The organism is Pseudomonas sp. RL_5y_Pfl2_69 (assembly GCF_963970465.1).
Taxonomy (GTDB): Bacteria; Pseudomonadota; Gammaproteobacteria; order Pseudomonadales; family Pseudomonadaceae; genus Aquipseudomonas.
On record NZ_CAXAOU010000011.1, the window covers coordinates 115344 to 173014 of the forward strand.

Consider the following 57671-nt stretch of genomic DNA (forward strand, 5'->3'; position numbering starts at 1 on the left):
CCCGGCTGGTGATCTGCGACGAGCCGGTGTCGGCACTGGATGTCTCGACCCAGGCCCAGATTCTCAACCTGCTGGTGGAACTGCGCGAAGAGCTGGGCCTGTCCTACCTGTTTATCTCCCACGACCTGTCGGTGGTGCGCTATTTCGCCGACCGGATCCTGGTGATGGAACACGGGCAGATTGTCGAGCAAGCCACCCCGCACACCCTCTGGCACTCACCCCGGCACCCTTACACCCGTCGCCTGTTGGCGGCGATACCGGGCGCTGCGGCGCCGAGCCCCCCACCCCTGCCTGTATCCGGCCTGCGCTTTGCCGTTGGCTGGTAATTCCAAGGAGCATCACATGTCACACATAGACTCAGCCTGGGGCGCCGTCCCGTCGGCCGGATACGAAGACCTGGCGCAACGTTTTCGCCCCCTGTTCGCCCGGATTCGCGAGGGGGCAGTGGATCGCGAACTGGAGCGGCGCTTGCCGATCCAGGAACTGCAATGGCTCAAGGAAGCAGGCTTCACCACGGTTCGCGTCCCCAAGGCATACGGCGGCGCGGGCGCCAGCCTGCCCGAACTGTTCAACCTGCTGATCGAACTGGCCGAGGCCGACTCGAACCTGGTGCAGTCGTTGCGCGGGCACTTTGGTTTTTGCGAAAACCTGCTCAACAGCCGCGACCGTGAATACCAGGGCATCTGGCTGGAGCGACTGGGCCGTGGCGAGACCGTCAGCCCGGCGTCCGGCGAAGTGGGCAACGCCAAACAGCTTGAATTCGGCACCCGCCTGAGCCTGCACGGCGGCCATTGGCAACTGAGCGGCAGCAAGTTCTACACCACGGGTGCGCTGTATGCCGACTGGGTCGATGTCAGCGCCAACAACCCTGATGAACAGCGGGTCTCGGTGACGGTACGCACCAGCGACCCCGGGGTTGAAATCATTGATGACTGGAACGGTTTCGGCCAGACCCTGACCGCCAGTGGCACGACCCATTTTCGCGAAGTGCCGGTCGATCCGATCAACGTCATCCTGGCTGAAAACCGCTTTCGCTATTCACCGGCTTTTTACCAGACCGTGCACACCGCGACCCTGGCCGGAATTGGCCGGGCGCTGGCCGCAGAGACGGCCGGGCACGTGGCAAGGCGCACCCGCAGTTTCAGCAGCGGCAATGCCCCGCGTGTGGCTCAGGATCCGCAAGTGCTGCAAGTGGTAGGCAACCTGCGCAGCGCGGCCTACACCGCGGGAGCCATCACGGCACTGAACGCGCAGGCCCTGCAACGCGCCCATGAAGCGAGCTTGAGCGACGACGAACAGGCGTTGACCCTGGCGGTGAACATCGCGGAACTGGAAGTGGCGCAATCACAAACCATCGTCTCGGACCTGATCATCAAGGCCAGTGGTGATTTGTTTGATGCGCTGAGTGCGTCGGCCACCCTCAAGCCATTGGGGCTGGACCGTTTCTGGCGTAATGCGCGGACGTTGTCGTCCCACAATCCGCGTATCTACAAGAGCCGGATCGTGGGTGACTTCGCGGTCAACGGCACACCGCCGCCTGCGCAATGGCGCATTGGTGTGGCGTAGCATAAAAATCACGAAAAACCCGTAGTCGCTGCCGAAGGAACGAGGCTGCGATCGAGCGAGTAGCGGTCGCAAATCCGGAACACGCGGTTTGCCTGATAAACCGTGACAGCTGATTTTACTACTGCTTCGCAGCCGGACGCAGCCTCGCACGGCTCGTCAGCGACTACAGATTCGCCACACACCCACGTGTAGTCGCTGACGAGTAGAACGAGGCTGCGATCGAGCGCGTAGCGGTCGCAATACCGGAACACGCGGTATGCCTGATAAACCGTGCAAGCTGACTTTACGACTGCTGCGCAGCCGATCGCAGCCTCGCACGGCTCGTCAGCGACTACAGATTCGCCACCCACCCGCGTGTAGTCGCTGACGAGTAGTACGAGGCTGCGATCGAGCGCGCAGCGGTCGCAAATCCGGTACACACGGTATGCCTGATTAACCGTGGAAGCCGACTTTACGACTGCTTCGCAGCCTCGTTCCTTCGGCAGCGACTACAGGGGCTGGCCATTGGGCTCAATGACACACCAGCCCATCCCCAATCTTCAAGCTGTCCACCAGCAACGCATTGCTGCGCAAATCCCAGGCACGGGTCTGGCCGCCACGGGCCTGCCAGTCATGCAACGCCGCATTGATCAGCGCACGACTCTGTTTGTCGGTGCGGCTCAGGTATACCCGCACATCACTGCTCGCCTTCAATGTCTGCGGCAACAACGTGTAGAAACGCCAGTCCGGCGCCTGTGCAAGCGCCTGCAAGCTGTTGCGCTCTTCAGCCAACAGGTTGCACTCGCCCGCCATGAACGCCACCGCAGCACGAATCGACGATACATAAGTTCGCAACTCGGCCCCCTGTTGCACCAAGGTTTGCGCCCAGGGACTGCCAACGGCAATGCACACGCTTTGCCCCTGTATCGGGCGCCGGGGCGCATTGCGCAAGCCAATCAACGCACCCTCCCGGTACTGCACCGGCAATTTGCGCAAGCTCGCCACCCGATCAGCCGCCACAGGCAGTTTCAAGCTCCCGGCTATCACCAGATCGAGGCTGCCATCGTTAAACCCGGCCGTATCGGGCAGCGCCTGCAGTTGCACCTTCAAGCCAAGGTAAGACCCCAGGGCTTCGGCCAGTTGACTGTCCAGTTCATCCGGCTCGGCAACCAGGGCTTCCTGTCCCAGAGTCGGGCGCGGGTAACTGCGTACGCCCACGCGCAGCACCTGGCGCTGTTCGGCCGCCTGCAACAGCGGCCCCCGGGGCATATCGCCCGGTGCCGCCGGCCATTGCCAGGCGACCAGCGCCACTGCACCAATCACCACTGCCGCCAACCACCTAACCACCGTGGCGCAAGCCCCGACGCCAATAGGTAAAACGCCGCTCCAGCAAGGCCAGCAAAAAGTTCAGCAACAACCCCACCACCGCCAACAGCAGAATGCCTGCGTACATGCTGGGAATCTGGAACACCTCCTGGGAATTGAGCGTCAGAAAACCCAACCCGGAATGAGCCCCGATCATCTCGGCAGCCACCAGTGCCGTGATGCAATACGCACCCGCCAGACGAATCCCGGTAAAGATCGAAGGCGACGCCGCCGGCAGCACGATTTTGGTAAACAGAAACCAGCGGTTCGCGCCCATCGACAGTGCCGAGTTGATCAGCAATCCATCGACCTGCTTCACGCCGCTGATGGTACTCAACAGGATCGGCCAGAACGACGCCCAGAAAATGATCGCGATCTTGGACAATTCACCAATGCCCAAAAACAGGATAAACACCGGGAACAACGCCAGCGCCGAGGTCTGGCGGAAGAACTGCAACAACGGATCGAGCACACTTTCGACCCGTGCAAACCAGCCCATCATCAACCCCAGGCTGACACCCGAGGCGATGGCCAGCAGCAACCCGGCAAAAGAACGAAACAGGCTGGCCTGCACGTGCTTGAGCAAGTCACCGCTGCTGGCCAGGTCCAGCACCGCCCCCAACACCGCCGACGGCGGGCTCAGGTAGCCGGGATTGACGATCCCCAATTGCGGCAACGCCTCCCAAAGGGCCAGGAAGGCCACAATGCCCACGGTGCTGTCGAACACCCGGCGTGAAGTCAATTTAAAGCCCATGGTCATACTCCAATCCGATAACCACCCAGAGTCGCAATGCTCTGCCAGTTCTGATGCGTCGCCGCTGCTGCTGGCTCACGGGTTAGGTCGGTCACTTCATCGCGCAGGGCCTCCCAGGCGCGCTGGCGATAGTGAACAAAGGCTTGGGTATTGCGCAGTTCAGGAAGGCGGGGGCGGGCCAGGTCGATATCGAAAATCTCTTTGATCCGCCCCGGACGCTGAGTCATCACCGCCACCCGATCCGACAGGAAGATCGCCTCGTCCAGGCTGTGGGTGATGAACACGATGGTTTTTTTATGTGTGTCCCAGATGCGCAGTAATTCGCTCTGCAAGGTCTCGCGGGTTTGCGCGTCCAGGGCCGCAAAGGGCTCGTCCATCAGCAGCACGTCCGGGTCGTAGGCCAGCGAGCGGGCAATGGCCACGCGCTGGCGCATGCCGCCGGACAACTCGTGGGGGTAGCGCGAGGCAAAACCGTTGAGCCCCACCAGCTCCAGGTATTCGCGGGCGGTTTCCAGTCGCTGTGCCTTGCCCACACCCCGAATCTCCAGGCCCACGGCGATGTTGTCGAGCACCGTGCGCCAGGGCAGCAGCGCATACCCCTGGAACACCACCCCCTGATTGCGGTTGATGCCTTGCAGGGGTTTACCGTCCACCAGCAGGTCGCCACCGGTCTTGTGGGCAAGCCCGGCGAGGATGTTCATGAAGGTGGATTTGCCACAGCCCGACGGCCCGAGGATGGACAGAAACTCGCCCTCGCGCACCTGCAAGTCGAATCCCTCCAGCACGGGCACCCGCTCCTCACGCCCGGCTTCATCCCGTGCCTGAAACTCCATGTTCAGGTCACGGGCGATGATCTTGGGGGCCGCCATCAGGCGTGTCCCCGGGCAAATGGGTTGAATTCGTTGGTGTAGACATCCTTGACCCCTATCGAGCCTTTCTTGATCTTGCCTTCGTTTTCGAGGATGTCGATGTAGTACTGAATCGGCGGTTCGGTCACCACCAGATCGTCGATATAGGCAAAGCGCTCCACCAATTCAAGCTTCATGCCGATGCGCTCCGAAGTGATCTTGCGGGCGTCGTCTGGGTTGGCATTGACCCAGTTGGCGGCGCGGGCAATGGCATTGACCACGTCGCGGGTGGCCTCCGGATTCTCGCGGCTGAACTTGCCGAACACGCTGTACGGCGCCATGCCGCCCAGGCCGCCGTCCAGGTCGTAGTCGCTCCACAGCTTGCGCAGCGCCGGGTTGTTCTCGGCCCCCCCGGACGATGGCGGATGGATGATGGCAACGTCGATATTGCCGGTGGCCAGGGTTTGTTCGCCCTGGTTGTCCGGCACCACCACCCAGTTGATCTTGTCGACGTTGACGCCCTGCTCGCGCAGGTATTTTTTGGTGACGAACTCGGCACAGGCGCCAAAGCTGTTGAAGCCGATGGTTTTGCCTTCAAGGTCCTTGGGTTTGAAGATGCCCGAATTGTCGCGCACGAAGTACTTCATGTGCGGGGCTTCCTGCAGCGTCCTGCCACCGGCGGCGACCACCTTGAGATCCAGGCCACTGGCGATGGCTGAAATCACCAGGGGCACCATGCGCGCACCGAAGTCGATTTCGCCGGTGCCGGTCAACGGAATGATCTGCGGTGCGGCGATGCGCCCGATGTACTTGGGCCGTGCGCGGGTGCCCTCGAAATAGCCGAGGGAATCGGCGACGTAGACCAGATCGAATGACGGGTTGTCCGGGTACTTGAAGTCCACGACCTGATCGGCGCGGCCCTTGATCACGGCGGCGCTTTTACCGGCGCCCGCGTCCTTTTTTTCGCAGCCGGGCAGCAGGATGCCGGCAGCACCGACTGCGCCCAGTACGGCGCAACTTCTGAGGAAAGCTCTTCTGTTGTTGATCGGGTTCATGCCCGCTCCTTATGGATTGAGTGCTGCTGTTGTGGGAGCGGGCTTGCTCGCGATGGCATCACCGTGATTCGACAGGCAGACCGCAGCGCCTGCATCGCGAGCAAGCCCGCTCCCACCCAAGACAATCAGGCTGTTTTCAGGGCGTAACGCGAATCCGGACGCGTCAGGCCGTAGTGCTCGCGCAACGTGCTGCCCGCGTACTCACTGCGGAACAAACCGCGCTTGCGCAAAATCGGCAGCACTTCATCCAGAAACACGTCAAAACCATCGGGGAACGCGGGCGGCATCACGTTAAAACCATCGGCCGCGCCACTGCGGAACCACTGCTCGATCAAGTCGGCAATCTGCACCGGCGTCCCCACCGGCACCCAATGACCCCGCGCACCGGCCAGGCGGTTGATCAACTGGCGCAAGGTGACGTGCTCGCGATCCACAATGTCGATGATCAACTTGAAGCGGCTGGACTGGCTTTCAACACCCTCGAAGTTGATCAGGTGACGGGGGAACGGCGCGTCCAGGTCCTGCCCGCTCAAATCCACCCCCAGCATGCGTCGCAGTTGCCCCAGGGACACATGGGGCAGTACCAGATCGTTGAGTTCATCGAACTTGCGCTGTGCTTCGGCCTCGGTGCTGGCGATGTACGGGCTGATGCCCGGAAGGATTTTCAGCTGGCCCGGGTCGCGGCCCACCGCCTTGGCCCGGGCACGGATATCGTTGGCGAATTCGGTCGCGCTGTTCAGGGTCTGGTGAGCGGTGAAAATCGCTTCGGCATGCCTGGCGGCAAAGTCACGGCCATCTTCGGAAGAACCGGCCTGCACCTGCACCGGCCGCCCCTGTGGCGAGCGCGGCGAGTTCAACGGGCCCTTGACCTTGTAGTAGGCGCCCACGTGGTTGATCGAGTGCACCTTGGTGCTGTCGGCAAACACCCCGGCCGTCTTGTCCAGCACCAGCGCGTCGTCTTCCCAGCTGTCCCACAGATTACCGACCACGTTGACGAATTCTTCAGCCTGGGCGTAGCGGTCATGGGCCGAGGGATGTTCATCCAGGCCGAAATTGGCCGCGGCGGCGGCCATTGAGGTGGTGACGATATTCCAGCCCGCACGGCCCTTGCTCAGATGGTCCAGCGCGCTGAACGAGCGGGCCAGGTTGTAGGGTTCGCTGTAGGTGGTACTGGCCGTGGCAATCAGGCCGATACGCTGGGTCACTGCGGCAATGGCGGCAAGCCAGGTGACCGGTTCAAAACGGATGCGCAGGCCTTCACGGCCGCTTTCGGCCAGTGACGGCGAGTCGGCGAAAAAGATCGCATCGAGTTTTTCCCGCTCGGCACGCAGCGCCAGCTGCTGGTAGTAACCAATGTCCATCGACGATTCCGGCACCGACTGTGGGTGACGCCAGGCCGCTTCGTGATGGCCGTTGGGGTAGATAAACAGGTTGAGGCTGAGCTGACGTTCGGACATGTTCTGTTCTCTGAATTCAGGTGACGGAGGGGTTCAATGCAGTTCGGCGAAGTCGCTCAGCACGTCGTCGCGCAGGGCAATAAAACGGCTGTCGCTGCGGTTGCGCGGGCGCGGCAGGTCGATGTCGAGAATGCGCCGGATACGCCCGGGGTTGGGCTGCATGACCACCACGCGATCGCCCAGGAACACGGCCTCGTCCACATCGTGAGTGACCAGGATCATGGTGATTTTTTCCTTGGCCCAGATGTTTTGCAGCTCCCCCTGCAGGCGCGCACGGGTCAGGGCATCGAGGGCACCCAAGGGTTCGTCCAGCAGCAGCACGCTGGGGCGATTGACCAGCCCCCGGGCGATGGCCACACGCTGGGCCATGCCGCCGGAGATCTGATGCGGGTAGGCGTCGATAAAATCCTGCAGGCCCACCAGCTCGATATGCTCGCGCACGGTGTCGCGTTTTTCCTTGGCGCTCAGGGGCGAATTCTTGAGCGCGACCGCCACGTTCTGTTCGACGTTGAGCCAAGGGAACAAACGGTGATCCTGAAACACGATGCCGCGCTCCAGACCCGTGCCGTCGATGGGTTGGCCATTGAGCAGGATGCGCCCCTCGTACTCTTCGTCCAGGCCAAGAATCAGGCGCAACAGGGTGGACTTGCCGCAACCGCTGGCGCCGACGATGCTGATGAATTCGCCGGGGGCGATGTCGAGCTGGATATTGTCCAGTACCTGCAATTGGCTGGTGCTGCCCGGTCGGGACGCAAAGCGCTTGCTGATATTTTCCAGGGTCAGGCTGTTATTGAGCATGCTGCAATCCTTCTGAAAGTGCCGATCAACGCGGGTCAATGCCGTACAGGCGCTGCATCCGTCGCTCAAAAATCCGGGCCAGTGCATTGAGGCTCCAGCCCACCAGGCCGATGACCACCATGCCGAACAGCACCAGGTCCATCATGAAATGCTCGCTGCCATCGATCAGCGTGTTGCCGATGCCCTCCCCCGACACCAGCAGGTATTCGGCACCGATGGTCGCCAGCCACGAATACACCAGCGCCAGATACAGCCCGGTGAAGATCGACGGCAAGGCGGCGGGCAACATGACCCCGACGATGGTTTGCCAGCGGCTGAAGCGGTAGACCCGCGCCACTTCCAGCAGGTTGGGCGGCACATTGCGCAGGCCGTCGCAGGTGTTCACCACCACCGGCACCAGCGCCGCCAGTGACAGGAACACCACCTTGGCCACATCACCCAGGCCAAACCACACCGAGATCAGCGGGATCCAGGCGAACAGCGAAATCTGCTTGAACGTGTTGAAGCTGGGGCCCACCAACCGCTCGAAGTAGTGCGACAGGCCCAGCAGGCAGCCCAGCACCAGACCCAGGGTGGTGCCGATAAAAAAGCCGCTGAGGTTGCGCGCCAGGCTGGCGCTGATCGCCCGCCAGAACTTGCCTGAAGCAATCTGGTCCCAGGCCGTGGCCGCGACTTTTTCCGGCGAGACCAGCAGACCGGACTGGCTCCAGCCCATGTGTGAAGCCAGCCACCACAGAGCGACGGCGCTGATCGGCAATACCCAGCCGCGATAGCGACGGCTGATGCTGCTGCCATGATTGATTGCCAGGGCGCTACTCATGACAGGCGCCCCGCTACAGGTGCGCGGCCACGATTGAGGCGCCGCTCGGCGTGATCAAAACCGCGATCGATCAACAGTCCGATCGCACCGACCACCACCACCGCCGCCATCACCAGATCCAGCTGGAACAGTTGGCGACCATACACAATCAGGTAACCCAGCCCTTCGCTCGATGCCACCAGCTCAACCACCACCAGTGACAGCCAGGCTTTGGTGAAGCCAAGACGCAGACCGGTGAACAGGGTCGGAATGGCCGCAGGCAACACGATGAACACCACGCTCTGCCAACGGCTGAAGCCGTAAGCCCGACCCGCTTCCAGCAACCCTTTGGGGGCCTGGTGAAAAGCCTGCAAGGTGCACAGCGTGATCGGCACCATCGCGGCCTTGGCGATCAGCACATACTTGAGCGGCTCGCCGATGCCGAACAGCAGCAAGGCAAACGGTAGCCAGCCCAGTACCGGTATCTGCACCAGAGCATTGAAGGTGGGAAGCAGATAATCCTCGACGGTTTTCGACAACCCCATGGCCAACCCCAGCGCCACACCGACAGCGGCGCCCAGGGCAAAGCCGACCACCACCCGTTGCAGGCTGGCGGCCGCATTTATCCACAGGTCGCCTGACGTGAAGAGGTCCGACAGGGTTTCATAGACATAGGCGGGCGGCGGCAGCACCTGCTCTGAGAGCAGACCCAGTTCAACCCCCACGTACCACAGGCCCAGCAACGTCAGCGGCAGCAGCCACGGCAACGCCTTGTCACCCAGTCTTGAAGCCCAGGCCGATGTGCGGGGCACCTCGACCTTGCGTACGGGCCGGGTCGGTGCGGGTGGCAAGCGCTTGACGTTGGCCTTGGGTAGCGCGGGTGCGTACTGCTCTCGTGTGACCGTCTGTGCCCTGGGCATATGCCTGTCCTTCTTGTTGCCACGATAGGTTTGTGTGGGAGCGGGCTTGCTCGCGATTGGGTCGATGCGCACTTACAGGAAAACCGCGTCGCCTGCATCGCGAGCAAGCCCGCTCCCACAGGGGGGGATGGGTTACTTGCCCGCTACCGCATTGCCTTCAGGCTGCTTGCCATCCGGGCCATAGGCCGTCCAGAAGGTTTCAAGGCCTTTGGCTTTGAGGGCCGCCTGCAGGTATGAAGGCTCAAACCAGCCATCGATACTGACCGGACGACGGATCAACTTTTCGTCCTTGGCCTGCTCCGCCACCGCCTTGTAGCGGCTCAACAAAAAGGGATCGATCAGCGGGGAAGCCTTGTCGCGGATGCTGACCCCGGCAGAGTCGGCGCGCAGCGACTCAACCGGTTCGTTGCTCTTGGCCCACTCGGCGAAAACGGCCTCACGGTGGTCTTCTTCGGACGTCCATTTCGCAGCGTCCACCAGGGTATCGACGACCTTCTGTACATTGGCCGGATGCTCTTTTTCATAGGCCCCGCGAACCACCAATGCGGTCTGGCGGGTGTAGCGCACATCCTGGGTGGGGTTGTCGTAAATGATGTCGATCAGGCCCTTGTCGCGCAGCTTGAACAGTTCACGACCACCAAAGGCGGCATCCACGCCGTTGGAAACCAGCGCTGCCTGAGTGCTGCCGGTATCGAGGTTGATGACCTTGATATCGCGCTCGGTCAGGCCGTGCTCGGCCAACAGGTTGATCGACACCAGATGGCCGTTGGTACCGCGAAACACCGCGACTTTCTTGCCTTTGAGGTCATCGATACTTTTGATGTCCGAGCCCTTGGGCACGGCCAGATACAAATTGGCCCTCACACCCAGGGCCGCCAGCAGCTTGGTGTCCAGGCCGTTGGCGCGTCCGACCACGGCAGGCAGATCGCCCTGATAGGCGAAGTCCAGTTGCTGGTTGGACAAGGCCTCGTTGACCGCGGGGCCAGCCCCTTTGAAGAAGAACCACTGCACGTCGGTTCCGCTTCCGGCGAAAGCCTTTTCCAGCAGTTGCTGGTTGCGCACGATCCCGAGGGTCGAGCCACTGAACGTCACCGGATCACCCCCACCGGCGGTGGCGACACCGATCCGTAAAACATCGGCCTGGGCCAGCGGCACAGCCATGACTGCTGCCAGCGCGGCGGCGATGCGACCTTTGCGAAACAGGGATTTAGCGTTGAATGAGGCCATGGGCTGGTTTTCCTGGGAGCGATGGGGTTCGGCCGGTCAGGCGGCGAGGTGTTTTTTGTCGGCTTCGGTTTTGGGCGAGCGCGTCTCAGGCGTCGGCTTGAGCGCCTGGCTCAGGCGACCGTCCACACCCACCGGCACGTCGCCGTCGATGGTGGTGCGGCGCACGATGCGCTGGGCATCGCCGTAGTCGTTGATCGCAATATGCTGCGTGGCGCGGTTGTCCCAGATCACCACATCGCCTTCCTGCCAGCGCCAGCGCACGGTGTTGTCGACATGGGTAATGCGGTCGTGGAACAGGCGGATCAGTTGTTTGGAGTCATTACTGCTAACACCCTGCAGTTCTTTTACAAAGTGGCCCAACAATAAACTTCTTTCACCGGACTCAGGGTGAACGCGAACCAGGGGATGTTCGGTTTCATACACTTGGGCGGTGAACTGTTCGCGATAACGCTTAAGACCCGACTCATCGGTATCGCGCGGCGCGGCATAGTCATACACATTGGTATGCAAGGCACGCAAACTGTCGGCCAGTTGTTTTAAAGGCTCTGGCAAGTCGGCATAGGCCGATGCGGTATTAGCCCACACGGTATCGCCGCCATAAGGCGGAATGACCACACCGCGCAAGATGGAAATCTTTGGGTAGTTGGCAACAAAGGTCACATCGGTGTGCCAGGAGTTGGCGCGGGTTTCCTTGGCATCCAGATGCAGGATGGCGGCACTTTTCTCGGCAGAGCGCACGGTCGGATGGGGCACCTGATCACCGAAGCGTCGAGAGAAGGCTTCATGTTCGGCGTCATCCAGATGCTGATCACGAAAGAACAGAACTTTGTATTTCAACAGTGCCTGATTAATAAACTCGAATGATTCGGCACTGATATCCCCGCCCAGTTTTATGCCTTCAAGTTGTGCACCAATCCGACCTGCCACAGGTTTTACTTGAATAGTCATTGCGCCACTCCTGCCTCACGAGTTGTTGTGGACAGATCATAAAGGCATAAAAGCAGCGCTGACTAATCACTATTTAATCTAAAGATAGATGAGCACTTTTATAGAACTCAACCCGTTTTAACGACTTTAAATAGTTATAAGTTTTTTGGTTGTAAGGTCATAACGGATTAATTGGAATATGGGTTTCGCCCTTACGGCAAGGTGGGTGGTACTCGCTGCCCGTAGCAGCTGACGAGTAGAACGAGGCTGAAGACGAAGCCCTCATCAATACCGTGCGCGAACGCCTGGCTGCGCCGCAAAGGGTCAAGGTGACACTGGATGACCTTTGATCTTGAGTTACCGCAAATCCAGAGCCCTGTAAAAACAGGATTTCAACTGGGTTAACCCCTCTGGCATATGCCTTGCACCCTCGCAGTATGCTTTTGCCAAGGTGCTGCCTCCCATGAACGAATCACTCGCCGGCCCTCTGGCCTGGGTCAACGGCAGCGATGCCCCGGAAAAAACCGAAATCAACCTGGGTTTTATGGCCCTCACTGATTGCGCCTCGGTGGTGGTGGCCGCCACTCAAGGCTTCGCCCAGCCCTTCGGCCTGACCCTTAACCTCAAGCGCCAGTCGTCCTGGGCCAGCCTGCGGGACAATCTGGTCAGCGGCCAACTCGACGCCGCCCACAGTCTGTACGGCCTGATCTACGCCGTGCACCTGGGCATTGGCGGCGTGGCAGCCAACGACATGGCCGTGCTGATGGGGCTCAATCAAAACGGCCAGAGCCTCAACCTCTCCCACGGCTTGCAGGCCCAGGGCGTGATCCGTCCTGAGGCGCTGCAACAACACGTGCACCAAAGCCGCGCAAAACTGACCTTCGCCCAGACTTTTCCCACGGGAACTCATGCCATGTGGCTGTATTACTGGCTGGCGAGTCAGGGCATTCACCCTTTGCAAGATGTCGACAGCGTGGTGGTGCCGCCGCAACAGATGGTCGCCCACTTGCAAGCCGGACGGATTGACGGGTTTTGCGTCGGCGAGCCCTGGGCCGCCAGTGCGGTGGAACACAATATGGGGTTCACCCTCACCACCACTCAGGCCCTGTGGCCCGATCACCCGGAAAAAGTCCTGGGCTGTACCCGCGCCTTCGTCGAGCAGTACCCCAACACCGCCCGGGCGCTGGTCATGGCGATTCTCGAAGCCAGCCGTTTTATCGAGCAAAGCGACGAAAACCGTCGCAGTACCGCACAGTTGCTGAGCGCCCCCGAGTACCTGAATGCACCCGTCGAGTGCATCGCGCCGCGTTTGCTGGGCGACTACAGCGATGGCCTGGGCAATCACTGGCAAGACCCCCACCCGTTGCGCTTTCATGGCGAGGGTGAGGTCAACCTGCCCTACCTGTCCGACGGCATGTGGTTCATGACCCAGTTCCGCCGCTGGGGCTTGTTGCGCGACGACCCGGATTACCTCGGCGTCGCCCGTCAGGTTCAGCAACTGGCGCTGTACCGCGATGCCGCCAGCGCTGTGGGTGTGAACGCCAGTGGAGCCGACATGCGCAGCAGCCAACTGATCGACGGCAAGGTGTGGGACGGCTCTGACCCCGCAGGCTATGCACGAAGCTTTGCGCTGCATGCCATGAGCGCCAGCGCTCCCCTTCTAGCCCGTCGTTGACTGGAGCCTGCCCATGCTGCGTATCTTGCTGATCAACGACACGGCTAAAAAAGTCGGCCGCCTCAAAGCCGCGCTGAGCGAAGCCGGCTTTGAGGTGATCGACGAATCAGGCCTGACCATCGACCTGCCCGCGCGCGTCGAAACGGTGCGCCCGGATGTGATTCTGATCGATACCGAGTCACCCAGCCGCGATGTGATGGAACAAGTGGTGCTGGTTTCTCGGGACCAGCCACGGCCAATTGTGATGTTCACCGACGAGCACGACCCCGGCGTGATGCGCCAGGCAATCAAGTCCGGGGTCAGTGCGTACATCGTCGAAGGCATTCACGCACAACGTTTGCAGCCCATTCTCGATGTGGCCATGGCCCGCTTTGAAAGCGACCAGGCCCTGCGCGCCCAACTGAACGCCCGGGACCAGCAACTGGCCGAGCGCAAGCGCATCGAACTGGCCAAGGGCCTGTTGATGAAAATGAAAAGCTGCAACGAAGAAGAGGCCTACACCCTGATGCGCCGCCAGGCCATGAGCCGTCAGCAAAAGCTGATTCAGGTCGCGGAACAGATCATTGCCATGAGCGAGTTGCTGGGCTGACACCCCCCCGGGGTTGGCACACTTCTCGCTAAGCAATCCCTACCGGTAACCAACGGCGGTTGCCACACCCAAGACAAAGACGTCGCTGACCTCATTCGCCCATCGCGGATCAGGTAGCGGCGTTTTTTCGTTTTGGTCCTGCTGGCTCATGACTCCTTCTCGAAACGATTAACCGTTGAGGTGCGCGATGAATTCAAGCTTCTGGAAATCCGGCCATACCCCGACCCTGTTCGCAGCCTTTCTCTATTTCGACCTGAGCTTTATGGTCTGGTACCTGCTCGGGCCGCTGGCGGTGCAAATCGCCGCCGACCTGCACCTGACCACCCAACAACGCGGGCTGGTGGTGGCCACGCCGATCCTGGCCGGGGCCTTGCTGCGCTTTGTCATGGGCCTGCTGGCGGATCGCCTGTCACCGAAAACCGCCGGGCTGATCGGTCAGGTCATCGTGATCGGTGCGCTGTTCGTCGCCTGGAAGCACGGCATTCACAGCTACGAACAAGCCTTGCTGCTGGGGCTGTTTCTGGGCATGGCGGGCGCCTCGTTCGCCGTGGCGCTGCCGCTGGCCTCGCAGTGGTATCCGCCACAGCACCAGGGCAAGGCGATGGGCATTGCCGGTGCAGGCAACTCGGGCACGGTGTTCGCCGCCCTGCTGGCCCCGCTGCTCGCCGCCGCCTACGGCTGGAGCAATGTGTTCGGTTTTGCCCTGATCCCGCTGGTGCTGTGCATATTCGTATTTGCCTGGCTGGCCAAGAACGCTCCCGAGCGGCCTAAAGCCAAGTCCATGGGTGATTATTTCAAGGCCCTGGGCGACCGCGACAGCTGGTGGTTCATGTTTTTCTACAGCGTGACGTTCGGTGGCTTTATCGGCCTGGCCAGCGCCCTGCCCGGCTATTTCAACGATCAATACGGGCTGAGCCCGATCACCGCCGGTTACTACACGGCAGCCTGCGTCTTTGGTGGCAGTTTGATGCGGCCTTTGGGCGGCGCTCTGGCGGACCGTTTCGGCGGGATTCGCACCCTGCTGGGCATGTACACCGTAGCGACCATCAGCATCGCGGCAGTGGGCTTCAACCTGCCAAACTCCTACGCCGCACTGGCACTTTTCGTCTGCACCATGCTGGGTCTGGGTGCCGGTAACGGTGCAGTATTCCAATTAGTGCCGCAGCGTTTTCGTCGTGAAATCGGCGTCATGACCGGTTTGATCGGGATGGCCGGTGGTATCGGCGGTTTCGCCCTGGCCGCAGGCATGGGGGCAATCAAGCAAAGCACCGGCAGTTATCAGCTGGCCTTGTGGTTGTTTGCCAGCCTGGGAGTGCTGGCCTGGTTTGGCCTGCATGGGGTCAAGCGCCGCTGGAGAACCACCTGGGGCTCGGCTGCCGTGACCGCAGCCCGCGTGTAAAGCCGTCATGAGCCTGCAACTGAGCTTCGCCCACGCCAGCGCCATCGGCCCGCGCGCCGAGAATCAGGACGCGCTGCGCGAGGTCACGCCGGTGCCGCTGCTGGCCGCGAGCAAAGGCTATTTGTTCGCCATCGCCGATGGTGTCAGCCAATGCGCCGATGGCGGGCTGGCGGCCCGCTCGACCTTGCAGGCGCTGGCGCTGGACTATTACGCCACGCCTGAAACCTGGAGCGTGGCCCAGGCACTGGAGCGCTTGCTGCTCGCGCAAAACCGCTGGCTACAGGCCAATGGCGGCGGGCAACCGCTGCTGACCACGGTCAGTGCCCTGGTGCTGCGCGGCAGGCGGTTTACCCTGGCCCATGTCGGCGATTGCCGGGTGTACCGCTGGCACGGCGAGACCTTGCAGCGCATCAACGAAGATCACGTCTGGGATCAGCCGGGCATGCAGCATGTGCTCAAGCGGGCGTTGGGGCTTGATCAACATCTGGTGGTGGATTTCCTTGATGGGCCGCTGCGTCAGGACGAGACCTTTGTGCTGCTCAGTGACGGCGTGTGGTCGACATTGGGCGATACCGCCATCGCCGCCATTGTGCGTGACCTGCCCGACCTGCAAAGCGCCGCCAGCACCCTGGTCAATGCCGCGCATCGGGCAGGCAGCCAGGACAACGCCAGCGCCCTGCTGGTCAGGGTCGACACCCTGGGCGAGAGCGACATCGGCGATGCCTTGATGCAATTGCAGCAATGGCCATTGCCCCCCGCCCTGAGGCCTGGGCAGCACTTTGAGGGCTGGCAGGTCGAAAGCCATCTGGGCCAGAGTCAGCAATCGCTGCTCTACCGGGTACGGGACGCACAACAACAGCCCTGGCTGCTGAAAACCCTGCCGGCCCGCCTGCATGACGATCATCAGGCAGGGCAGGCCTTGCTGTCGGAGGAATGGTTTCTCAAGCGGGTAGCCGGGCGTCACTTTCCTGAAGTACACCCGGCCAGTCAGCGTCAGCATCTGTACTACGTGATGCGTGAATACCCTGGCATTACCCTGGAAAAACTCTTTGCCAAGGGTGGGCCACTGCCCCTGGCGCAATGGCTGGACCTGGCCGAGCGCCTGCTGCGGGCTGTAGGGCTGCTGCACCGGCGGCAGATTTTTCACCGCGATATCAAGCCGCACAATGTGCTGCTGGGTGACGACGGCGAGCTGCGCGTGCTGGACTTCGGGCTGGCCTACTGTCCGGGCCTGTCTGAGGATCTGCCATCGGCGCTGCCCGGTACCCCCAGCTACATCGCTCCGGAAGCCTTTCGCGGCGAAAAACCCGCCGCCCGACAGGACCTGTATGCCGTGGGCGTGACCCTGTATTACCTGCTGACCGGGCATTATCCCTACGGTGAAATCGAAGCTTTCCAGCGCCCGCGCTTTGGCGTGCCGGTAAGCGCCAGTCGATACCGCCCGGACCTGCCGGAATGGATTGCCCACAGCCTGGAACGCGGCGTTGCAGCCGATCCGCAGCTGCGATTTGAGACTGCCGAAGAGTGGTTGCTGCAACTGGAGCAGGGCGAACGCCAGAGCCTGAACGTACGCCCCAGGCCCTTGCTGGAGCGAGAACCGCTGATGGTATGGCGGGCAGTGGCGTTGATGTCGTTGTTGATCAATCTGGTGCTGATGTTTTTGCTGCTTCACACCTGACAGCCGCTCGAAAACCCTGTAGTCGCTGACGAGCCGTGCGAGGCTGCGATCGGCTGCGAAGCAGTCGTAAAGCCAGCTAAACCGCGTGCTCAGGTTTTACGACCGCTTCGCGCTCGATCGCAGCCTCGCACGGCTCGTCAGCGACTACAGGGGTAACGCTCCAACATCGGGCGGGGCGCTTTCATTCGGTGCATAAAACCCTCACCTCAACATTTCATCGCCCTTTAAACACAGGCCCTGGCAACTTGGCACAACCGCTGCATTAACTCTTTCATCAATCATAAAACCCGGTCTTCAACGACGAAGAACAGGTTTCCCGAGAGAACGGGACAAGGACAAAGGTGTCCTCGCCAGGTAACTGGCGGGACACCTTTTTTGTTTGCGTACGATTTGTCGAGCATGGCCGCGGAGAACCTGATGAAAAAACTAAAACTGGTGATGATCGGCAACGGCATGGCCGGGGTTCGTACCCTGGAAGAATTGCTCAAGCTGAGCAGCGAGCTCTATGACATCACGGTCTTCGGCGCCGAACCCCATGCCAACTACAACCGCATCCTGCTGTCCCCCGTACTGGCCGGTGAACAGACCTTTGATGAGATCGTGCTCAACGATCTGGACTGGTATCTGGACAACAACATCACGCTGCTGCTCAACCGCAGAGTGGTGACGATCGACCGGGTAAAGCGTCGGGTCATTGCCGACGACGGCACCGAGGCCGAATACGATCGCCTGCTGATCGCCACCGGCTCATCGCCGTTCATTCTGCCGATCCCGGGCAACACCCTGGACGGCGTCATCGGCTACCGCGACATTGCCGACACCCAGGCCATGATCGACACCGCCAAAACCCACACCCATGCGGTGGTCATCGGGGGCGGCCTGCTCGGCCTGGAAGCAGCCAACGGCCTGATGCTGCGCGGCATGCATGTGACCGTGATCCACAACGGCGAATGGCTGCTGGATCGCCAACTGGACCGGGTCAGCGGCCAACTGCTGCAAGACGCCCTCGAAGCCAGCGGCCTGCATTTTCGGTTGTGCGAGCAGACCAGCGCCCTGCACGACGCGGGCAATGGCCGGGTCGGGTCGGTGGAATTCAAGAGCGGCCAGATCATCCCTGCCGACCTGGTGGTGATGGCTGCAGGCATTCGCCCCAACATCGAACTGGCAGAGCGTGCGGGCATCCCGTGCAGCCGCGCGATTCTGGTCAACGACACCCTGCAAACCTACGACCCGCGCATTTACGCCATCGGTGAATGCGCCAGCCATCGCGGTATCGCCTATGGCCTGGTGGCTCCCCTGTTCGAGCAGGCCAAGGTCTGCGCCAACCACCTCGCGCAATTGGGCTTTGCCCGCTACCAAGGCTCCGTCACCTCGACCAAGCTGAAGGTCACGGGCATCGACCTGTTTTCTGCGGGGGATTTCATGGGCGGTGAAGGCACCGAAACCATCACCCTGCGTGATCCCATTGGCGGGGTCTACAAGAAGCTGGTGATCAAGGACGACGTGCTGGTGGGGGCCTGCCTGTATGGCGACACCGCTGACGGCAGTTGGTATTTGCGCCAGATCCGTGAGCACCACAGCATTGACGGGATCCGCGATCATCTGATGTTCGGTGAAGAGGTTCTGGCCCTGGGGGACGTGCGCTGATGAACCGCCAGATCACCGCCTCCACCTGCTGCTATTGCGGGGTCGGCTGCGGCGTGCTGATCGAGCATGACGGCGAGCGCATTCTCGGCGTCAGCGGCGATCCGGCCCATCCGGCCAATTTCGGAAAATTGTGCAGCAAGGGCTCGACGCTGCACCTGACCGGCGACCTCAACGCCCGCGCGCTGTACCCGCAACTGCGTCTGGGCAAGGCCCTTGCCCGTGGCCGCACCGACTGGGACAGCGCCCTGGATCACGCCGCCAGCGTGTTCGCCGCCACCATCGCCGAACACGGCCCCGACAGTGTGGCGTTTTACATCTCCGGGCAGTTGCTGACCGAGGACTACTACGCCTTCAACAAACTGGCGCGGGCGCTGGTGGGTACCAACAACATCGACAGCAATTCGCGGCTGTGCATGTCTTCGGCCGTGGTCGGCTACAAGCGCAGCCTGGGCGCCGATGCGCCGCCTTGCAGCTATGAAGACCTTGAGCTGAGCGATTGCGTGATGATCGTCGGCAGCAATATGGCCTACGCCCATCCGATACTGTTTCGCCGACTGGAGGAGGCAAAAGCCCGGCGCCCGCAGATGAAAGTCATCGTTATCGACCCGCGCCGGACCGACACCTGCGACCTGGCCGACCTGCATCTGGCCATTGAACCGGGCTCCGATGTCGCTTTGTTTCACGGGATTTTGCACCTGTTGTTGTGGGAAGACTGGATCGACCGCGACTTTATCAAGGCCCACACCCAAGGCTTGCCCGAGCTGAAAAACCTGGTACGCGACTACACCCCGCAGATGGTGTCGCAGCTCTGCGGCATCAGCGTCGAGCACTTGCAGCAATGCGCCGAATGGGTCGGCACTTCGCCGAGTTTTCTGTCGCTATGGTGCATGGGCCTGAACCAGTCCACCGCGGGCAGTGCGAAAAACAGTGCGCTGATCAATCTGCATCTGGCCACCGGGCAGATCGGCCGTCCGGGTGCAGGGCCGTTCTCCCTGACCGGTCAGCCCAATGCAATGGGCGGGCGCGAAACCGGAAGCCTGTCCAACCTGTTGCCCGGCCACCGCGAGGCCGCCAATCCCGAGCACAGGGCCGAAGTCGCTGCCTACTGGGGCGTTGAACAACTGCCGCACACCACCGGCCTGAGCGCCATCGAGTTGTTCGAGCAGATGGCCAGCGGCAAGATCAAGGCGGTGTGGATTGCCTGCACCAACCCGGCGCAATCCATGCCGGACCAGACCGCCGTGCGGGCGGCGTTGCTGGCCTGCCCGTTTGTGGTGTTGCAAGAGGCGTTTCATACCACCGAAACCGCCGCCTTCGCCGACCTGCTGCTGCCCGCCGCCAGTTGGGGCGAAAAGGACGGCACGGTGACCAACTCCGAGCGGCGTATTTCCCACGTGCGCAAAGCCATCGCAGCACCGGGGGAAGCCCGTTCCGATTGGGCAATTACTGTTGATTTCGCACAGCGTCTGGAAAAACATCTGCGCCCTGCGCAACCCGGCCTGTTTGCGTTTACCCACGCTGCGCAGGTGTTCGACGAGTACAAGTACCTGACCCGAGGGCGTGATCTCGATTTGTCGGGCATCAGCCATGCCGTGCTTGACGCCCTCGGCCCGCAGCAATGGCCCTTCCCTGTCGGCGCCCGTGAAGGCACTGCGCGGTTGTATCTGGACGGGATCTTTCCTACTGCCTCCGGGCGGGCACAGTTTGTCGCCGACCCGTATCGGGCAGCCAAGGAACAGCGCGATGCGGGCTTCCCGCTGACCCTGATCACCGGCCGCCTGCGCGACCAATGGCACGGCATGAGCCGCACCGGCACTGCCGCGCAGTTGTTCGGTCACGTCAGCGAAGCGGTGTTGAGCCTGCACCCGGATGAACTGCGCCGCCATCGCCTGCAACCCGGTGACTTGATCAGCCTCAAAAGTCGACGCGGGGCGGTGATCATGCCGGTCAGCAGCGATGACAGCGTGCGGCCGGGCCAGGCGTTTTTGCCGATGCACTGGGGCGACCGCTTTCTCAAGGGCGGGGTCAACACCCTGACCCTGCCAGCGTTCGACCCGCTGTCCAAACAGCCGGAACTCAAACACAGCGCCGTCAGGCTTGAGCCGGTGCAATTGCCCTGGCAGCTCTTCGCCCTGATAGAAGGCAATGTTCAACAGAAATTCGAAACATTGCGCCCGCTCTGCGAAGCTTTTTCGTATGTGAGTTTCAGCCTGACAGGCCGCGAGCGCCCTGCGCTGTTGATCCGTGCGGCCAGCGCCAGCGCGCCAGACCCGCAACTGCTGCACGACATCGACCACACCCTGGGGCTCGACGAGGGGCCGGTGCTGGCTTACGACGACCCGCGCCGTTGCATTGGCAAGCGGGTACGCATCGACAATGGCCGCATTACTGCCATTCGCCTGGCTGGCGAAACCCTGGCCCAGCACTGGCTGCAAAACCTGTGGCAGGAAGGGCGCGCCGATGAACACCTGCGCCGCTGGCTGCTGGCGCCATTGAGCGCGCCACCCGGCAACGGCGATACCCCGGCCGCGGGCAACAAGATTGTGTGCAACTGCAAGAACGTCAGCCAGGGCGCGATAGGCGCTGGCATTAACCAGGGGCTGGACTTGCAGGGGCTGAAAAATACATTGGGCTGCGGAACGCAATGCGGCTCCTGCGTCCCGGAAATCAAACGCTTGCTGGCTGCCCAGGCGCAGCTGATCGCCGTTATCTCATGAGGAAATCACAATGAGTGCAAAAGTCTGGCTGGTAGGTGCAGGCCCGGGTGATCCGGAGCTGCTGACGCTCAAGGCCGTGCGCGCCCTGCGCGAAGCGGATGTGGTACTGATTGACGATCTGGTCAATGACGCGGTGCTGGAGCATTGCCCGGCTGCCCGAGTGATTTCGGTGGGCAAGCGCGGTGGCTGTCGTTCGACGCCACAGGCGTTTATTCATCGCCTGATGCTGCGTTATGCCCGTCACGGCAAATGCGTGGTGCGGCTCAAGGGTGGCGATCCGTGCATCTTCGGGCGTGGCGGCGAAGAGGCTCAGTGGTTGCGCGAACACGGGGTTGAGGTGGAACTGGTCAACGGCATTACGGCCGGGCTGGCGGGCGCCACGCAATGCGCGATCCCGTTGACCCTGCGCGGCGTGGCCCGGGGCGTGACGCTGGTGACGGCCCACACCCAGGATGAGAGCCAGGTGAACTGGCAGGCGCTGGCACAAAGCGGTACCACGCTGGTGGTGTACATGGGCGTGGCCAAATTGAGCGAAATCCGCGAGCAATTGCTGGCGGGCGGCATGGCGACGGATATGCCGGTGGCCATGATCGAAAATGCCTCCCTGCCCCACCAGCGCGAATGCCGCAGCCATCTGGGTGCGATGGAGCAGGATGCCCAGATGTTCCAACTGAAAAGCCCGGCGATTCTGGTAATTGGACGCGTGGCAGCCGCGAGTGCCGCACAACAGCTATTGGAAACCGACGTGCCCGCGATGGCAGCACTGCAATCTGGCCGGTAGACCACGTCGCCTGAATCGCGAGCAAGCCCGCTCCCACAATTGATGGGGGGCGGAGTCGCGGATGCTGTGGACCGCACAAAACCTGTGGGAGCCGGGCTTGCCCGCGATGGCAGCACTGCAATCTGGCCGGTGACCGCGTCGCCTGAATCGCGAGCAAGCCCGCTCCCACAATGATGGGGGGGCTGTGTCGCGGATGGTGTGGACCGCACAAAACCTGTGGGAGCCGGGCTTGCCCGCGATGGCAGCACTGCAATCTGGCCGGTAGACCGCGTCGCCTGAATCGCGAGCAAGCCCGCTCCCACAATGATGGGGGGCTGTGTCGCGGATGGTGTGGACCGCACAAACCTGTGGGAGCCGGGCTTGCCCGCGATGGCAGCACTGCAATCTGGCCGGTAGACCGCGTCGCCTGAATCGCGAGCAAGCCCGCTCCCACAATGATGGGGGGGCTGTGTCGCGGATGGTGTGGGCCGCACAAAACCTGTGGGAGCCGCGCTTGCCCGCGATGGCAGCACTGCAATCTGGCCGGTAGACCCCGTCGCCTGAATCGCGAGCAAGCCCGCTCCCACAATGATGGGGGGGCTGTGTCGCGGATGCTGTGGACCGCACAAAACCTGTGGATGGTGCCTGAGACGTTGTATTGGGGTGATCTCAAACGACCCCCCTTTGTCGCGCTGTTGGCACGCTCGCGCGCTGTGCCCCTGTGCAAAGCGGCTATTTACTGAGCCGAATCGACCCCCGCCGTCATCCCGGTGCCATGGGGGTTTGTTTCCTTGACGGGCATTCAGCCTTCGAGGAGTCCCCATGATTCGCCCCACGTTACTGGCACTCGCGCTCTTATCCGTGATCAACAACGCCTGCGCCGAACCCGGTCCGCCACTGCCCCATTCCCCCGGCGCACCTTATGCAGCCAGCAGTCTGGCGGACCGTATTGTGCTGACGCCGGGTGCCAATCCCGCTCGGGAAATGGCCGTGACTTTTCGCACGGACACCCGCCAGCTCACCAGTCAGTTGCAGTTGGCTGTGGCACTCGACGGCCCGCAACTGGATAAAGCCGCACGCGTGATCGAAGGCATCCCCCTGAGCCTGGAGACCGAGAACGGCGCCGCCCTTTTCCACCAGGTACGCCTGCACGACTTGCAACCGGACACCGCCTACGTGTATCGGGTCAAGGGCACCGATGGCTGGAGCGAATGGCTGCAGTTCCGTACCGCCGCCGAGGGGTTCAAACCGTTCAGTTTTATCTACATGGGCGATATGCAAAACGACATTCTGTCGCTGGCCTCACGCAGTGTTCGCCAGGCGCTGCAAAGTGTCGCCAACCCGGCGCTGATCGTTCACGCGGGCGATCTGGTGTCGCAACGCGACGACCTTGTGCATGACGATCAATGGGGAGAATGGAATCAGGCCGGTGGTTTTCACTACGGGATGATTCCCCAGGTGCTGGCCGCCGGAAATCACGAGTACCTGGACAGCCTCAACCCCGACGGCAGCGAAAGCCGTACCCTTGGCCCGCACTGGAGCCGCCAGTTTGCCCTGGCGCAAAACGGGGTCGAAGGGCTGAAAAGCACCACCTACTTTGTCGACTATCAGGGCGTGCGTTTTATCGTGCTCGATGGCACCTCGGCCCTGGACATGGGCTCCCTGGCCCAGCAAACCCGGTGGCTTGAGCAAAGCCTGAAAACCAGCCGTGCCCGCTGGAATATCGTGGTCAGTCACCAGCCCGTCTTTACCTGTGCCCGCCCTGAAGATACCGAGCCATTGAAGCTCGCCTGGAAGCCTGTGTTCGAGCGGTATGCGGTGGATCTGGTGTTGCAGGGCCATGACCATTGCTACAGCCGTGTCACCGATGAAGCCGGTCGTGTGGCATCGAAGGCGGCCCGCGCGGGCGGCAAGATTCAGGGTCCGGTGTATATGGTGTCGGTGGCCGGTTCCAAGATGTATGGCCTCAATGACCGGGCACAACAGCAGCCGGATCGCAGCGCCGAAGAAACCCAGCTGTACCAGACCATCGAGGTGCAGGACTCCCGCCTGAGGGTGCGCAGCTATACCGCGGCGGGCACGCTGTATGACGCGTTTGACCTGGAGCGCGACGCCAGAAACCGCAACCATCTGCGCGAGCCGGTGAAGTCCCTGCCTGCCGAGCGCGCCTGCACGCAAACGGCAGGCCCCGATGGTTTTGCCTGCAGCTCACGGGCCAAATAAGTCGCCTGTGGGAGCGGGCTTGCTCGCGATACGATCGACGCGGTGTAACGGATTAACCGCATCGTCTGCATCGCGAGCAAGCCCGCTCCCACAATGAGTGGCCGGGTCCGGGGCCTGGTTGATCAGGTGATCGGTGCCGGGTTGAACAGGGTGATGTCGTTGTGCAGTTTGTGCTGCTCGGCCCAGGTGTGTTTTTTACCGCTGGCGACGTCCAGGTAGTAATGGAACAGCTCCCAACCCAGGTCTTCGATGGTCGCGCGCCCGGTGGCGATGCGCCCGGCGTCGATATCGATCAGGTCCGGCCAGCGCTGGGCCAGTTCGGTGCGCGTCGACACTTTCACCACGGGGGCCATTGCCAGCCCATACGGAGTGCCGCGCCCGGTCGTGAACACGTGCAGGTTCATCCCGGCAGCCAGTTGCAAGGTGCCGCACACAAAGTCGCTGGCTGGCGTCGCACAAAAAATCAGTCCTTTGCGCGTGAAGCGCTCGCCCGGGCCAAGCACACCATTGATCGCGCTGCTGCCGGACTTGACGATGGACCCCAGGGATTTCTCGACGATATTCGACAACCCGCCCTTCTTGTTGCCCGGCGTGGTGTTGGCGCTGCGGTCTGCTTCGCCCTTGGCCAGGTAGCGGTCGTACCAGTCCATTTCCCGCACCAGCTCCTGGGCGACGGCCTGGGTCTCGGCACGGGAAGTCAGCAGGTAGATGGCATCGCGCACTTCGGTGACTTCGGAAAACATCACCGTTGCCCCCGCACGCAACAACAAGTCCGAGGCATAACCCAGCGCCGGATTGGCGGTGATCCCGGAAAACGCATCGCTGCCGCCGCATTGCATGCCCAGGATCAATTCAGACGCCGGTACGGTTTCGCGACGGCGCTGATCGAGTTTCTTGAGGCGGACTTCGGCCAGGGCCATGATCTGCTCGATCATCTCGGTAAAGCCGTGGCTGGAATCCTGCAGGCGGTACAGCCACGGATCGCTCAGGTCCACCGAGCTGTCGTTTTCGTGCATCACCTGGCCGGCCTGCAATTTCTCGCAGCCCAGACCGATGACCAGCGCTTCACCGCCCAAGTTGGGGTTGCGCGCCAGGTTACGTACCGTGCGGATCGGGATATAGGCGTCGGTGGCGCTGATCGCCACCCCACAGCCGTAGCTGTGGGTCAACGCAACGACATCGTCGACATGGGGGTAAAGGGGCAGCAGTTCTTCCTTGATCCGCTTGACCGCATGGTCCAGCACGCCGGTCACGCACTGCACGGTGGTGGTGATGCCCAGAATATTGCGCGTGCCCACGGTACCGTCGGCGTTGCGATACCCTTCGAAGGTGTAGCCCTCAAGGGGTGCCTGCGCGGGCGGAACATCCGTGGACAGCGGCAGGCTGTCCAGGGGCGGGGCGGTGGGCATGCGCAGCTGGTCTTCGTTGACCCAGCTGCCCCGCGCAATGGCTTGCAGGGCGTAGCCGATGATCTGGCCGTAGCGAATCACTTCGCCGCCCTGGGGGATGTCTTCCAGAGTGACTTTGTGGCTCTGGGGCACAAAGTCCAGCGTCACGAGGCCATCCGCAAACACAGTACCGGCCGGTACGCCCTGGTCATTGACCACGACCGCAACGTTATCCAGCGGGTGCAAGCGGATCGAGCGCGGCGAATCAGAATGTTCAATCAACGTCATGATGCCGCTCCTCAAGAATTCACAGGTTTAAGTTCAGCAGTTTTCGGGTCAGTGGTCGGTGGCTCTTTGAGTACCACACGCTTGATCGGCCCGACGATGACCAGGTAGCTGAACACTGCCATCAATGCGTTGCAACCGACAAACACCAGCGCCCATTTGAACGAGCCGGTGGTGCTGATGATGTAACCGATGACGATGGGAGTGGTAATGGAAGCGAGGTTGCCAAAGGTATTGAACAGGCCACCGCTCAGGCCGGCGATCTGCTTGGGCGAGGTGTCGGAGACCACGGCCCAGCCCAGTGCGCCCACGCCTTTACCGAAGAATGCCAGGGCCATGAAGCCAACCACCATCCATTCAACGTCCACATAGTTACAGGCCACGATGCTGCTCGATACCAGCAGGCCGACGATGATCGGCGCCTTGCGGGCGAACGTCAGCGAATGGCCTTTGCGCAGCAGGTAATCGGAAATCACCCCGCCCAACACCCCACCGATAAATCCGCAGATTGCAGGCAATGACGCAATGAAGCCCGCCTTGAGGATGGTCATGCCGCGGTCCTGTACCAGATACACGGGGAACCAGGTCAGGAAGAAGTAGGTAATACCGTTGATGCAGTACTGGCCCAGATACACACCGAGCATCATGCGGTTGGTGAGCAGTTGGCGTATGTAGTCCCATTTGGGGCCGTCAGACTTTTTGCCTTTCTGGTCCATATCGACCATGCCGCCGTTTTCAGCGATGTACTTGAACTCTGCCTCGTTGATGCGAGGGTGTTCACGCGGGCTGTAGATCACCTTGAGCCAGATGCCCGAGAAGACGATACCCAGGATGCCCATGACGATGAACACATGCTCCCAACCAAAGGAGTAGACGATCCAGCCCATCAACGGTGCGAACAGCACAGTGGCGAAGTATTGCGCCGAGTTGAAGATCGCGGACGCTGTGCCACGTTCTGCCGTAGGGAACCAGGCCGCAACGATTCGGGCGTTTCCGGGAAAAGAGGGTGCTTCGGCCAGCCCCACCAGAAAGCGCAGCATAAACAGCGCAACGACCGCTGTGGACATGCCGAACTCACCGATAAAGCCTTGCAGCACGGTGAACAGAGACCAGGTGAAGATACTCAGGGCGTAAACTTTTTTGGAACCGAAACGGTCGAGGAGCCAGCCACCGGGGATTTGTCCGGCCACGTAGGCCCAGCCAAATGCGGAGAAGATATAACCCAGGGTTACGGCATCGATGCCGAGGTCTTTTTGCAGGCTGGAGCCTGCGATGGCGATAGTTGCACGGTCTGCATAATTGATTGTGGTCACCAGGAAAAGCATGAGCAAAATCATATAACGGACATGCGTCGGCTTGGTCGCTTGCATGAGGTACTACTCCCACTGTTTATTTTTATGCGCGGGTGAATCTATTTTTTTGGTGTAGCTGACTTACAGTTTCTACAGATAAATGCGCTAGCCGACGGTCGTAATCCTTCACACAAAAGGCCGCTGATTTCTCAGCGGCCTTGGCTTTTGCTTACTGCGGACCTTGCTTGTCGATCAAGGCAGCCAGTGCCTCGTACTCTTCTGGCAACAAGTCGGTCAGTGGCGTACGCACCGGGCCAGCACTGTAACCGGAAATAGTGGCGCCAGCCTTGACGATGCTGACCGCGTAACCGGATTTGCGGTTACGAATGTCCAGGTAAGGCAGGAAGAAGTCGTCGATGATCTTGCCCACGGTGGCGTGATCTTCACGGGCCACGGCGTGGTAGAAATCCATCGCGGTTTTCGGGATGAAGTTGAACACCGCCGAGGAGTAAACCGGTACGCCCAGCGCCTTGTAGGCGGCAGCGTAGACTTCGGCGGTCGGCAGGCCGCCCAGGTAGCTGAAGCGATCGCCGAGGCGGCGACGGATCGACACCATCAACTCGATGTCGCCCAGGCCATCCTTGTAACCGATCAGGTTCGGGCAACGCTCGGCCAGACGCTCCAGCAGCGGCGCGGTCAAGCGGCAGACGTTACGGTTGTAGACGATCACGCCGATTTTTACCGACTTGCACACCGCCTCAACGTGGGCGGCAACGCCGTCCTGGCTGGCTTCAGTCAGGTAGTGCGGCAGCAGCAGCAAACCTTTGGCACCCAGGCGCTCGGCTTCTTGAGCGTACTCGATGGCCTGACGGGTCGAACCGCCTACACCGGCGAGGATCGGCACGCTGGTGGCGCAGGTATCAACGGCAGTTTTGATCACTTGCGAATATTCGCTGGCTGCCAGGGAGAAGAACTCACCGGTGCCGCCTGCTGCGAACAGGGCCGAGGCGCCGTACGGGGCCAGCCATTCCAGGCGCTTGATGTAGCCCTCGCGGTGGAAATCACCTTGAGCATTGAAGTCGGTTATCGGGAAGGACAACAGACCGGAAGAGAGGATGGACTTCAGTTCTTGTGGATTCATTATTCGAACACCCTGGGAGCACGTTGTGATGAAAAATACGTAAGCACTTCGCTACGTCGTACGTCATCGTACAACTTAAAAAGATAAGGTCAATATCATTTCGTGAATTCGTGTTCAGTGGCGTCTGAATTTGGCCTGATGAAAATCACAAAGCCCGTCTAATACGGGCTTTGTGAGAGTTGCGCAGGGTTGAAATTAAATTTCCGAGAGGAGGTAGGTTGTCTGAGAACAACCGTTTACAACCTGAATTCCGTAGCAGCTGCCAAGGGACGAAGGCTGCGTTCGGGTGCGTAGCGCCCGCTAATCCTGAATCCAGGATTGGCCTGACGCACCGCAGTGCCCGGGTTTGCGACGACTGCGTCGCCGGACGCAGCCTTCGGCAGCTGCTACGAATTGGCGAATCCTACCCGCGTTGCGCTTCTGCTTCTTCATGGGCGTGACGCAGGCGTTCGCGGCTGTTGGTCAGGTGCAGGCGCATGGCCGCACGGGCCGCTTCGGAATCCTGACGGGCAATGGCCTGGTAGATTTCTTCGTGCTCGCGGTTAAGCCGGGTCATGTAGTGCTGCTGGTCATCATGGGCCAGACGCGCCGAATTGAGACGGGTACGCGGAATGATGCTGGTGCCCAGGTGAGTCATGATGTCGGTGAAGTAGCGGTTGCCCGTCGACAGCGCAATCTGCAGGTGGAACTGAAAGTCCGACGCCACGGCATCGCCATTGCGTGCCGCGTTTTCATTCAGGGCATCCAGCGCTGCACGCATGGCTGCCAATTGTTCCTCATTGCGACGCTGGGCAGCCAACCCGGCAGACTCCACTTCAAGGCTGATACGCAGTTCAAGAATCGCCAGCACATCGCGCAAGGTAACGACAGTCGCCGGGTCGATCCGAAAACCGCTCGGGCTCGGCGTATCCAGCACAAAGGTGCCGATACCGTGGCGGGTCTCGACCTGCCCGGCCGCCTGCAAACGGGAAATCGCTTCGCGCACCACCGTGCGGCTGACGCCGTGCGCCTCCATGATCGCTGACTCGGTAGGCAACTTGTCGCCACGCTTGAGCATACCGTCGCGGATCTGCTCGGACAGCACCGTCACCAACTCTTGCGCGAGGCTACGGCGCTTGCGAGGGAGGCGGGGTACGTCGATCTGGTTATCCATGTTGAACATTTTTCTCGAAATCAAAGGGGTCAGGGGCACTTCATGAAAGCAGCTGAAAAATCGCCCTGACACACCGGACGTCCGTGCTGCTGTGCTCCCGCATGGATGCATCATAGCTCAAGCCGGTTGTACGATCACCCGCTGACACAGGTGAACGCAAAACCTGCCGCCGCCGTCTTGCCTGCGATGCTGCCCGCGGGCTTATCAGGCCGTCTGCGGCGAGGACTCATCCGCTTGGCTCTCACTCACCACAAACGGGTCGTCCGGGATCCAGAACAAAAACGGGTCCTTGGCCGGCCGGTTGTCATAAGGTCGACTCCCCTCCTCCTGCGCTGATGCACCGGCACGACGAAAGCCATACACCTGGCGCCGCTCGACATGAATGCTCGGAGCCGCCCCTTCCCCACTGGCAGGCTCGATGTTCATGGCCTTCAAGGTGGCCAGCAAATCTTCAATGATCAGCTGGCGATTCAACGTGAACGCCGACGCGAAGCAGCGCCAGAAGCGCCAGCCCGCACGCTCCAGAATGCGCTGGCGGCGCATGTCGCTGTCCCAGCGGTCCGGCCCGTGAAAGCGGTCGCCATCACACTCGATCGCCAGGCGGCTGTCGTTGTCCCCCTCCACCACCATGTCGATCCGATAAGCCCCGACGCCAACCTGCGGGATAACCCGATAACCGCGCTGCGTCAGTTCATCGTACATATCGCGTTCGAAACCCGATTCGCACAACTCGCGCAGATCGCTGACCTGCGCGGCATCCTGCGTGAACGGGGTCTCAAAGTGTTCAATCAGGCCTCGGCGCAAACCATCGACCGCACTCAGGTCGGTAAGCTCGACGCTGCGCACCAGATACATTCGGTCCCGCGCCCGCGACGCGGCCACATTGAAGCGCTGGGCAATCGAGTCGCGGCTGTTGGCAAAACAGTCGCCGGGGCTGGCCACCATCGACAGGAACATGATGTCCCGCTCCTTGCCCTGGAAAGTGCGCGCATCGCCACAGCTGATCTGGAACTGGGTGATCACTTCTTCACCCAGCTCCTTGGTCAGCATCTGCATGACTTTTTGCGCCTGCTCGGCCCCCAGCAACGAGACCACGCCAATGCTGCGCCCCGCGATCTGCGGCATGGCAATCAGGCGGCGGATTTCCTCGACAATCACATTGGCTTCGCCGAGGTTGAACTTGCCCTTTTTCTCCCCGTCCATCACCCGCAAATCCACCAGCGGCGGGTCCAGGCGCTCGGTCACCATCGGCAGGCGCAGTGGCTTGAGTTCGTGGTTGTAGAACTCGCGCTTGGAGTATTCGATGATCGGCGCCACGCAGCGGAAATGCTCGCGCAGCATGGTGCCGCTCTTGGCAAACACCACTTTGAACAGGTCGTACAGCGAACGCTCGGGGGACATCAATGGCCGGTAGAGCCCGACCTGATTGCCCAAGAAGCGCGCCATCATGTTCTGCACACGCTCTTCTTCCATACCGATACCGTCCGGCGAGACTTGTTTGTCATCGCCCACCACCAGCACTTTTTTCGCCCGCAACAACGCTGGCAATGCCGTCAGGTCAGACTGGGACGCCTCATCGATGATCACCAGATCAAAGGCACCGTACTGGGCCGGCAAGCTTTCGCAAATGCGGTAATGGGGCATGATCCAGCACGGGATCGCCGAGATCGCCACATCGGCGGCCAATCGTGCGTCCTGCCGGTAACGCCCGGCACGAACGCCCGTCCCCTTGCCGATTTTGCGGATCGCGGTGCGGTACAACTCCAGGGCAGCCCTGACACTCGGCGTGGCGTTCTCCGACAACCGCAGCCAGGTGCGCTTGACCACCGCATCCTGATACAGGCGCGACAGGTTCAGCTCCAGTTCACCGCGTAATGTGAACAGGCGCTTGAGGTCTTCGCGCCCGTCGATACTGTCGAGGTAACGCGCCAGACGGCTCAGGCGCCACACCTCCAGGCAGTTGTCCGGGAGCAGGTCATCCACCGGCTCCAGGCTCGGTTCGTCGCGCAAACGGGCGGCCCAGATCAGGCCGCCGCTGTGTGCGATGAGGTCCGTCACCTGTTGCACCGTGCCGAGCGCACCCGTCAAAGCCAACACCCGGCGCAGCTCGTCCATCAGTTCGGACCACTGCACCTGAAGTTCGGCGGTTGTCACCTGCGGCTGGCCCAGACTGGTGTCCAGAAACCCTTGCAGGCGCTCGCTCACCGCGCCGCCACAACCGGCCAGTGCCGTGTTGAAGGTGTGCTTGATGGCCCAGGTAGCCGCCAGTCGGTGACGCATCAGGTGATGGCGCAAAAAGCCTTCGCCCTTGCCCAGTACCGCCTCGTCACTGCGCAACTGACTGACGTCGGCCCAGTCCACGAGCAGGTGCCTGAGCTCGGTTTGCGCACGGATTTCGCCCTGCTCGGCGCGGACAATATCGCCGTACTGTTCGATCGCCCGGGCCGCCGCCAGCAGTTGCTCGGCATCGGTTTCAAGGGTCGGCAGCGGCATCTCGCCAGCCAGTGCATTCCAGCGCAACAGCAACGTTCGTCCCAGTTGCTGGAAGCGCACAAATGCCTGCACGTGCGCCCAGTCCTGATCGTTCTGCGGCTTGCTGCCCAGCACCAGAATGGCGTCCAGCAACTGTTTCTGGCTGCCCTTGCCGATCAGGCCGGACAACCCGAACGGGCGTCGTCCCTGGGCCAGGTTATCGATGGCGGCCACCACTTCGGGCTGCGCCTGGAGCTCGAATGACAAGCTCACCGGCCGGGCTACAAATGCCTTGCGACCTGTCAGCGCCGCTTCGATCTCGCCCTTGAGGCTGTCAAAAAGCCCCAGCACATCGGCATTGGGGTTGCGCGACAAGTAGGCCTGCATGGCCGGCACCCACGGGTGCTCTGCGCTTTTGAGCTGCACTCGCAGTGCCTGCAACTGCTCCAGGTGATCCACCAGAGCCTGTGCCTGCTCCAGGGTCTGCGTGCTGGCGTCCAGCAAACGCGGCACCTCGCCCGTGCTTTCCTTGTGCTGCAACTGGCTTTCCCGGGCCAGATCCTGGTGGACCTGAATCAGCGTTTGCGCATCCGGGAAGTCGGCCAGTTGCGGGACTTTGTGGCCCAGATAAGCCAGCGAATCCTTGAGTTCAAGCCGCGCTTCACGCAAGGCGATGATGTCTTGCAGGCTGAAACGCGGGCGATGTTCGTCCCCCACCCCGATCTGATCGGCAAAACCGTTGATCTCGTCTTGCGCCGCAGCGACCTGCAACGCGGCATGGGTCGGACTCAGACGTTCGCCGTCGATTTCCAGGTCTGACAGGTTGCGTTCGGCCCAGTGGGTAATCTCACGGTCGACACTGGTCATCTGACCGTGGAGGGTATTGATTTCGTCGTCAATCTGGCCGATTTCGCGCTTGTACAGCGACCGATCAATCCGCTGGACCTCAGCTGAGATTTTCTGAATGGCGAACTCGAACTGCTTCATGCCGTCCGCTTCGCTGCTCAGCAGACTGATTGCCAGCGGGCGAATGTCTTCGGGGAGTTTTTCCTGCAGCACGGCCAGTGCCGGGTCTTTCATCGACGTCACCAGCACCCGCTTGCCATTGGCCAGGTAATGGCTGATGACGTTGGCAATGGTGTGAGTCTTGCCGGTGCCTGGCGGGCCCTGCACCACAACCCCGTCGTGCATCTCCAGCAACTGGATGATTTGCACCTGTTCGTCGTTGTAAGGCTTGGGAAAGTACAGCTCATGAACCTTGGTCCCAGGCGCATCGCCACCTTGGGAGCCACTGACGTAGGACAAACCCCGGAACGGGGGCAGGACTACGTCCTCAAGCACGCTGGAAGGTTCGGTCAAGATCGCCTGCAAGGCCGGTGGCAGTTCACCGATTGCCTCGATCTCGCCTTCAAAACGGCCCAGGTCTTCAATAAACATATTGCTGTCGCGGGTGCGGGCAAACAGGGTCCAGGTGTCTGTCACGCACAAATGCTCGGCGGCCTTGGGCACCGAGCGATCGCCCTCGGCAACCGTCACCGGCAAAAACTGCCCCTGGGCATCGAGCAGTGAAGAGGCAGAGCGAATCACCGGTTCATGACTGGAAGAATTGAACGGGCTGATTGCGGCCTGCTGTTTCTTGAAGAAATCCTTGGCCAGGGTCGCCAATGCCCCTACCCCCGGAATATCGGCGGCCACGTAGGCGTCGACTTCCAGCCGGGGCTCAGCGGCGCGTGGCCGGACTTCGATGGCCATTGAGTCCGGGTTAATGGCTATCTCGACCAACTGGCTGATCAACGGGTAGTGGATGACGCCAACCACGGGGTGTTCCCACGTCGAAACGCCCAATCCCCAGACCAGTTCCAGTTGCGCATCCCCCAGATTGCCCTGCATCTGCTGCACCAGCAGAAACAGTTCGGCATAGAGTTCGATGCTTTTACGCCGCAGTTTTTCCTCTGCGGCCCACAGTCGCCAGGCAGTTTGGCTGTAGGACTTGAACTGCGCCCTGATCTCGCCAGCGTCCAGGCAATCCTCAAGATTCACCCACTCATCCGCCGGGGCGTCTTCGCTGAGCTCGATGCCGACCGCGGTCAACCGCGTAAGCTGCGGCTCGGACAACAGGCCACTGTTGATCAGCGCCTCACGTGTCACCCGAAGTTTTAGCGCAGGTTCGGTTTGCGGTGTGCCCTTGAGTTCGATCCACAGCGCCAGCAACGGGCTCAAGGGCGCGGGCGGGCGGGTCTCGTGCAAACGCTCAAGCCGCAACCAGACTTCATCTTCGTCACCCTCCAGCACATCCAGGCTGACACCCGGCAATGCCCGCAGCTTTTCTTCGCTGGCACTGAATGCGTTGTGTTGGTTGACGGTCAACGCTGGCCGCTTTTGCATGAGTGCCGTCTGTTTTACAAATTCAATCAGACCGGCGAGACGTGCGCGTACTGTATCCATGTGTGAGCTGAACCACTTTGATAAGGGGGGCGCATCGAAAAACGTGAAAGCGCCTGGAGAAAGCGAAAATTCCTGCAATGCCCGACACAATACAGAGGTTCAAGTGGTATTCAGATACATCATTTTGTAAAAACCACTCGCTATAAAAGACGGCCCGGTTATTCCCGATAAGGTCGTCCGCCATGCCTGCCTCCCCCCAACGCCTTGCGCTCGCCATCGCGCTATTGAGCTCAAGCACCGTTGCTCCGCTGGCACTTGCCAGTGACACCCTCCTGGACTCACCCGGCACCAGCGCGCTCAACCTGAGCGCCAGCGATACGTTGACAGTGACCCCGGCCGCAAGCCTGACCACTGCCAAGGTGGCCGTCACGCTCAAGGGCAGCACCAGCGGCCCGGGCGTGATGATCGACAACGCAGGCAGCCTGATCTCGACGGGCGGGCGAGCCATCGACAGCAGTGGCAGTGCAAGCGGCGAGCGCAACTACAGTATTTTCAACCGCAGCGGCGCGACGATTCAGGGCAGCAACGATGCCCTGCGCATCGACACCCCGTTCAGCAGTGGCAGTGTGCTGATCGACAACAGCGGCACTATTCGCTCCACCGATAGCGGCCAGGCCATCGACCTCGACGCGGTGCGCAGCCATGACGTCAAAACCACCCTGATCAACCGCGAAGGCGGGCTGATTCGCGGTGAGTTCAGCGACGGCATGAAGACCGGTTCCAACGCCACGATTCTCAACTACGGCGAGATTTCCACAGGCGACGCCCTGAACGACGACAACAAGTTCGACGGTGTCGACATCGACTCTGCAACCGGCGTGACGGTGACCAACTACGGCACCCTCTCGGGCGGGCGCCACGGCATCACCACCGACCTGGGCGCAACACTGATCAACTATGGCGACGTCACCGGGCGCAACGGTTCGGGCTTCGGCTCGGACGGGGATGGCACCGTGATCAACCACGGCACCATCACCGGCGCCTATTCCGGGCTCAAGCCCAATGGTGACGGCGATGGCGTGGATATCGACCTGATCGCCCATATTGAGAACTACGGCGTGATTCAGGGCACCGGCGCCGGTGGCGTCGACAAGAACGGGTTTGCCAATGGCAGCGAAGGGATCGCCCTGGGCGGTGGTTTTATCTACAACGCCCTGGGCGCACGGGTCAGCGGCGCCAACAATGCGGTGCTGGTGGATGACGGCAGCGATGGATCAGGGCTGGCCGCCACCACGTTGATCAACAACGGCACGATCCAGGGCCAGGACGGTTTTGGCGTGAAGTTCGTGGGCGAGTTCGAGGACGTGGTCTTCAACAATGGCCTGATCAGTGGCAGCAATGGCCAGGCGCTGGACCTTGGCGGTGGCAATGACCGCCTCACGCTGGGCAGTGCCAGCCGCTTCGACGGTCTGGTGGACGGCGGCAGCGGTTACGACCGGGTGTCTCTGGATGACCCGGCCGGTGGCCGCTTGGGCAACAGCCGGAACTTCGAATGGCTGGACGTCAAATCCGGCAGCTGGACACTCACCAGCCAGAACGATTTCAGTGACGGGGGCGAGATTTTCAGCGGCGCCCGCCTGATCAATCAGGGCGCCATCCTTGGTTCCCTGACCGTGGACGAAGGTGGCATTTACGCCGGGGGTGGCAGTGTCGGCAACCTGCTGGTCAACGGCACGCTGCAAACCAGCCCGCAATTGGGCACCGCGACCATCACCCATGACCTGACCCTGGGCAGCGGCGCGACCCTGGCCTACGGGGTCAATGCCGATGGCAGCAGCGCGCCGGTGCAGGTCGGCGGCACCGCCCACCTCAACGGTGCAACGCTGGCCATCAATGCTGGCAGCGGCACCTACCCGTGGCTCAGCCAGTACCGCGTGCTGAGCGCTGGCACCCTCGACGGCACATTTGGCAACGTCACCAGTGACTATGCCTTCCTCACCCCGACGCTCAACTACACCCCCACCAGCGTCGAGCTGACCTATGCCCGCAATGACGTGGCCTTTGCCGAGTACGCCAGCAGCGCCAACGGCCACAGCGCCGCCATCGGTTTGAGCCAGCTCAAGGCGGACAACGCGCTGTATAACGCCCTGCTCAACACCAGCACACAAGCGGCGGGGGCAGCCATCGAGCAACTGGCTGGCAGCAGCAACGCCAGCCTGAGCAGCGCCACCCTGGGCGCCACGTCCCAGGTGGGCAGCAGCATGTTGGCGGCCATGCAGTCCGTGGGCGCAGGCGCCGGTTTGCGGGTCGCCAGTGCCGCTCAGGACACCCCTGCCCTGGCCGCCACCGGCCTGCCGCCCGGCGTGCGCAACCTCAATGACCCGAATGCCCAGGGCCGACTCTGGCTCCAGGGGCTGGGCAGCTATGGCCGACTGGACGGGACACACGGCAACAGCGACCTGACCCAACGCACCAAAGGCGGCGTGCTGGGCGCCGACTGGGCCCTGACACCGGACTGGCGCATGGGCGTGCTGGGCGGCTACTCAAAAACCGATGTGGATAGCAGCGCTATGGAGGGCTCGGTCAACAGCTGGCATGCGGGTGTCTACGGGATACGCCAGAGCGGTGCGCTGGCAGTGCGTCTGGGCGCGGCCTACAGCGGCCATAACGGGGACAGCAAACGCAGCGTGGCGTTTAACGGTTTTACCGACCAGCCCAAGGGCGATTACCACGCCAGCAGCCAGCAGGCTTTTGCCGAGCTGGGCTACGCCCTGGGCAGCGGTCGCTTGAGTGCCGAGCCGTTTGCCAACCTGGGTTATCAACGCTACCAGCGTGACCGCTACACCGAAAAAGGCGGTGCGGCCGCGTTGAGCGTCGACAAGCAGACCCAGGACAACTTCAGCAGCACCCTGGGCGTGCGTCTGGCCCATTTGAGCCAACTGGAAAACGGCATGAGCATCACGCCCCGCCTGAGCGCAGGCTGGAAGCACACGTATGGTGATGTCAGCAGTTCAACGAATCAGCGCTTTGTGCTCGGCGGTTCTGCGTTCAATGTCGAAGGCAGCGCGCTGGATCGCAACAGCCTGGTGCTGGAAGCCGGGCTGGATATTGGCGTATCGGCCCGCCAGACACTGGGCGTGGGCTACACCGGCGACATGGGCAGCAACAGCCGCACCCACGGGCTGATCGGGCAATGGCAAATGAGTTTTTGACCCCGGCCCTGTGAGAGCGGGCTTGCTCGCGATTGCATCACGCGGTTATCCAGACAGACCGTGTCGTCTGCATCGCGAGCAAGCCCGCTCCCACAGGTGGTGGACAGACCCACAAAAAAAAGGCCCTCCCCGAAACCGGGGAGGGCCTTTTGTTTAACGCCGGGGTTTAGCCCAGGTTAACGCCAAAGTTCGAAGCCAATGGCGCCAGGCCACCCGCAAAACCCTGGCCGATAGCCTTGAACTTCCACTCTTCGCCATTGCGATACAGCTCGCCGAATACCATCGCGGTTTCGGTCGAAGCGTCTTCGCTCAGGTCAAAGCGTGCCAGCTCTTTGCCGTCTGCCTTGTTCAGAACGCGGATGTAAGCGTTCGAAACCTGGCCAAAGCTTTGTTTACGGCCATCAGCGTCGTGGATGGTGACCGCGAAAGCCAGTTTCTTGGCTTCTTGCGACAGACCCGCCAGGTTGACGTTCACTTGTTCGTCGTCGCCATCGCCAGCGCCCGAGCGGTTGTCGCCCTGGTGCACAACGTTGCCGTCCGGCGAAGTCTTGTTGTTGTAGAACACAAAGCTGCCGTCGTTCAGCACTTTGCCGCTCTCGCCAACAATGAACACCGAGGCGTCCAGGTCGAACTCCTGGCCGTCAGTCACACGCGGATCCCAACCCAGGCCCACAATCACTTCGGTCAGGCCCGGAGCTTCTTTGGTCAGGGAAACGTTGCCGCCTTTACTCAGACTTACTGCCATGTTCGTGAACCCTTATATGAAAAGTTGATGGGGTGCAGATTAGAATTTCAGACCGTAGCTTTCAGCCAATGGCTTGAGGCCGCCGGCAAAACCTTGACCCACAGCGCGGAATTTCCACTCGGCGCCATTGCGATACAGCTCGGCAAAGATCATCGCGGTTTCGGTGCTGGCGTCTTCAGCCAGGTCATAACGCGCCACTTCGTTGTTGTTGTCCTGGTTCACAATGCGGATGAACGCATTGCGCACCTGACCGAAGTTCTGCCTGCGGGCATCGGCTTCGTGAATGGTCACGGTGAACGCGATACGGTCGATGTCAGCAGGTACTTTGGACAGGTCGACCTTGATCGCCTCGTCATCGCCGTCGCCTTCACCGGTACGGTTGTCGCCCGTGTGCTCAACCGAGCCGTCAACGCTTTTGAGCTGGTTGTAAAAAATGAAATCGGAGTCAGCGCGGACTTTACCGTCAGCCTTGAGCAAGAAAGCGCTCGCATCCAGGTCGAAGTCTTGACCATCGGTGGAACGAGCATCCCAGCCCAGACCCACGAGGACTTTAGTCATCCCCGGAGCTTCTTTGGAGAGGGACAGGTTGCCGCCTTTGGAAAGGGAAAGTGCCATGTGTAATTCTCCTTAGTAATGTGCGATCAAGCGTTCGTGTCGTTTTTAACGTCGGATTGCTCTTCTTCCTTACCTGGAAAGATGATGCTGGCCACAATACCGATGGCCAATACCACCAACACCACTATCAGGCTGGTGTTTGGATCAATGCTGATGCCGTGGCCAAACAGGTGATCGGTTGCGTTCAGGGCCAGCTTGCCGGCGATAAAGAACAACAGCGCGATAACCGATTTTTCCAGGTGTACCAAGTAGCGTTTCAGCGCTTCGAGAACGAAGTACATGGTCCGCAGGCCCAGGATGGCGAACATCATGGCCGAGTACACGATCAGGGGTTCACGGCTCACGGCAATCACTGCTGGTACGGAGTCGAAGGCAAACAAAATGTCTGAAACTTCAACCACGACCACACACAAAAACAGTGGTGTCGCAAAAAGAGCGCCCTTGCCTACAAGGGTCATTCCCTTGTTCTGCGGCTTCGTGATCTCTTTTTCAAGCTCTGCGCGCGAAACAAAGAAATTATGTCCGTGCAGCTTTGGCCAAACCGGGAACAGTTTTTTCGCAAAACGGTAGGCAATGTGCTTGGAGTAATCCTCCTCCTCATCTTCTTCCTTGCTGCGCAGCATCATGATCGCCGTCCAGGCCACGACCACCGCAAACAGCACTTCGACCCAAGGGCCAAACGCCAGCAGACCGGTACCGATTGCCACGAAAATCAGGCGGAAGACGATGGCGCCGATGATGCCCCAGTACAGAACACGGTGACGCAGCGCGTCCGGGATCTTGAACCAGGCAAAGATCGCCATGAACACGAACAGGTTGTCGACGCTGAGGACTTTTTCCAGCGCGTAACCGGTCACGAACAGGCTGGCCACGCTTGGGCCGTGGGCGTAATACAGGTAGCCCGCAAAGGCGAGGGAGATCAGCACCCAGAACACCGACCAGACGGCGGCGTTGGTCAGCGAGACCGGTTTATCGCTTTTGTGGGTAAACAGGTCAATTGCCAGAGCAATGACCGCCAGAGCCACAAATACAGCGATGGTAGTTGGCGGAAAGCCAATTGCCGTGTTTTCCATGATGTCCTCAGAGATCAAAATCGCCAGGGTTCAACCCCAGCTCATTGCAGATAATGCGGCAAGCAGCCCGCTCACTTTCATCGAAGTTGCCGTCGGCGCTACCGATTGCGCAGCAAACACGCACCAGCAGGCGGGCGGCATCTTCTTTTTTACGCAGTTGACCAATCGACTTCAGCGCCTCGGCGCGACCGATCTGCTGATCAAACTCAAATTTTTCGCAAACGGCGTTGAAGGCCTTGATCACGTCTTTAACGTCAAAAGCCTTCAGCTCATTCGAGTTTTGAATAAACCCGACCATCTTCTGTTTTTCGTCGCTGCTGATGTTGCCATCGGCAGCCGCCACCAGTGCGCACCCGGAAACCACGGCTTCCATGAATTCACGGTTCTTGAACTTGCTGACTTCCGCCGAGAGCTTGTCACGGGCGGCAGTGGCGTTGGTTTTGAGCCATTCGAGCATTGGAGTCACCTTGTCTGAAATTGCAGGTACGGCGCCTGTTTCATCAGGCGGCCACTTACAGAGCGCTCATTTGGAACCGGCAGCCCAGCGCATGCCCCAGCCGAAAGCTTTATCCATGTCGGAATGGCCCTTGAAGAACTCAACCCGACGGTTGACCTTCACGCTGCCACCGACGTTTTCCAGCAGGGCGATGGCGCACATGCCCTTGGTGCCACCCTCTTCGCTCAGGCGCACTTCGATCGGCGGCTCACCCGGAATGTACAAGGTGATAACGCCATCTGTGGCCTGCCAGTTCGGGGCGCCTTCGTAGATAAATGCGTAAACCAGCACGCGACGCATCTTGCGCCACTCCTTGCCGTTGATACGCAACCACTCGCCGTCGCTCACAGAGCCGGTACGGTCGTCGCCCATCAACTGGATAAACGGCTCGTCACGGAAATCACCGAAGGCATTGCCCAGGGCCTGAACCGCGCCTTTGCGGCCGTTGTCCATTTCGTACAGGCAACCCACGTCCAGATCGATACCACCCGACTTGCCGCGCAACGAGGCGAAAAAGCCGCCACCGCCGCCTGCATTGGGGTTGGTACGGTTCCAGTTCAGGTTGATTTTGATCTCGCCGAAGTCACCGTCCTTTTTCTCAAGGCTGATGGACGGACGCTGCTTGTCGAGCGTGATCTTCGACAGATTGATCTTGGCGGCCGGTGCCGGAGCAGGCGGTGGCGGTGCCACTGGCGTGGGCGCGGCTGCCGGTGCTGGAGCAGGAGCAGGAGCAGGAGCTGCAATATCAACGCCGAAGTGCTGAGCCAAAGGCGCCAGACCACCGGCAAAGCCCTGGGCCACGCAGCGGAATTTCCACGCGCCCTGACGGCGATAGAACTCGCCCAGGATCAACGCGGTTTCTTGCATGCCCTGGGTCGGGATCGGCGCTTCAATGCCGCCGCTCACCGATACGGTCAGTTGCGGGAAGGCGTCGAACCGGGCCTTGTTCTCGTAGATGGTCGCGGTCAGGGCAACTTTCTCGATGGCCTGATCAATGGCGTCTAGATTGACACTGAACACACTGCGACCGGCCGCCGACTCGACCAGCTTGACCGCGCCATTGTTGACGCTTTGCTGGCCGAAGAAGCACATGTCGTTGTCGCCGCGCACCTTGCCCGACTCATTGAGCAGGAAGGCAGACACGTCCAGATCAGCGCCGGCCACCGGCGTGTAGCTGATGGTGACACTCAGGCTGCCGGCAGCGACAGCGGTATTGGCGCCAGGAGTCAACGTCGTCATGCACGCACCGCCTGGGCCGCATCGCTGGCCAGATCCTGTGCGGTACGGCCATTGGCCACGGTGCCGATAGCGGTCAGGTCCCAGCCAGCAGCTGTGCGGCTGATGTACGCCATGACCACGCCTGTGTGACGACCTTTGTCCGACAGGTTGAAGCGCGCCAGCTCTTTGCCGGTCAGCTCATCAACAATGCGGCAGTAGGCGTTTTCTACGGCTTCAAAGTTTTGCCCGGTGAACGAGTTCACGGTAAACACCAGGTGCTTGACCCCGGCTGGCAGCTGCTCCAGGTTGACCAGGATCGATTCGTCGTCGCCATCGCCCTCACCCGTGCGGTTATCGCCGGAGTGAACGATGGAGCCGTCGTTGGACTTGAGCTGGCGGAACCACACCAAGTCCAGCGCTTGCTTGGCACTGTCGAGCAGGATGCACGATGCATCCAGGTCGATGGCAGCATCACTGCTCAGCAGTTTGGCAAAAAAACCGCTCGGTTTTACCGGGTCCCAGCCCAGGCCCATGCGGATTTTCTTGAGACCGGTTCCAGCTTCTTTCTCGAGAGAAATGGTTTGATTCTTGGACAGCGAAATGGCCATGAAGCGTCTCCTTGTCTGCACTCAAGCACGATAGGTAATTGCTGATTATTGACACGCTTTGCTTACGCCTGGCTTACAGCCCTTCACGCAAACACACGTCAAGTGGCCGCTTGCGACGCCACAGCGCGTGAAATTCGCGCCAATGTGGCTCCTGAGCGGCCCCGAGCATCTGTTCATCGCCCACGGTGTCACCCCAGGCACGTAATGTGTATTGGTCCAAAGGCCCGTATTGCGCCTCCAGCCGGATGACTTTTTGTTCACAGCGACAGTTGATACCGTCGATACCCCCCGTCAGCACGCCATCGACTGACGCCAACCGTGTTCCGATCAGGCCAATACCGAGTTTTTTGGCAAACGGTGTGAGCACCAATTCAGGGGACGCCGAGCAAATGGTGACGTTGGCACCCTGCTCCAGTTGGTTGGCGACGGATGTTAAGCCCAAAGGCCGCATTAGGCGCTGCCACGAAACGTCACAAAATGCTTCTGCGCGCTCTTTTACCCACGCCTCTTTGGCACCTGTCAGGTAGACCGCGATGAGCTTTTCTTTAAGCGCATTACGCGAAATCCTACCCAGCAGGTAGCACGCAGTCGCCGGAATCATCCGGAACAAGCGCATCGCGAACAGCCGATTGCCAAAGGCAAAGCGCAAAAACGGCACAAACGTGTCGTGATAGGTCAACGTGCCATCGAAATCGAACGCTGACAGAACTTGCTTGCCTTTAACCGGTGTATTCAAAACGTCGTTCAACCCACTAATTCAGCCAATCTAAGGCTGCCTCCAAAAGTGTCTGACGAGCTGGCGATTTCGGGGCGAACCCCCTGCCAATGCGCTCGTTCAATAATTTTTTGCGCCCATTTGTAATGGGTCGCAGGCTCGCACATGGCGTCGTTGAACTTGAACACCGCAGGCGCCGCCTCACTCAGTATTTGGCGTGCACTGTTGAGATCTTCAAGGCTGACTTGCAGCGCCCTGTGGATAACTGCAATTTGCGACGGGTGGATAGCGGTTTTACCCACAAGCCCGTGGGCCATATCCAGCGCCAGCTCTTGCTCCAGCAAGTGCGGTGTATTCAGTTGTTCGAACACCGGTGCGGTCAGGGCAAAGCCTGCAGAGCCCATGATCCCGCACAACATGGGAATCACATAGCTCATGGGTGTGCTGTAGAGGGTCATGGCCGGGTGACGGCGCAACCCCAGGCAGCCCATCAGGTCGTTACCACCAATGCGTAACGCAATAATACGCCCCGGCAATTGTTCCAGCAGGGCGCTGCGCAGCTCAACCATCGCATCGGGAACAAAGACTTCCGGGGTTTCCAGGGTGGGCATGAGCATCAGGTCGTCGCGGGTCACCGCCTGCTGCCACTCGCGGATATTGCCCAGGCTCAGCTTGGGCACCACAAAACCGTCAACATGGCGCATCAGCGACCATTCATTGAGGACCGCTGCCATCGCCGCGTCCCGTGGCCGCACAAACAAGATAGGACCGACGGACGGACGACCGCCTCGCGCTTCGATCCCCAGCAGCAGGTTTTTGAGGTTGTTCAGCCCCTGCTGCACGTCGGTTTCGGCCACAGCGTCTTCCAGGCACACCACCAGCGAGCGCAAACCCTGGATCTTCTCGCCCAGCACCACCTCCAGAATGTCGGGGCGGGTAGCCGGCATATAAAGTGTGGCGCCCAAGGCATAGGCTGAATGCTTGATCATCAGCGAACACTCCTGATTACGGTCACAGCGCGATACGGCCCCAATTCATCACCGACCTCCTGGACCTCGATTTTGGCCTGGCGCGTAAGGTGCAGGAGCAATTGCACGTCCTGATCGTCACGGTTGCGCACCAGTACGTGGTCCGGCACACGGCGCATCACGGCGCGGGTTGCCTCGGCGATACCCGGTTTGACCCGATTGGGGTTGGTCACCGCAAACCGGGGCGAGATACGTTCGACCGCAGCGACAGCCGAGTGTTGCAACGCTGCGGCCTGCTCCGCTGTCCAGGGTTGCGCACTCGCCTGGGGGGCAAGCAGCGCACGCTCGGCTTCGATGCTGTGGATAAAACTCATGGTCACGTCGTGTTCCGCCAAATGGTCATACACCACGCAGCCATGCAGGCCCGGGTCTTGTGGCCAGATGGAACGGGAAACCAGCCCCGACACCGTGGCGCCCAGAATGCCCGACGGAATCAGCCAGTCTTCAGCCGATGCCGCCAGCCAGGCGCGACCACAGGGGTCGGCCAGGACCACCAGTCGAGGATCTGGCGGAAAACGTGAATCCCCGGCCAGGCTGTCGCGGATCTGGCCGCTGATCGCGCCCTTGCCGGTCCAGCCATCGACAAACACGATGTTCTCGGCACCGTGGGTCTTGATGATAGCTTCGAGTGCGACGTTGTCGATTCCACGGTCACGAATAATGCTGACCCCGTAATGCGCCGCCTCACGGCCCAGGTCGAGCAGCGCCCGGCGCAGCAACACACCCAGCGGCAAACCGGCCCGCACAAACGACACCAGCGCAATCGTCGGGCCGCTGTAGCGTTCATTCAACGCCAGCGCCAGCGCCTGCACATCAGCCGCCATGCGGGCGCCGTTCTGTGCCAGGGCCAGCTGATAGAGACTTTTATGGGTGTCTGACGGCGCATGTTCTTGGCTGATCATTTCGGAGTAATGACGCTGCCGGGTCTGGATCAGCCGCTCTTTTTCCTGCACGTCGGTGACTTCGATCTGCAAGGTACGCAGTAAAAAGTGCACGTCATCAGCGTCATAGCTGCCACTGCCGACAGTCTCCAGACCTGCAAAAGCATTACTCATGGTCAACGCTCGCCAGCACATGACTGGCCAACTGGCCACGCTTGGGCGTGCCCCACCAGTCGCATTCGGCCATAAAACCCAGGTCCGACACACTGTCGCCAAAACCCAGCAACGGGCGCTTGCCGTTGATCGCCTGATCGCGGCGGATCCACTCGCGTACCGCTTCACGCTTTTGCAAGGCCTGGGGCAGGAACGCCAGATTATTGCCATTGCCGTGCACATACAGCCCGTCGAGCAAGCCCCGCGCCCTGACCTCGGCCAGCACGATGAGCAGCGCTTCGTCGGTTTCGTTGTTGTGCTTGGTGACGACGTAGTTGGCCAGCCCCTGCTCTTCGACTACCCAGCCACGCAACGAGAACCCCAGCTCTGCGCCAATGGCCAGGGTTTGCTCGCTCAGCTGGTGCAGACGGGTTTGCTCAAGTGCCAGCGCCTCGCACATCCGTGCATGCCAATCCAGGTCCAGCGAGCCATCCGGGTTGAGGATGACCCCGCCGTGGGCACAGACCGCACCGTGGACGAAGGGTAATTGCACCCGCTGATAGGCTTCGATGCTGCGCGCGGTCACCGGGACCACGTCGCTGGTCGCCAGCAGCCATTCAACAAAGCTCTTCTGGGTGGCGCTCATGAAGCCGTTGGGCTGGCCGTCCACGTCCAGCGTGGCCGCAAAACGGGGCTCATCGCCCATTTTGCGAGCGGTTTGAAACAGGGTGTCGTCCAGATCAACGAACACCAGAGGGCGATTACTGCTCATCAACGATTACCTGCGCATTCAATGCGCTGACCAGCGCCGGGTCGACGGCAGCTGCCGGGGTTTCGCTGCAAATCAGCACCCGGTCAAACTGGCCGGGGGCGACGTTATAAAGAAAGTTGGGGATGCCCAGGCCGTAGTTGTCAGAGAACGACAACGCATGGTCGATGCAATGGCCCAAGGCAATTGGCGAACGGCTGGTGGAGCTGAAGCGCACATCGGCCCCCGCCCGCTCAAGTCGCTCGGCCAGCAGGAACGGGCGCCAGACAAACTCACTGGTGCCAATCACCAGCACCCGCTCACCGGGCGCCACTTGCACATCGGGCGCCAGCGTATCGAGGTGCTCACGCACCCCCATGCGGCCCCAGTCGCGGTCTGGATCGAGGGCCCAGTCGCCTTGGGCCACACTGCCCACTTCGGGCATTTCGGGCAGTTCTGCGGCAGGATCTTCGGCGAATGTGTAGCGACCGTCGAGCAAAGAGACGCTCGTGACGTGATCGCCCATTGCCTTGCGCACCGCATCCTGAGACCAGTCGGTCAGGGTCGCGGTGACAATCCGCTCGATGGAATCCAGACCCGCTTCAGCCAGCGCCCGGGACAAGTTGATAAAGGTATTGCCGGTCGACGCTTCGTCGTCCACCAGCACCAGCGAGCGGGCACTGAGCATCATTTCGCGGGTGCGCGCATCTTGCGGCAGGTGCAGCAAGTGCGAGCTGGCGTGGCTGTGCTCTTCTTCAAAGCGGGCAAACAGCTCGCTGCCCGTGGGGTGGCGACTGCTGCACAGGTACACGCTGTCATTGCGTGTCTGGCTCAACGCACGGTGTACGCCTGCCCCCAGACCGACGGCCGTTTCAGCCATGCCGATCACCAGCACCGGGCCGGGCAAGTCAGCGGGGATCTTGCTGGCCAGTGCATTGAAGCTTTCAGCCATCAGTGAGGGACGGGCCGGGATATGGCGACCCAGCACGCGGGAAACAAACAAAAAAGCCCGTTTTGGATTGCGCCGCTCGGCGAAATCGAAAAGTGCCTGTGGATCAAAGGTCGATGCATTGACCTGTACCTCCAGACGACCGCGCTTGAGGTTTGCATGCAAAACCTTGGGATCGGTCACGGGGTTAGCGCTATTCATCAACATTTACTACCTGGAAATACTTAAAAAGTGGGGGACGATCAGCGAGTCGATCACTTAAAACAAGCGAAAAATGGTTACCGCACAAGTCAACTCAACCCAGCAGCGAATTCCCGCGAACCGGAACCACGACGGTGATTGCCTTGACCTGAACATCCTCGCGCCAGACGCTGGCCGGAACCGGCATGCCAAGACGACGAGCGGCAAAAATCCCGGGCAGATTCACACCTGCTTCACGGGTATAGCCAATGCCACCGGAGTAACGCAGATTGATCTCCAGCAAGTGCGGCTGGCCTGCGGCATCATCGCGGGTTTGCACATTGACGATGCCGTCGCACTTGAAGTGCCGCGCCGCCTTGATCGCCAGCTCGACCGCTGCACCCTCGCGCTCGAACGTCTGCATCAGGCCCTGTTTGCGTCGTGCGACATGGGCCACGACCTCGCCAGCTTCGCACACCATGTCCACCGAACACTCGCTGCCGGGCATGTAGGGCATGACCAGCAACGGCTTGGGGGCAGCTGATTGGCCGTAGGCCTGGGCAAAGACCTGGGCGTTGACTTCATGGGCATCGGCGTTGGCAAAGCTGCGAAACGGATCCACGTCATCGGCCAGGCGCCAAAAGCCCTGACCGTAAATGCCGCGAGTCGGTTTTACACACACCTGACCGTCACGGGCGAGTTGGGCATAGGCCTCTTGCAACTCGGCCCGGGTGCTCACGGTGATCGCCGGGATACACGCCAACCCTGCTGCCAGGGCCTCGCGAGTGAACGCAGACTTGTCGTCCACCCGTTCAAAGGTGTCCAGATCCAGAGCCCCGGTCACCAACTGCAGTCCGGCAGACTCGAACTCGGCCCGGTGAGCCTCATAAACCTGCCCGATACGCCCGGCCAGCACGACCTTGATCTGATGGGCCCGTGCCTGCTCGATCACCCAGTCGATGCGCGCTTGATTGTCCTGCGGCTCGCTCCAGGCGACATCCGCCAACCCGGTAATTTCAGGGCGATTTTGTCGGTGCGAGGCATAAATCCGTACGTCATCGGGCAGCGCCGCCCGGGCACCTGCAATCACGTCGCGCTGGCTGGACTGCCCTTCAAGAAACCAGATCATGAACATCCCTTGGTACGGATAAACGCGGGAGTCTAGCGCAAGGGTGTAACCGACGCCCTCAGTCATTATGGGGAGCCCGTGTAACCAAATATGAAAATTATTAACCAACTAGTTCATAATGTGCGGCATCGTGTCGCGCCCTGTTCGCCGGCACTTCATCCGAAGGAGCTTCTGTAGATGTTTTTCTCTTCCCGCGCCCTGCTGAGCACCAGCTTGTGCAGCGGCTTGTCATTGCTGGCCCTGACGCCTGCCTGCGTACTGGCCGACACCACCGACAACCTGATGAACCGTTCGACCCTGACCGGCGACTGGGGCGGTGAGCGCCAAAAGTTGATGGATAAAGGCGTCAAACTGACCGGTGACTACAACTCCGAAACCTTTTCCAACCTGCATGGCGGGATCAAGCACGGCACCCGTTATTCGCAGCAAGTGCGTATCGGCGCCCAGTTCGACCTGAGCAAGCTGCTCGGCACCGCCGATGCTGGCCTGGTGCAAATCACCGTCAATGATCGTCGCGGCCACAGCGCCTCTGAAGATCTGGTAGGCAACCGCCTGCCGATCCAGGAAAACGCTGGCGGCAACTACACCCGTCTGTCTGAGTTCAGCTATCAGCGCACCCTGTTTTCCGAAGACCTGACCACCAAGCTGGGCTTCATGCCGATGGGCAATGATTTTGGCGGCATGCCGTTGCTGACCAGCTTCGTCAACGCCGGTTTTTGCGCACACCCGCTGACCCAGTCCAACGGCAGTGGCTGGACCAACTACCCGACCGGTCACTGGGGTGGCGAATTGCGCTACACCGTGAGCCCGGCACTGACCCTGCAAACCGCTGTCTTCCAGGTCAACCCCGAGTACAACAGCCGCTCCTCGGAAGCCTTCAGCATGACCACCAAAGGCACGACGGGGGCGATCATGCCGCTGGAGGCAATTTTCACCCACGACGCCTGGCTCAATGGCCAATACAAAGTGGGCTGGTACTACGACACCTCCAACACCCGCAAAATTGGCAGCACGCAAAAAGCCAACAACCGTACCGGTGCTTACGTGCTGGTCGACCAGGCCATCTGGCGTGACGAGCAAGACCCCGAAAGCGTGTTGCGCGCCTTTGGCCAGGCGGCCCGCAGCAATGCCGCGACCTCACCGATGAGCCACTGGTACTCGGTGGGCCTGGTCAAGCAAAAGCCATTTGCCAGCCGTCCTAAAGACAGCATCGCCTTCGCCTATGGTCGCGCCGTGTTCAACTCGCGCTCACGGGATGTACAAGAAGCGGCTGCCAGCAGCCCTGAGCAAGCCGACATGATTGCCAGCCTGGACAGCGGCGAGCAGTTGCTTGAACTGAACTATGGCGCACAAGTCACGCCGTGGCTGCTGTTGCGTCCCGACCTTCAGTACATCATCGAACCCGGTGCGTTCTATGGCGCCAGCCGCAGCAATGCCCTGGTCGCGGGATTGCAGGTCAAAGCGACGTTCTGACGGCTTGGGCTTATGGTGGGAGCGGGCTTGTTCGCGATGCTATCACTGCGGTTTTGCAGTCAGACCGCGGCGATACCATCGCGAGCAAGCCCGCTCCCACAGGGATGTGTGGTTGGCCTGCCAGCTTTCACAATTTGTTAAGAACTCCCCTCCTATACTCCAGCGCAGTATTCCATTCGATGACTGCCTGGTAGCCCAATGCGCCTGACTCGCCCCGCTCTACTGTTATTACTGCTCGGTTGCGTGCTGTTCTTCTTTGCACTGGGCAATCACCAATTGCAGGGGTCGACCGAGTCCAGGGTGGCGGGTATCGCCATGCAGATGCACTTGAGCGACGACTGGGTGACACCCCACCTGCTCAACGAACCCTTCCTGGAAAAACCACCGCTCAGCCTGTGGCTGGACGCTGGCGCCATCCGAGTGTTCGGCGCCCAGCTATTCGCCGTGCGACTGGCATCAGCCTTTGCCGGATTGTTTTGTGTGATGTTGCTGTACGTCATGCTGCGCAAACTCGCACGCCCCACGGCACTGGCCTGGACAGCAGCAGCGATGCTGGCAACGATGGGCATTTTCTGGGGTAACACCCGTCAAGTAGGCGAAGATGCACTGCTCACCCTGGGTGTGACCATGGCCTTGCTGGCGTTTTTCTATGCCAGCCGCCAGCTGCGTTTTGCCTGGGGCCCCTGGCTGTTGTTTGCCGCCGGGATTGCCATTGCCACCCTGAGCAAAGGCGTGTTGGGCCTGGCGCTGCCGGGGATCGTGATTTTTACCTATCTGGTGTGTGAAAGCCTGCTAGAGAAACGCTTCGTCCTGCGCAATTGGCTACGCCCGGGGTTGCTGACTCTGCTCGGGCTAATCCCGCTGTTCATCTGGCTGTGCGTGCTCTACCAGCGCGGCGGAATGCAGGCGGTCAGCGAACTGTTGTGGACCAACAGCGTGGGTCGCTTCAGCGGGTCGTTTGTCGAGGCCGGGCATTACGAACCGTTTTACTACTACCTGCGAAAACTGCCCGAAGCCTTTTTACCGTGGAACCTGCTGACTTATCTGGGCCTGTGGCACTTTCGCAAACAACTGCGAAGCAATCCGTTCCTGCTGTTTTTCTGCGTGTGGCTGGTGGCGCAATTTGCGCTGCTCAACTTCGCCTCCAGCAAGCGTGCGGTGTACATGATGTCGATGGCACCTGCAGCCGCCGTGATTGCCGCGCAATACGCCCAGGTGATTGTGGACTGGCTGCGCAAAAAAAGTCCGGTGTCGGCCACGGCCAGGTTCCTCAGCGACTACCACCGGCCACTGGCCGCTGCACTGTTGGCGGGCCTGGTAGCCGCCTACCTGCTGGCAGCGCATCGGGCACCCCTTGCCGATAAGGAAGAGTCATTCCAGCCTCTGGCGGCCTACGTCATGGATCTGCAAGCCCGCGGTAAACAGGTGGCGCTGCTCAGGCCCGACGAGCGCCTGGGTGCCGTGGTGTTTTACAGCCAGCAATTGCAGCACACGCTCAATTCAACAGCAGAACTGCAGGCGTTTCTCAGTGCATCGCCCGACCATATCGCCCTGGTGGAAAAGCCCGAGGTACCGGGGATGAACCTGAGCATCCTGGACGAGGTCAGTGTAGGGCGGCACCACTTCTACTTTGTCAGCCAGGCCGCTCCCGCCCCATAAACTTGATCCCGGGCAACAGAACGGCATATGACGTGGCCGATCACGGTGTATTGGCTACGCTCCTTGGGCGATTCCCAGTCAAGGAGCCTGTCATGACCATCGGTATTTCCAGCAAAACCCTGAGCGACTACGACGCTCACCTGGCCTTCAACACGGCCACCGCATTTTTACGCACATCTGATCTGGCCAATTACCTGATTGATCAGCTTGAGCAGCAACATGTGAAGGTCAGCATTGAAGTCAGCACCGATCCGGCACTGGCCAATCAGGATGTGTCTAACAACGGCTCGATTGTCTGGAACCTGCACAGCAGCGAGTCCCCCAGCCCCAACCTGCCCGACGTGGCAGCCCTGCTGAATCGCATTCCCGCGCAGCAAAAGCCCTACATCACCAGCCAGTGGTGGCTGATGCATCTGCTCGCCCTCGCCTGCCAGCAATTGAACAGTCAGCTCAACTTCAGGGATGCGGATGCGACCTGGCCGTGGCTCGATGAAAAAGTGCTCAGCGCCAGCGATATCGAACAGGTGGTGGCACGGGAACTCAGCGACCTGCCATTACCCGACGAGCAAAACTGGAACCGCCTGCTGAACCGCGCATGACATGAAAAAGCCCGGCACATGCGCGCAAGGCTGTTCACTTAAGTGATTTCTGCCTCTGTGGGAGCGGGCTTGCTCGCGATGGTCGTTAACGATGACGCGTATTTACTGAGTAAATGCGGCGCTCTGAAGACCATCGCGAGCAAGCCCGCTCCCACACTTGAACAGCATTGCGCTCATGTGTCGGGCTTTGCGTGTTGCTTGAAGGGGGGGTCAGAATTGCGAGGCTTCAAACCCGTGGCGGCTGCTAGCGGTCATCACCGGTACGATGCTCGCCCAGTCCTTGGGCTCGATATAGCCCAGCATCTGCGGCTCACCGTGGGCGTCACTGGCCCGGATGAACAAGGTGGAGCCGTAGCCAAACGTGGTGCTCGTTGACAGGTGCATGTCCAAAAGCAGTTGGTCCATGCATTCGCTGTGGCTCACCAGAATCAGGTTCTGGCCCGCTACTTTGTGCTTGAGGGCATCACGCAACATGGTGCCCCGGCAGTTGAACAGCCAGTCCTGTGCCTCAACCGGGTGCACGAACATGGCGCTGGCGGTTTGCCGCGCACGGGTCAACAGGCTGCTGTAAATGTCAGCGTTCTTGAGCCCCAACTGATTGAAGTCTGCGCCAAGCGCCTGAACCGCAGCTTCACCGCGCACCGTCACACCGTCTGCCGGGCCCAGGCACTGCGCCGAGGAACGGTCGCAACGCTCGCCATGACGGACCACCGCAATCACATCACCCTTGGCCCAGCTATCGGTCAGCAACACCACATGATCGGCATGACTAGGCTGTGCCAGATCAGGCGGGGCCGCAGGGGCCAGCAGCGTCAACGTCAACGCAATAGCCATCACGCTCGCGACGATCACCACCAGCGCATTTTTATAACGAACCAGGCCACGGCGTAGCAGCGTACGGTTAATCCCGGTCAGATCAAGGCTCAACGTCACGGTACTTATACCCTCTGCGGCAGTCAGTGAAAGACACCGGCCTACCCTATCGCTCGAATATGACAACGGGTCGCATCGCGGCCCTGCTGTAAGAAATAGACTTGCACAATTCAGGCATCTATTAGCTGAACGGTAGGCTAAAAAAATGGAGGTCAGAGGCAGGTGAAACGAATGTGAAAAAAAGCGTAAAAGCGAAGATCAGGCACACGCGTCAAATGGATATGAGGTTATGTGAACTGGCGCAAAACAAAACGTTTCAGCTCTGACGAATGCAGCCGATACCTCTCCAACACAACACTCGGCTGGGTCAAAAAAAATAATTCCCTCCAGCGAACTTAGATCATGCGTGCAGCGTTCCTGGAGAACCTTATGAATAGATGGCTGAGCGATATCAGCGTCAACCTGAAACTGTCCCTGGGCTTTGGCCTGGTACTGGCCCTTACCTGCGTGATGGCCGTCTGTAACTGGATCAGCCTCGACAAGATGATTGATCGCAGTAACTGGATGAGCGACATCACGCGGCTCAATACGGCGTTTACCAACCTGCGGGTGGCGCGCCTGCAGTACATGCTCACCGATGGCGACGAAACCGCCGCACAGAATGTACAAGCCAGCATTGATGCGTTCTCTACCCAGCAAAAAGAGCTGATCAGCACCTTCCTGAGCCCGGAAAACCTCAAGCTGCTCAAGGAGCAACAAGAGATCATCGGCCGCTACGAGCGAGCGCTGGTCACGATGCGCAAGGCTTACGTTGAGTCCGCCGTGTCGCGGGCCAACATGGACCGCAATGCCGTACTGGCACAGGACGCCATCGCGACCCTGATCAACCGCGCCCTGCAAATACCCGTCGGCGATGAAAGCCGTTTTGCCATGTTCCAGAACGTGTCCGAAGTACGTGAGCAGTTCCTGCTCTCGCGTTACCAGGTTCGGGCCTACATTGCTGCGCCCAACCCCACGACCGAAAAGGCCGCACGCCAGCAACTGGACACCGCCATCGCAAGCCTGGAACGCCTGAGCTCGCACTTTGGCGAAAATGCCGGCGACACCCTGCGCACCCTGGGCAAAACCATGGAGCAGTACCAGCAAGCGCTGGAGCTGTATGCCAGCACCGACAACACCATCATCGCCATGCGCAAGGACATGACCGAATACGGTGCCAGCGTCCTTGGCCTCAGCGATGAGCTGTACAAGATCCAGCTGGAACGTCGCGACATCGAAAGCGCCACGGCCAACAGCATGCAATTGATCACCACCTTGCTGGTCTTGCTGTTTGGCATCACGGCCGCCGTGATCATCACGCGCCAGATCACTGTGCCCCTGCGTGAAACCCTGGCCGTGGTAGACCGCATTGCCGGTGGCGATCTGAGCCACAACCTGCGCGTGACCCGCCGCGATGAGCTGGGCGTGCTGCAACAAGGCATTGCACGCATGGGCACCACCCTGCGCGAGTTGATCAGCGGTATCCGCGACGGCGTCAGCCAGATCGCCAGCGCGGCCGAAGAGCTGTCCGCCGTGACCGAACAAACCAGCGCCGGGGTCAACAGCCAGAAGATCGAGACCGATCAGGTGGCCACCGCCATGCATGAAATGACCGCCACCGTGCAAGAAGTGGCGCGCAATGCCGAGCAAGCCTCCCAAGCGGCCGCAGCCGCCGACAACGAAGCTCGCGAAGGTGACACCGTGGTCAACCAGGCGATTGACCAGATCGAGCGCCTGGCCGTGGAAGTGGGTCGCTCGACCGAAGCCATGGCTGTACTGCAACAGGAAAGCGACAAGATCGGCAGCGTGATGGACGTGATCAAGGCCGTGGCCGAGCAGACCAATCTGCTGGCCCTCAACGCCGCCATCGAGGCTGCCCGCGCCGGTGATGCGGGTCGCGGTTTTGCCGTGGTTGCCGACGAAGTAAGGGGCCTGGCCCAGCGCACGCAAAAATCCACCGAAGAAATTCAAACCCTGGTGGCGGCCCTGCAAAGCGGCACGCAGCACGTGGCCACCGTCATGCACAACAGCCGCACCCTGACCGACAGCAGCGTGACCCTGACCCGTCAGGCGGGCACCTCACTGCAAGGCATCACCCGTACGGTGTCGAATATCCAGTCGATGAACCAGCAGATTGCCGCTGCTGCCGAACAGCAGAGCGCGGTCGCCGAAGAAATCAGCCGCAGCATCGTCAACGTGCGCGACGTCTCCGAGCAAACCGCAGCGGCCAGCGATGAGACGGCCAAGTCCAGCGTTGAACTGGCGCGTCTGGGCAATCAGTTGCAAGAGATGGTCAGCCACTTCAAGGTGTAATGACCCACTCGTGACACAGGAGGGGCCGCTTCAGCGGCCCCTTTTAAAGAACGGCGCCCACCATCAACAGTGACTTGCCGGGAGACGTTACTCATCGCCCCCGGACATAGGCCCACGACAAAGTGCCGCACTACTTACGGCTATAAACAACTAAGAAAAACCTTACCGACAAATGTAAACGTGCGCATAGTCGAACAATTAACGCCTCACCTAAAGTCTCGGGCCGAACTAATAACAGGCTCCAGATTCATGTCAACTCAAAAAAAATCCGCACTTAAAGTTACTCTTGCCATTGCAACGTTGTTTGCGATGTCCTCTTCGTTCGCTCAAGACTACACAGCCAGTTGCTCGACCGCCGGCTTCACCGGCACCGCCTATATAAATGCAGAAAGAGAAGGTCCGCGGGTCTACGTCACCAATACCGCCTATCAAATCAAAGCGCCTGCAGGGCATCAGAACGCTCATGCCGCCAAGCTCAGCGTTTATGAAGTTGACGGTTATTTTAATAAACCAACGCCGTGGAAAAGTTACAGCAAGAACCTCAGGCAAGATAACCTGAAGCACGCGATGAAAATGCGAACCTACCTGTGGACACCTAGTTCAGTGACTCAATACGTCAAATTTGAATTTGATCGATCACAAAACAGCAAACCCACTTGCACTGCCAGCGTAAAAATCTTACTACCGGGCTAACAAAACCTTTTAATAGCCGCGAACTTGGTTCACGGCTATTCAACACACGGGCTTATATACACCGGCAACTTTCATTGCCAGAAACCCACTTCACCAGCGCACGGTACGCCTCAACGTGTCGTACGCATTTCGCTCATTCGTGCTGCACACGCGCCCGCTTGAGCAGTTTTTTGCTGCGCTCGGACAGGTGCAGCACCCGCAGATGCTTGCCCGCCTTGCGATAGCGCTCGCGCAGGGTGTCCAGTGCCGCGATGGCCGAGTAATCCATGAAGTTCAGGTGGCGACAATCCAGCGTCACCTGAGCCGGATCGTTGGCCGGGTCGAACTGCTTGAGAAAGGCCGTGGTCGAGGCAAAAAACAACGTGCCATGAACACGGTAAAGCTTGCTGCCGTCGCTTTGCAGATCCGCGTCGGCGTACAGCTGACGCGCCTGCTGCCAGGCAAAATTGAGCGCGGCGATAATCACCCCGCACAGCACCGCCACCGCCAGGTCGGTAAACACGGTAATCACCGTCACGGCGATGATCACCAGCACATCGTTGAGCGGCACCTTGTTCAGCACCCGCAACGAGGCCCAGGCAAAGGTCTGCTGCGAGACCACAAACATCACGCCCACCAGCGCCGCCAACGGGATACGCTCGATAAACGGCGACAGGAACAACACAAACAGCAAAATCATCAGTCCGGCAGTCACACCCGACAACCGGCCACGGCCGCCGGAGCTGAGGTTGACCACGGTTTGGCCGATCATGGCGCAACCGCCCATGCCACCAAACGCACCCGACACCATGTTTGCCGCGCCCAACGCCACGCACTCGCGGTCCGGGTAGCCACGGCTCTCGGTGATTTCGTCGGTCAGGTTGAGGGTCAGCAGGGTTTCCAGCAAACCCACCACGGCCATCACGATTGCGTAAGGCGCGATGATGCTCAGGGTCTCAAGCGTCCAGGGAATCTGCGGCAGGCTGAAGCTCGGCAAACCGCCAGCAATGTGCGCCATATCGCCCAGGGTGCGGGTCGGCAAGCCCAGAAAATAGACCGCCAGGCCCACGCCCAGAATGGCCACCAGGGCAGGCGGCGCGGCGCGGGTCAGGCGTGGCAGCAGATAGACAATGGCCATGGTCACGGCCACCAGTCCGATCATCATGTACAGCGCCATGCCACTGAGCCAGGTGCCGCCGTCCTTGAAGTGATCCAGTTGCGCCAGGGCAATCACGATCGCCAGGCCGTTGACGAAGCCCAGCATCACCGGATGGGGCACCATGCGCACCAGCTTGCCGAGCCTGAACAAACCGAACGCCAGCATGATCAGCCCGCTCAACAGCACGGTGGCCAACAGATACTGCACGCCGTGTTGCACCACCAGCGCGACGATCACCACCGCCATCGACCCGGCCGCACCGGACACCATGCCCGGTCGCCCGCCAAACAGCGCGGTGAGGGTGCAGATGATAAACGCGCCATACAAGCCCATCAGCGGGTTGAGGTGGGCAACCAGCGCGAACGCGATGCACTCGGGCAACAAGGCGAAGGACGTCGTGAGCCCGGCCAGGACATCAGCGCGCAGACGTGAGAATTTCATGGCTTACCTAAAAGTCGGGACGGGAAAAACGGAAGGGATAATAAGTAAAGGATGGTAACAAATTGCAGGGGCTAAAAAGCAATTGTGGGAGCGGGCTTGCTCGCGATGGCCACACCTCGGTGAACCAGAATGACCGAGGTGTCTGCATCGCGAGCAAGCCCGCTCCCACTCTGTGCGTTGCGGTTTACTTCACA

General features: G+C 60.6%; 45 protein-coding genes and 3 pseudogenes (2 of these 48 cut by a window edge). 18 read left to right on the forward strand and 30 right to left on the reverse strand.

The window, feature by feature from the left end:
- Together AACY07_RS18410 and AACY07_RS18415 are read left to right on the forward strand one after the other, a co-directional pair.
- Positions 1–326, forward strand: the end of a protein-coding gene (locus AACY07_RS18410; protein WP_339476621.1) for an ABC transporter ATP-binding protein. The gene continues 1381 nt to the left of window position 1, outside the view; the window shows 326 of its 1707 coding nt (coding positions 1382–1707); the start codon falls outside the window, past its left edge; its stop codon occupies positions 324–326.
- Positions 327–342: 16 nt separating this feature from the next.
- The gene (locus AACY07_RS18415; protein WP_219262393.1) at positions 343–1566 is read left to right on the forward strand and encodes an acyl-CoA dehydrogenase family protein; all 1224 of its coding nucleotides are present in this window, start codon (positions 343–345) and stop codon (positions 1564–1566) included.
- 510 nt (positions 1567–2076) lie between these two features.
- Here AACY07_RS18415 and AACY07_RS18420 read toward each other — a convergent pair.
- The 10 genes from AACY07_RS18420 to AACY07_RS18465 all read right to left on the reverse strand — a co-directional run bounded on the left by AACY07_RS18420 (position 2077) and on the right by AACY07_RS18465 (position 11716).
- The gene (locus tag AACY07_RS18420) at positions 2077–2892 is read right to left on the reverse strand and encodes an ABC transporter substrate-binding protein (RefSeq protein WP_339476624.1); all 816 of its coding nucleotides are present in this window, start codon (positions 2890–2892) and stop codon (positions 2077–2079) included.
- A complete protein-coding gene (locus AACY07_RS18425) occupies positions 2885–3664 on the reverse strand; it encodes an ABC transporter permease (protein ID WP_048352525.1) in 780 nt (259 codons plus the stop codon). Before AACY07_RS18425 ends, AACY07_RS18420 begins: the two co-directional genes overlap by 8 nt.
- A 2-nt stretch (positions 3665–3666) precedes the next feature.
- On the reverse strand, positions 3667–4533 hold the full coding sequence (locus AACY07_RS18430; RefSeq protein WP_339476627.1) for an ABC transporter ATP-binding protein: 867 nt from the start codon (positions 4531–4533) through the stop codon (positions 3667–3669).
- A complete protein-coding gene (locus tag AACY07_RS18435) occupies positions 4533–5567 on the reverse strand; it encodes an ABC transporter substrate-binding protein (protein WP_219262391.1) in 1035 nt (344 codons plus the stop codon). The genes AACY07_RS18430 and AACY07_RS18435 overlap by 1 nt, the downstream gene beginning before the upstream one ends.
- 125 nt (positions 5568–5692) lie before the next feature.
- On the reverse strand, positions 5693–7024 hold the full coding sequence (locus tag AACY07_RS18440) for an LLM class flavin-dependent oxidoreductase (protein ID WP_326397311.1): 1332 nt from the start codon (positions 7022–7024) through the stop codon (positions 5693–5695).
- 33 nt (positions 7025–7057) lie between these two features.
- Positions 7058–7822, reverse strand: a complete 765-nt coding sequence (locus tag AACY07_RS18445) for an ABC transporter ATP-binding protein (RefSeq protein WP_095029759.1) — start codon at positions 7820–7822, stop codon at positions 7058–7060.
- Between the two features lie 25 nt (positions 7823–7847).
- Positions 7848–8642 carry an ABC transporter permease gene (locus tag AACY07_RS18450; protein ID WP_219262389.1) on the reverse strand — a complete coding sequence of 265 codons (795 nt, stop codon included), beginning with the start codon at positions 8640–8642 and terminating at the stop codon, positions 7848–7850.
- Positions 8639–9541, reverse strand: a complete 903-nt coding sequence (locus AACY07_RS18455; RefSeq protein ID WP_339476631.1) for an ABC transporter permease — start codon at positions 9539–9541, stop codon at positions 8639–8641. Before AACY07_RS18455 ends, AACY07_RS18450 begins: the two co-directional genes overlap by 4 nt.
- Positions 9542–9673: 132 nt before the next feature.
- On the reverse strand, positions 9674–10768 hold the full coding sequence (locus AACY07_RS18460) for an ABC transporter substrate-binding protein (RefSeq protein ID WP_133078855.1): 1095 nt from the start codon (positions 10766–10768) through the stop codon (positions 9674–9676).
- A gap of 36 nt (positions 10769–10804) precedes the next feature.
- Complete coding sequence (locus AACY07_RS18465; protein ID WP_133078854.1) at positions 10805–11716, reverse strand: TauD/TfdA dioxygenase family protein; 912 nt, start codon at positions 11714–11716, stop codon at positions 10805–10807.
- Positions 11717–11964: 248 nt separating this feature from the next.
- Here AACY07_RS18465 and AACY07_RS18470 point away from each other — a divergent pair.
- The 9 genes and pseudogenes from AACY07_RS18470 to AACY07_RS18510 all read left to right on the forward strand — a co-directional run.
- Positions 11965–12045, forward strand: a pseudogene (locus tag AACY07_RS18470) (type II toxin-antitoxin system RelB/DinJ family antitoxin); the annotation flags it as partial.
- A gap of 113 nt (positions 12046–12158) precedes the next feature.
- Positions 12159–13370: a CmpA/NrtA family ABC transporter substrate-binding protein gene (locus tag AACY07_RS18475; protein ID WP_339476634.1), complete on the forward strand. Its 1212-nt coding sequence runs from the start codon at positions 12159–12161 to the stop codon at positions 13368–13370.
- Between the two features lie 13 nt (positions 13371–13383).
- Complete coding sequence (locus AACY07_RS18480) at positions 13384–13959, forward strand: ANTAR domain-containing response regulator (protein ID WP_133078852.1); 576 nt, start codon at positions 13384–13386, stop codon at positions 13957–13959.
- A gap of 187 nt (positions 13960–14146) precedes the next feature.
- Positions 14147–15358: a nitrate/nitrite transporter gene (locus AACY07_RS18485; RefSeq protein ID WP_339476636.1), complete on the forward strand. Its 1212-nt coding sequence runs from the start codon at positions 14147–14149 to the stop codon at positions 15356–15358.
- Between the two features lie 7 nt (positions 15359–15365).
- Entirely contained in the window at positions 15366–17036 is a 1671-nt protein-coding gene (locus tag AACY07_RS18490) for a bifunctional protein-serine/threonine kinase/phosphatase (RefSeq protein WP_339476638.1), read from the forward strand.
- 417 nt (positions 17037–17453) lie between these two features.
- Positions 17454–18677: pseudogene (locus AACY07_RS18495) on the forward strand (NAD(P)/FAD-dependent oxidoreductase); the annotation flags it as partial.
- A 5-nt stretch (positions 18678–18682) separates the two neighbouring features.
- A complete protein-coding gene (locus AACY07_RS18500) occupies positions 18683–21400 on the forward strand; it encodes a nitrate reductase (protein WP_339476640.1) in 2718 nt (905 codons plus the stop codon).
- A 10-nt stretch (positions 21401–21410) separates the two neighbouring features.
- On the forward strand, positions 21411–22181 hold the full coding sequence (cobA, locus tag AACY07_RS18505; RefSeq protein WP_339476642.1) for a uroporphyrinogen-III C-methyltransferase: 771 nt from the start codon (positions 21411–21413) through the stop codon (positions 22179–22181).
- Between the two features lie 801 nt (positions 22182–22982).
- A complete protein-coding gene (locus tag AACY07_RS18510; protein ID WP_339476645.1) occupies positions 22983–24383 on the forward strand; it encodes a metallophosphoesterase family protein in 1401 nt (466 codons plus the stop codon).
- 122 nt (positions 24384–24505) lie between these two features.
- Here the strand turns inward: AACY07_RS18510 and garD are convergent, their stop codons facing one another.
- The 5 genes from garD to AACY07_RS18535 all read right to left on the reverse strand — a co-directional run bounded on the left by garD (position 24506) and on the right by AACY07_RS18535 (position 34559).
- Positions 24506–26059, reverse strand: coding sequence for a galactarate dehydratase (garD, locus tag AACY07_RS18515; protein WP_219262380.1), 1554 nt, complete (start codon positions 26057–26059; stop codon positions 24506–24508).
- Positions 26060–26070: 11 nt separating this feature from the next.
- The gene (locus AACY07_RS18520; protein WP_133078844.1) at positions 26071–27426 is read right to left on the reverse strand and encodes an MFS transporter; all 1356 of its coding nucleotides are present in this window, start codon (positions 27424–27426) and stop codon (positions 26071–26073) included.
- Between the two features lie 151 nt (positions 27427–27577).
- On the reverse strand, positions 27578–28489 hold the full coding sequence (gene kdgD, locus AACY07_RS18525; RefSeq protein WP_133078843.1) for a 5-dehydro-4-deoxyglucarate dehydratase: 912 nt from the start codon (positions 28487–28489) through the stop codon (positions 27578–27580).
- Positions 28490–28892: 403 nt separating this feature from the next.
- Entirely contained in the window at positions 28893–29642 is a 750-nt protein-coding gene (locus AACY07_RS18530) for an FCD domain-containing protein (RefSeq protein WP_133078842.1), read from the reverse strand.
- A 204-nt stretch (positions 29643–29846) separates the two neighbouring features.
- The gene (locus tag AACY07_RS18535) at positions 29847–34559 is read right to left on the reverse strand and encodes an AAA domain-containing protein (RefSeq protein ID WP_339476650.1); all 4713 of its coding nucleotides are present in this window, start codon (positions 34557–34559) and stop codon (positions 29847–29849) included.
- A 182-nt stretch (positions 34560–34741) separates the two neighbouring features.
- On the opposite strand from AACY07_RS18535, the gene AACY07_RS18540 reads away from it, so the two are divergent.
- The gene (locus tag AACY07_RS18540) at positions 34742–37711 is read left to right on the forward strand and encodes an autotransporter outer membrane beta-barrel domain-containing protein (protein ID WP_339476652.1); all 2970 of its coding nucleotides are present in this window, start codon (positions 34742–34744) and stop codon (positions 37709–37711) included.
- Positions 37712–37877: 166 nt separating this feature from the next.
- Here AACY07_RS18540 and AACY07_RS18545 read toward each other — a convergent pair whose 3' ends face one another.
- The 12 genes from AACY07_RS18545 to AACY07_RS18600 form a co-directional block, all read right to left on the reverse strand.
- The gene (locus AACY07_RS18545; protein ID WP_133078839.1) at positions 37878–38456 is read right to left on the reverse strand and encodes a TerD family protein; all 579 of its coding nucleotides are present in this window, start codon (positions 38454–38456) and stop codon (positions 37878–37880) included.
- Positions 38457–38495: 39 nt separating this feature from the next.
- Positions 38496–39071: a TerD family protein gene (locus tag AACY07_RS18550; RefSeq protein WP_133078838.1), complete on the reverse strand. Its 576-nt coding sequence runs from the start codon at positions 39069–39071 to the stop codon at positions 38496–38498.
- Between the two features lie 26 nt (positions 39072–39097).
- Positions 39098–40144, reverse strand: a complete 1047-nt coding sequence (locus AACY07_RS18555; RefSeq protein ID WP_339476654.1) for a TerC/Alx family metal homeostasis membrane protein — start codon at positions 40142–40144, stop codon at positions 39098–39100.
- 7 nt (positions 40145–40151) lie between these two features.
- Positions 40152–40601, reverse strand: coding sequence for a tellurite resistance TerB family protein (locus AACY07_RS18560; protein WP_133078836.1), 450 nt, complete (start codon positions 40599–40601; stop codon positions 40152–40154).
- Positions 40602–40667: 66 nt separating this feature from the next.
- Positions 40668–41879 carry a TerD family protein gene (locus tag AACY07_RS18565; RefSeq protein WP_338648838.1) on the reverse strand — a complete coding sequence of 404 codons (1212 nt, stop codon included), beginning with the start codon at positions 41877–41879 and terminating at the stop codon, positions 40668–40670.
- Positions 41876–42466 carry a TerD family protein gene (locus AACY07_RS18570; RefSeq protein WP_219262376.1) on the reverse strand — a complete coding sequence of 197 codons (591 nt, stop codon included), beginning with the start codon at positions 42464–42466 and terminating at the stop codon, positions 41876–41878. Before AACY07_RS18570 ends, AACY07_RS18565 begins: the two co-directional genes overlap by 4 nt.
- Before the next feature lie 73 nt (positions 42467–42539).
- Positions 42540–43214: an HAD-IB family hydrolase gene (locus tag AACY07_RS18575; RefSeq protein ID WP_339476656.1), complete on the reverse strand. Its 675-nt coding sequence runs from the start codon at positions 43212–43214 to the stop codon at positions 42540–42542.
- On the reverse strand, positions 43211–44170 hold the full coding sequence (locus AACY07_RS18580; protein ID WP_133078832.1) for an HpcH/HpaI aldolase/citrate lyase family protein: 960 nt from the start codon (positions 44168–44170) through the stop codon (positions 43211–43213). The genes AACY07_RS18575 and AACY07_RS18580 overlap by 4 nt, the downstream gene beginning before the upstream one ends.
- Positions 44170–45264: a cysteine protease StiP family protein gene (locus AACY07_RS18585; protein WP_339476658.1), complete on the reverse strand. Its 1095-nt coding sequence runs from the start codon at positions 45262–45264 to the stop codon at positions 44170–44172. The genes AACY07_RS18580 and AACY07_RS18585 overlap by 1 nt, the downstream gene beginning before the upstream one ends.
- A complete protein-coding gene (locus AACY07_RS18590; protein WP_339476660.1) occupies positions 45257–46015 on the reverse strand; it encodes an HAD family hydrolase in 759 nt (252 codons plus the stop codon). The genes AACY07_RS18585 and AACY07_RS18590 overlap by 8 nt, the downstream gene beginning before the upstream one ends.
- Positions 46005–47141, reverse strand: coding sequence for a phosphoribosyltransferase domain-containing protein (locus AACY07_RS18595; protein ID WP_133078829.1), 1137 nt, complete (start codon positions 47139–47141; stop codon positions 46005–46007). The genes AACY07_RS18590 and AACY07_RS18595 overlap by 11 nt, the downstream gene beginning before the upstream one ends.
- Before the next feature lie 94 nt (positions 47142–47235).
- Positions 47236–48249, reverse strand: coding sequence for an ATP-grasp domain-containing protein (locus AACY07_RS18600; RefSeq protein ID WP_339476663.1), 1014 nt, complete (start codon positions 48247–48249; stop codon positions 47236–47238).
- A 177-nt stretch (positions 48250–48426) separates the two neighbouring features.
- Here AACY07_RS18600 and AACY07_RS18605 point away from each other — a divergent pair, with 177 nt between their 5' ends.
- The 3 genes from AACY07_RS18605 to AACY07_RS18615 all read left to right on the forward strand — a co-directional run bounded on the left by AACY07_RS18605 (position 48427) and on the right by AACY07_RS18615 (position 51980).
- Entirely contained in the window at positions 48427–49722 is a 1296-nt protein-coding gene (locus AACY07_RS18605; RefSeq protein ID WP_339476666.1) for a carbohydrate porin, read from the forward strand.
- 198 nt (positions 49723–49920) lie between these two features.
- Positions 49921–51381 carry an ArnT family glycosyltransferase gene (locus AACY07_RS18610; protein ID WP_339476669.1) on the forward strand — a complete coding sequence of 487 codons (1461 nt, stop codon included), beginning with the start codon at positions 49921–49923 and terminating at the stop codon, positions 51379–51381.
- Positions 51382–51473: 92 nt separating this feature from the next.
- Complete coding sequence (locus AACY07_RS18615) at positions 51474–51980, forward strand: hypothetical protein (protein WP_339476672.1); 507 nt, start codon at positions 51474–51476, stop codon at positions 51978–51980.
- Positions 51981–52190: 210 nt separating this feature from the next.
- Here AACY07_RS18615 and AACY07_RS18620 read toward each other — a convergent pair whose 3' ends face one another.
- Positions 52191–52913 carry a histidine phosphatase family protein gene (locus AACY07_RS18620; RefSeq protein WP_339476674.1) on the reverse strand — a complete coding sequence of 241 codons (723 nt, stop codon included), beginning with the start codon at positions 52911–52913 and terminating at the stop codon, positions 52191–52193.
- 504 nt (positions 52914–53417) lie between these two features.
- Between AACY07_RS18620 and AACY07_RS24320 the strand changes: the two are divergent.
- From AACY07_RS24320 to AACY07_RS18630, 3 genes and pseudogenes are all read left to right on the forward strand, one after another.
- Positions 53418–54302: pseudogene (locus AACY07_RS24320) on the forward strand (methyl-accepting chemotaxis protein); the annotation flags it as partial.
- Between the two features lie 198 nt (positions 54303–54500).
- Positions 54501–55205 carry a methyl-accepting chemotaxis protein gene (locus tag AACY07_RS24325; RefSeq protein ID WP_405046758.1) on the forward strand — a complete coding sequence of 235 codons (705 nt, stop codon included), beginning with the start codon at positions 54501–54503 and terminating at the stop codon, positions 55203–55205.
- Positions 55206–55454: 249 nt separating this feature from the next.
- Entirely contained in the window at positions 55455–55898 is a 444-nt protein-coding gene (locus AACY07_RS18630; protein WP_339476678.1) for a hypothetical protein, read from the forward strand.
- 133 nt (positions 55899–56031) lie between these two features.
- On the opposite strand, the gene AACY07_RS18635 is transcribed toward AACY07_RS18630, so the two are convergent.
- Positions 56032–57477: a SulP family inorganic anion transporter gene (locus AACY07_RS18635; RefSeq protein WP_339476680.1), complete on the reverse strand. Its 1446-nt coding sequence runs from the start codon at positions 57475–57477 to the stop codon at positions 56032–56034.
- Positions 57478–57661: 184 nt separating this feature from the next.
- A protein-coding gene (ggt, locus tag AACY07_RS18640; RefSeq protein WP_339476681.1) for a gamma-glutamyltransferase crosses the window boundary here: on the reverse strand, positions 57662–57671 show its end. 1658 nt of this gene lie beyond the right edge of the window; 10 of the gene's 1668 nt are visible here — the last part of the coding sequence; the start codon falls outside the window, past its right edge; the stop codon is at positions 57662–57664.

Coding starts and splice junctions, on each gene's coding strand:
- AACY07_RS18415 (WP_219262393.1), top strand. CDS start 343: ATGTCACACATAGACTCAGCCTGGGGCGCCGTCCCGTCGGCCGGATAC.
- AACY07_RS18425 (WP_048352525.1), bottom strand. CDS start 3,664: ATGGGCTTTAAATTGACTTCACGCCGGGTGTTCGACAGCACCGTGGGC.
- AACY07_RS18430 (WP_339476627.1), bottom strand. CDS start 4,533: ATGGCGGCCCCCAAGATCATCGCCCGTGACCTGAACATGGAGTTTCAG.
- AACY07_RS18435 (WP_219262391.1), bottom strand. CDS start 5,567: ATGAACCCGATCAACAACAGAAGAGCTTTCCTCAGAAGTTGCGCCGTA.
- AACY07_RS18440 (WP_326397311.1), bottom strand. CDS start 7,024: ATGTCCGAACGTCAGCTCAGCCTCAACCTGTTTATCTACCCCAACGGC.
- AACY07_RS18445 (WP_095029759.1), bottom strand. CDS start 7,822: ATGCTCAATAACAGCCTGACCCTGGAAAATATCAGCAAGCGCTTTGCG.
- AACY07_RS18450 (WP_219262389.1), bottom strand. CDS start 8,642: ATGAGTAGCGCCCTGGCAATCAATCATGGCAGCAGCATCAGCCGTCGC.
- AACY07_RS18455 (WP_339476631.1), bottom strand. CDS start 9,541: ATGCCCAGGGCACAGACGGTCACACGAGAGCAGTACGCACCCGCGCTA.
- AACY07_RS18460 (WP_133078855.1), bottom strand. CDS start 10,768: ATGGCCTCATTCAACGCTAAATCCCTGTTTCGCAAAGGTCGCATCGCC.
- AACY07_RS18465 (WP_133078854.1), bottom strand. CDS start 11,716: ATGACTATTCAAGTAAAACCTGTGGCAGGTCGGATTGGTGCACAACTT.
- AACY07_RS18475 (WP_339476634.1), top strand. CDS start 12,159: ATGAACGAATCACTCGCCGGCCCTCTGGCCTGGGTCAACGGCAGCGAT.
- AACY07_RS18480 (WP_133078852.1), top strand. CDS start 13,384: ATGCTGCGTATCTTGCTGATCAACGACACGGCTAAAAAAGTCGGCCGC.
- AACY07_RS18485 (WP_339476636.1), top strand. CDS start 14,147: ATGAATTCAAGCTTCTGGAAATCCGGCCATACCCCGACCCTGTTCGCA.
- AACY07_RS18490 (WP_339476638.1), top strand. CDS start 15,366: ATGAGCCTGCAACTGAGCTTCGCCCACGCCAGCGCCATCGGCCCGCGC.
- AACY07_RS18500 (WP_339476640.1), top strand. CDS start 18,683: ATGAACCGCCAGATCACCGCCTCCACCTGCTGCTATTGCGGGGTCGGC.
- cobA (WP_339476642.1), top strand. CDS start 21,411: ATGAGTGCAAAAGTCTGGCTGGTAGGTGCAGGCCCGGGTGATCCGGAG.
- AACY07_RS18510 (WP_339476645.1), top strand. CDS start 22,983: ATGATTCGCCCCACGTTACTGGCACTCGCGCTCTTATCCGTGATCAAC.
- garD (WP_219262380.1), bottom strand. CDS start 26,059: ATGACGTTGATTGAACATTCTGATTCGCCGCGCTCGATCCGCTTGCAC.
- AACY07_RS18520 (WP_133078844.1), bottom strand. CDS start 27,426: ATGCAAGCGACCAAGCCGACGCATGTCCGTTATATGATTTTGCTCATG.
- kdgD (WP_133078843.1), bottom strand. CDS start 28,489: ATGAATCCACAAGAACTGAAGTCCATCCTCTCTTCCGGTCTGTTGTCC.
- AACY07_RS18530 (WP_133078842.1), bottom strand. CDS start 29,642: ATGGATAACCAGATCGACGTACCCCGCCTCCCTCGCAAGCGCCGTAGC.
- AACY07_RS18535 (WP_339476650.1), bottom strand. CDS start 34,559: ATGGATACAGTACGCGCACGTCTCGCCGGTCTGATTGAATTTGTAAAA.
- AACY07_RS18540 (WP_339476652.1), top strand. CDS start 34,742: ATGCCTGCCTCCCCCCAACGCCTTGCGCTCGCCATCGCGCTATTGAGC.
- AACY07_RS18545 (WP_133078839.1), bottom strand. CDS start 38,456: ATGGCAGTAAGTCTGAGTAAAGGCGGCAACGTTTCCCTGACCAAAGAA.
- AACY07_RS18550 (WP_133078838.1), bottom strand. CDS start 39,071: ATGGCACTTTCCCTTTCCAAAGGCGGCAACCTGTCCCTCTCCAAAGAA.
- AACY07_RS18555 (WP_339476654.1), bottom strand. CDS start 40,144: ATGGAAAACACGGCAATTGGCTTTCCGCCAACTACCATCGCTGTATTT.
- AACY07_RS18560 (WP_133078836.1), bottom strand. CDS start 40,601: ATGCTCGAATGGCTCAAAACCAACGCCACTGCCGCCCGTGACAAGCTC.
- AACY07_RS18565 (WP_338648838.1), bottom strand. CDS start 41,879: ATGACGACGTTGACTCCTGGCGCCAATACCGCTGTCGCTGCCGGCAGC.
- AACY07_RS18570 (WP_219262376.1), bottom strand. CDS start 42,466: ATGGCCATTTCGCTGTCCAAGAATCAAACCATTTCTCTCGAGAAAGAA.
- AACY07_RS18580 (WP_133078832.1), bottom strand. CDS start 44,170: ATGATCAAGCATTCAGCCTATGCCTTGGGCGCCACACTTTATATGCCG.
- AACY07_RS18585 (WP_339476658.1), bottom strand. CDS start 45,264: ATGAGTAATGCTTTTGCAGGTCTGGAGACTGTCGGCAGTGGCAGCTAT.
- AACY07_RS18590 (WP_339476660.1), bottom strand. CDS start 46,015: ATGAGCAGTAATCGCCCTCTGGTGTTCGTTGATCTGGACGACACCCTG.
- AACY07_RS18595 (WP_133078829.1), bottom strand. CDS start 47,141: ATGAATAGCGCTAACCCCGTGACCGATCCCAAGGTTTTGCATGCAAAC.
- AACY07_RS18600 (WP_339476663.1), bottom strand. CDS start 48,249: ATGATCTGGTTTCTTGAAGGGCAGTCCAGCCAGCGCGACGTGATTGCA.
- AACY07_RS18605 (WP_339476666.1), top strand. CDS start 48,427: ATGTTTTTCTCTTCCCGCGCCCTGCTGAGCACCAGCTTGTGCAGCGGC.
- AACY07_RS18610 (WP_339476669.1), top strand. CDS start 49,921: ATGCGCCTGACTCGCCCCGCTCTACTGTTATTACTGCTCGGTTGCGTG.
- AACY07_RS18615 (WP_339476672.1), top strand. CDS start 51,474: ATGACCATCGGTATTTCCAGCAAAACCCTGAGCGACTACGACGCTCAC.
- AACY07_RS24325 (WP_405046758.1), top strand. CDS start 54,501: ATGACCGCCACCGTGCAAGAAGTGGCGCGCAATGCCGAGCAAGCCTCC.
- AACY07_RS18630 (WP_339476678.1), top strand. CDS start 55,455: ATGTCAACTCAAAAAAAATCCGCACTTAAAGTTACTCTTGCCATTGCA.
- AACY07_RS18635 (WP_339476680.1), bottom strand. CDS start 57,477: ATGAAATTCTCACGTCTGCGCGCTGATGTCCTGGCCGGGCTCACGACG.